The organism is Mesorhizobium loti CJ3sym (assembly GCF_000472785.1).
In the GTDB taxonomy this organism is placed as follows: Bacteria; Pseudomonadota; Alphaproteobacteria; order Rhizobiales; family Rhizobiaceae; genus Mesorhizobium; species Mesorhizobium loti_E.
On record NZ_AXAL01000019.1, the window covers coordinates 113,370 to 159,379 of the forward strand.

At 61.7% G+C, this 46,010-nt stretch carries 46 protein-coding genes, 1 tRNA gene and 3 pseudogenes (1 of these 50 only partly in view); 31 read left to right on the top strand and 19 right to left on the bottom strand.

Annotated features, from left to right (window positions below; translation table 11 throughout):
- Window positions 1-22 carry the 3' end of a peptidoglycan DD-metalloendopeptidase family protein gene (locus A3A9_RS0124650; protein WP_027061164.1) on the top strand. It extends 1,499 nt beyond the left edge of the window, so 22 of the gene's 1,521 nt are visible here — the last part of the coding sequence; the start codon falls outside the window, past its left edge; its stop codon occupies window positions 20-22.
- Window positions 23-199: 177 nt separating this feature from the next.
- On the opposite strand, the gene A3A9_RS0124655 is transcribed toward A3A9_RS0124650, so the two are convergent.
- Window positions 200-1,075, bottom strand: coding sequence for an ATP-binding protein (locus A3A9_RS0124655; protein ID WP_027061165.1), 876 nt, complete (start codon window positions 1,073-1,075; stop codon window positions 200-202).
- Window positions 1,076-1,346: 271 nt separating this feature from the next.
- On the opposite strand from A3A9_RS0124655, the gene yajC reads away from it, so the two are divergent.
- The 7 genes from yajC (at window position 1,347) to A3A9_RS0124690 (ending at window position 9,245) form a co-directional block, all read left to right on the top strand.
- Window positions 1,347-1,658, top strand: a complete 312-nt coding sequence (yajC, locus tag A3A9_RS0124660; RefSeq protein WP_027029287.1) for a preprotein translocase subunit YajC — start codon at window positions 1,347-1,349, stop codon at window positions 1,656-1,658.
- 51 nt (window positions 1,659-1,709) lie between these two features.
- A complete protein-coding gene (secDF, locus tag A3A9_RS0124665; protein ID WP_027061166.1) occupies window positions 1,710-4,259 on the top strand; it encodes a protein translocase subunit SecDF in 2,550 nt (849 codons plus the stop codon).
- 25 nt (window positions 4,260-4,284) lie between these two features.
- A complete protein-coding gene (locus A3A9_RS0124670) occupies window positions 4,285-4,680 on the top strand; it encodes an Mth938-like domain-containing protein (RefSeq protein WP_033838774.1) in 396 nt (131 codons plus the stop codon).
- Window position 4,681: 1 nt separating this feature from the next.
- The gene (locus A3A9_RS0124675; RefSeq protein ID WP_027061168.1) at window positions 4,682-5,533 is read left to right on the top strand and encodes a phytoene/squalene synthase family protein; all 852 of its coding nucleotides are present in this window, start codon (window positions 4,682-4,684) and stop codon (window positions 5,531-5,533) included.
- Between the two features lie 83 nt (window positions 5,534-5,616).
- Window positions 5,617-6,051 carry a hypothetical protein gene (locus tag A3A9_RS0124680; protein WP_027061169.1) on the top strand — a complete coding sequence of 145 codons (435 nt, stop codon included), beginning with the start codon at window positions 5,617-5,619 and terminating at the stop codon, window positions 6,049-6,051.
- Window positions 6,051-6,992, top strand: a complete 942-nt coding sequence (locus A3A9_RS0124685; RefSeq protein ID WP_027061170.1) for a sterol desaturase family protein — start codon at window positions 6,051-6,053, stop codon at window positions 6,990-6,992. The genes A3A9_RS0124680 and A3A9_RS0124685 overlap by 1 nt, the downstream gene beginning before the upstream one ends.
- Window positions 6,993-7,163: 171 nt before the next feature.
- Window positions 7,164-9,245, top strand: a complete 2,082-nt coding sequence (locus A3A9_RS0124690; RefSeq protein WP_027061171.1) for a hypothetical protein — start codon at window positions 7,164-7,166, stop codon at window positions 9,243-9,245.
- Between the two features lie 8 nt (window positions 9,246-9,253).
- Here the strand turns inward: A3A9_RS0124690 and trmFO are convergent, their stop codons facing one another.
- The 3 genes from trmFO to A3A9_RS42885 form a co-directional block, all read right to left on the bottom strand.
- Complete coding sequence (trmFO, locus tag A3A9_RS0124695; protein ID WP_027061172.1) at window positions 9,254-10,666, bottom strand: methylenetetrahydrofolate--tRNA-(uracil(54)-C(5))-methyltransferase (FADH(2)-oxidizing) TrmFO; 1,413 nt, start codon at window positions 10,664-10,666, stop codon at window positions 9,254-9,256.
- A gap of 590 nt (window positions 10,667-11,256) precedes the next feature.
- Window positions 11,257-11,397 (bottom strand): DUF1127 domain-containing protein, encoded by a 141-nt coding sequence (locus A3A9_RS42880; RefSeq protein WP_019858543.1) that lies wholly within the window; start codon window positions 11,395-11,397, stop codon window positions 11,257-11,259.
- Between the two features lie 49 nt (window positions 11,398-11,446).
- Window positions 11,447-11,587: a DUF1127 domain-containing protein gene (locus tag A3A9_RS42885; RefSeq protein ID WP_013531315.1), complete on the bottom strand. Its 141-nt coding sequence runs from the start codon at window positions 11,585-11,587 to the stop codon at window positions 11,447-11,449.
- Window positions 11,588-11,822: 235 nt separating this feature from the next.
- Between A3A9_RS42885 and A3A9_RS0124710 the strand changes: the two genes are divergently transcribed.
- Entirely contained in the window at window positions 11,823-12,941 is a 1,119-nt protein-coding gene (locus A3A9_RS0124710; RefSeq protein WP_027061173.1) for a DUF2157 domain-containing protein, read from the top strand.
- Window positions 12,938-13,522 (top strand): GDYXXLXY domain-containing protein, encoded by a 585-nt coding sequence (locus A3A9_RS0124715; RefSeq protein ID WP_027061174.1) that lies wholly within the window; start codon window positions 12,938-12,940, stop codon window positions 13,520-13,522. Before A3A9_RS0124710 ends, A3A9_RS0124715 begins: the two co-directional genes overlap by 4 nt.
- A 20-nt stretch (window positions 13,523-13,542) precedes the next feature.
- Here A3A9_RS0124715 and A3A9_RS0124720 read toward each other — a convergent pair.
- Window positions 13,543-13,625, bottom strand: a tRNA-Leu gene (locus A3A9_RS0124720).
- 378 nt (window positions 13,626-14,003) lie between these two features.
- Between A3A9_RS0124720 and tig the strand changes: the two genes are divergently transcribed.
- Both tig and A3A9_RS0124730 read left to right on the top strand, forming a co-directional pair.
- The gene (gene tig, locus A3A9_RS0124725) at window positions 14,004-15,482 is read left to right on the top strand and encodes a trigger factor (protein ID WP_027061175.1); all 1,479 of its coding nucleotides are present in this window, start codon (window positions 14,004-14,006) and stop codon (window positions 15,480-15,482) included.
- 163 nt (window positions 15,483-15,645) lie between these two features.
- A complete protein-coding gene (locus tag A3A9_RS0124730) occupies window positions 15,646-16,170 on the top strand; it encodes a hypothetical protein (RefSeq protein ID WP_027061176.1) in 525 nt (174 codons plus the stop codon).
- Between the two features lie 31 nt (window positions 16,171-16,201).
- Here A3A9_RS0124730 and A3A9_RS41295 read toward each other — a convergent pair whose 3' ends face one another.
- From A3A9_RS41295 to A3A9_RS0124740, 3 genes and pseudogenes are all read right to left on the bottom strand, one after another.
- Window positions 16,202-17,056, bottom strand: a complete 855-nt coding sequence (locus A3A9_RS41295) for an NAD(P)/FAD-dependent oxidoreductase (RefSeq protein WP_051371110.1) — start codon at window positions 17,054-17,056, stop codon at window positions 16,202-16,204.
- Between the two features lie 86 nt (window positions 17,057-17,142).
- Window positions 17,143-17,343: pseudogene (locus A3A9_RS46525) on the bottom strand (FAD-dependent oxidoreductase); the annotation flags it as partial.
- 143 nt (window positions 17,344-17,486) lie between these two features.
- Entirely contained in the window at window positions 17,487-18,167 is a 681-nt protein-coding gene (locus tag A3A9_RS0124740) for a GntR family transcriptional regulator (RefSeq protein ID WP_027061177.1), read from the bottom strand.
- Window positions 18,168-18,387: 220 nt separating this feature from the next.
- Between A3A9_RS0124740 and A3A9_RS0124745 the strand changes: the two genes are divergently transcribed.
- The 10 genes from A3A9_RS0124745 to A3A9_RS46530 all read left to right on the top strand — a co-directional run bounded on the left by A3A9_RS0124745 (window position 18,388) and on the right by A3A9_RS46530 (window position 29,831).
- The gene (locus A3A9_RS0124745; protein ID WP_027061178.1) at window positions 18,388-19,515 is read left to right on the top strand and encodes a sugar ABC transporter substrate-binding protein; all 1,128 of its coding nucleotides are present in this window, start codon (window positions 18,388-18,390) and stop codon (window positions 19,513-19,515) included.
- 104 nt (window positions 19,516-19,619) lie between these two features.
- Window positions 19,620-21,152 carry a sugar ABC transporter ATP-binding protein gene (locus A3A9_RS0124750; RefSeq protein WP_027061179.1) on the top strand — a complete coding sequence of 511 codons (1,533 nt, stop codon included), beginning with the start codon at window positions 19,620-19,622 and terminating at the stop codon, window positions 21,150-21,152.
- Complete coding sequence (locus A3A9_RS0124755) at window positions 21,149-23,224, top strand: ABC transporter permease subunit (protein ID WP_027061180.1); 2,076 nt, start codon at window positions 21,149-21,151, stop codon at window positions 23,222-23,224. Before A3A9_RS0124750 ends, A3A9_RS0124755 begins: the two co-directional genes overlap by 4 nt.
- Window positions 23,225-23,237: 13 nt before the next feature.
- Entirely contained in the window at window positions 23,238-24,044 is an 807-nt protein-coding gene (locus A3A9_RS0124760; RefSeq protein ID WP_027061181.1) for an SDR family oxidoreductase, read from the top strand.
- 10 nt (window positions 24,045-24,054) lie between these two features.
- Complete coding sequence (locus A3A9_RS0124765) at window positions 24,055-25,002, top strand: 3-hydroxyacyl-CoA dehydrogenase (RefSeq protein WP_027061182.1); 948 nt, start codon at window positions 24,055-24,057, stop codon at window positions 25,000-25,002.
- Window positions 24,999-25,961 (top strand): 3-keto-5-aminohexanoate cleavage protein, encoded by a 963-nt coding sequence (locus tag A3A9_RS0124770; RefSeq protein WP_027061183.1) that lies wholly within the window; start codon window positions 24,999-25,001, stop codon window positions 25,959-25,961. Before A3A9_RS0124765 ends, A3A9_RS0124770 begins: the two co-directional genes overlap by 4 nt.
- A 48-nt stretch (window positions 25,962-26,009) precedes the next feature.
- Window positions 26,010-26,888: an SMP-30/gluconolactonase/LRE family protein gene (locus tag A3A9_RS0124775; protein ID WP_027061184.1), complete on the top strand. Its 879-nt coding sequence runs from the start codon at window positions 26,010-26,012 to the stop codon at window positions 26,886-26,888.
- 505 nt (window positions 26,889-27,393) lie between these two features.
- Window positions 27,394-27,666, top strand: coding sequence for a helix-turn-helix domain-containing protein (locus tag A3A9_RS39395; RefSeq protein ID WP_033838789.1), 273 nt, complete (start codon window positions 27,394-27,396; stop codon window positions 27,664-27,666).
- Between the two features lie 83 nt (window positions 27,667-27,749).
- Window positions 27,750-29,459, top strand: a complete 1,710-nt coding sequence (locus A3A9_RS0124790) for a SulP family inorganic anion transporter (RefSeq protein ID WP_033838776.1) — start codon at window positions 27,750-27,752, stop codon at window positions 29,457-29,459.
- 9 nt (window positions 29,460-29,468) lie between these two features.
- Window positions 29,469-29,831 (top strand): recombinase family protein, encoded by a 363-nt coding sequence (locus A3A9_RS46530; RefSeq protein WP_027061186.1) that lies wholly within the window; start codon window positions 29,469-29,471, stop codon window positions 29,829-29,831.
- Here the strand turns inward: A3A9_RS46530 and A3A9_RS42895 are convergent.
- Window positions 29,796-30,218, bottom strand: a pseudogene (locus tag A3A9_RS42895) (integrase core domain-containing protein); the annotation flags it as partial. The gene A3A9_RS46530 and the pseudogene A3A9_RS42895 overlap by 36 nt on opposite strands.
- Window positions 30,219-30,230: 12 nt before the next feature.
- Window positions 30,231-30,545: a helix-turn-helix domain-containing protein gene (locus A3A9_RS0124805; RefSeq protein ID WP_027061187.1), complete on the bottom strand. Its 315-nt coding sequence runs from the start codon at window positions 30,543-30,545 to the stop codon at window positions 30,231-30,233.
- A 398-nt stretch (window positions 30,546-30,943) separates the two neighbouring features.
- On the opposite strand from A3A9_RS0124805, the pseudogene A3A9_RS42900 reads away from it, so the two are divergent.
- Window positions 30,944-31,612: pseudogene (locus A3A9_RS42900) on the top strand (beta-ketoacyl-ACP synthase); the annotation flags it as partial.
- Between the two features lie 37 nt (window positions 31,613-31,649).
- Here A3A9_RS42900 and A3A9_RS44225 read toward each other — a convergent pair.
- Window positions 31,650-31,832, bottom strand: a complete 183-nt coding sequence (locus A3A9_RS44225; RefSeq protein ID WP_152536172.1) for a hypothetical protein — start codon at window positions 31,830-31,832, stop codon at window positions 31,650-31,652.
- 638 nt (window positions 31,833-32,470) lie between these two features.
- Between A3A9_RS44225 and A3A9_RS39405 the strand changes: the two genes are divergently transcribed.
- Window positions 32,471-32,920 carry an SMP-30/gluconolactonase/LRE family protein gene (locus A3A9_RS39405; RefSeq protein WP_245279117.1) on the top strand — a complete coding sequence of 150 codons (450 nt, stop codon included), beginning with the start codon at window positions 32,471-32,473 and terminating at the stop codon, window positions 32,918-32,920.
- Between the two features lie 38 nt (window positions 32,921-32,958).
- Here the strand turns inward: A3A9_RS39405 and radC are convergent, their stop codons facing one another.
- Both radC and A3A9_RS0124830 read right to left on the bottom strand, forming a co-directional pair.
- Window positions 32,959-33,717, bottom strand: a complete 759-nt coding sequence (gene radC / locus A3A9_RS0124825) for a RadC family protein (RefSeq protein ID WP_027061189.1) — start codon at window positions 33,715-33,717, stop codon at window positions 32,959-32,961.
- Window positions 33,718-33,896: 179 nt separating this feature from the next.
- The gene (locus A3A9_RS0124830; RefSeq protein ID WP_051371113.1) at window positions 33,897-34,739 is read right to left on the bottom strand and encodes a LysR family transcriptional regulator; all 843 of its coding nucleotides are present in this window, start codon (window positions 34,737-34,739) and stop codon (window positions 33,897-33,899) included.
- A gap of 97 nt (window positions 34,740-34,836) precedes the next feature.
- Between A3A9_RS0124830 and A3A9_RS0124835 the strand changes: the two genes are divergently transcribed.
- Window positions 34,837-35,805 carry a quinone oxidoreductase family protein gene (locus A3A9_RS0124835; RefSeq protein ID WP_027061191.1) on the top strand — a complete coding sequence of 323 codons (969 nt, stop codon included), beginning with the start codon at window positions 34,837-34,839 and terminating at the stop codon, window positions 35,803-35,805.
- A 55-nt stretch (window positions 35,806-35,860) separates the two neighbouring features.
- On the opposite strand, the gene map is transcribed toward A3A9_RS0124835, so the two are convergent.
- Window positions 35,861-36,688: a type I methionyl aminopeptidase gene (map, locus tag A3A9_RS0124840; protein ID WP_027061192.1), complete on the bottom strand. Its 828-nt coding sequence runs from the start codon at window positions 36,686-36,688 to the stop codon at window positions 35,861-35,863.
- A gap of 198 nt (window positions 36,689-36,886) precedes the next feature.
- Between map and A3A9_RS0124845 the strand changes: the two genes are divergently transcribed.
- The 4 genes from A3A9_RS0124845 to A3A9_RS0124860 all read left to right on the top strand — a co-directional run bounded on the left by A3A9_RS0124845 (window position 36,887) and on the right by A3A9_RS0124860 (window position 38,606).
- Window positions 36,887-37,303 carry a hypothetical protein gene (locus tag A3A9_RS0124845; protein ID WP_152536173.1) on the top strand — a complete coding sequence of 139 codons (417 nt, stop codon included), beginning with the start codon at window positions 36,887-36,889 and terminating at the stop codon, window positions 37,301-37,303.
- A gap of 111 nt (window positions 37,304-37,414) precedes the next feature.
- Window positions 37,415-37,654, top strand: coding sequence for a hypothetical protein (locus tag A3A9_RS0124850; RefSeq protein WP_033838778.1), 240 nt, complete (start codon window positions 37,415-37,417; stop codon window positions 37,652-37,654).
- A 182-nt stretch (window positions 37,655-37,836) separates the two neighbouring features.
- Window positions 37,837-38,133, top strand: coding sequence for a DUF982 domain-containing protein (locus A3A9_RS0124855; RefSeq protein ID WP_027061195.1), 297 nt, complete (start codon window positions 37,837-37,839; stop codon window positions 38,131-38,133).
- 74 nt (window positions 38,134-38,207) lie between these two features.
- On the top strand, window positions 38,208-38,606 hold the full coding sequence (locus A3A9_RS0124860) for a DUF6074 family protein (RefSeq protein ID WP_245279115.1): 399 nt from the start codon (window positions 38,208-38,210) through the stop codon (window positions 38,604-38,606).
- Window positions 38,607-39,325: 719 nt separating this feature from the next.
- On the opposite strand, the gene A3A9_RS0124870 is transcribed toward A3A9_RS0124860, so the two are convergent.
- The 3 genes from A3A9_RS0124870 to A3A9_RS0124880 form a co-directional block, all read right to left on the bottom strand.
- Window positions 39,326-40,411 carry an extracellular solute-binding protein gene (locus tag A3A9_RS0124870; protein ID WP_161634537.1) on the bottom strand — a complete coding sequence of 362 codons (1,086 nt, stop codon included), beginning with the start codon at window positions 40,409-40,411 and terminating at the stop codon, window positions 39,326-39,328.
- Between the two features lie 40 nt (window positions 40,412-40,451).
- On the bottom strand, window positions 40,452-41,342 hold the full coding sequence (aguB, locus tag A3A9_RS0124875) for an N-carbamoylputrescine amidase (protein ID WP_027061198.1): 891 nt from the start codon (window positions 41,340-41,342) through the stop codon (window positions 40,452-40,454).
- Window positions 41,343-41,493: 151 nt separating this feature from the next.
- Window positions 41,494-42,516 (bottom strand): agmatine deiminase family protein, encoded by a 1,023-nt coding sequence (locus A3A9_RS0124880; protein ID WP_051371114.1) that lies wholly within the window; start codon window positions 42,514-42,516, stop codon window positions 41,494-41,496.
- Between the two features lie 95 nt (window positions 42,517-42,611).
- Between A3A9_RS0124880 and A3A9_RS39410 the strand changes: the two genes are divergently transcribed.
- Window positions 42,612-43,517 (top strand): LysR substrate-binding domain-containing protein, encoded by a 906-nt coding sequence (locus A3A9_RS39410; RefSeq protein WP_051371116.1) that lies wholly within the window; start codon window positions 42,612-42,614, stop codon window positions 43,515-43,517.
- Between the two features lie 457 nt (window positions 43,518-43,974).
- On the opposite strand, the gene A3A9_RS0124895 is transcribed toward A3A9_RS39410, so the two are convergent.
- A complete protein-coding gene (locus tag A3A9_RS0124895) occupies window positions 43,975-44,229 on the bottom strand; it encodes a hypothetical protein (protein ID WP_033838779.1) in 255 nt (84 codons plus the stop codon).
- A gap of 535 nt (window positions 44,230-44,764) precedes the next feature.
- On the opposite strand from A3A9_RS0124895, the gene A3A9_RS0124900 reads away from it, so the two are divergent.
- Window positions 44,765-45,661 carry a hypothetical protein gene (locus A3A9_RS0124900; protein WP_152536174.1) on the top strand — a complete coding sequence of 299 codons (897 nt, stop codon included), beginning with the start codon at window positions 44,765-44,767 and terminating at the stop codon, window positions 45,659-45,661.
- A 95-nt stretch (window positions 45,662-45,756) separates the two neighbouring features.
- Here A3A9_RS0124900 and A3A9_RS0124905 read toward each other — a convergent pair.
- The coding region (locus tag A3A9_RS0124905; RefSeq protein WP_027061203.1) for an IS5/IS1182 family transposase at window positions 45,757-46,010 on the bottom strand (254 nt) is incomplete at its 5' end.

Sequence of the window (46,010 nt, forward strand, 5' to 3'; positions counted from 1 at the left end):
TCCCTCCGGCTATCTCGAATAGTCGGGGGCTATCTCGAATAGAATAAAAAAAAGCGATTTGCGGGCCGTCTGACCTCCAGTCCGGCCCGCCGGCTCAGCCCGTTCCGCAAGGAGCGGGCTTTTTCAGTTTGTCACCGAAGTCATTGGTCCGTCCAAGGCGTAGTCCCAGGAAAGAGGACCACGCCTGGGTGGCAGTGCGTCAATCCTTAAGCGGCTTGCCGAGCCGGCCGGCCAGATCCTGGGTGAACTGCCAGGCGACACGGCCTGAACGGCTGCCGCGGGTCGTCGCCCATTCCAGTGCCTCTGCGCGCAGCTGCTCTGGATCGATGTCGAGGCCGTGATGGCTGGCATAGCCGTTGATCATCTCGAGATATTCGTCCTGCGAGCATTTGTGGAAGCCGAGCCAGAGTCCGAAACGATCCGACAGCGAGACCTTTTCCTCAACCGCTTCGGACGGGTTGATAGCGGTCGAGCGCTCATTGTCGATCATGTCGCGCGGCAACAGATGGCGGCGGTTCGAAGTGGCGTAGAAGATGACGTTGGCGGGGCGGCCTTCGACGCCGCCTTCGAGTGCCGCTTTCAGCGATTTGTAGGACGTGTCGTCATGATCGAAAGACAGATCGTCGCAAAACAGGATGAAGCGGAAGGGAGCCGCCTTCAGCAGACCCATCAGTTTCGGCAGTGTGTCGATGTCTTCGCGGTGGATCTCGATCAGTTTCAGCGGCTTGTCTGATTTGGCCTTGGCGTTGATCTCGGCATGCACGGCCTTGACCAGCGACGATTTGCCCATGCCGCGCGCGCCCCACAACAGCACGTTGTTGGCCGGATGGCCGGCAGCAAACCGCTCGGTGTTGTCGACGAGGATGTCGCGGACGCGGTCGACGCCGCGGATCAGGCCGATGTCGACCCGGTTGACCTTGCGCACCGGCTCCAGATAGCCGGGATCCGCCTGCCAGACGAAGCAGTCGGCCTCGGTGAGGCTGGTTTCAGGCACCGCCGGCGGGGCGAGGCGGCTAACCGCCTCGATCAGGCGGTCAAGTTTCTTGTTGAGGGCGTCGATGGTGCTGTCGGTCATTTCAGGTCTTTTGGTTCGTTTCCTGGGGTGGGCAAGTGGGACTCGTTCGAATCCGTCGGGTTCGAAACCGGTTCCAACCTTTTGTTCGAGCGTGATCTTTTCGGAAAACCGGCTCGCGCTTTTCGCGATCATGCTCTAACACGGCTCAACAGGCCGGAAAAGCAGCCGATTTGCCCGGCCGCGCAGTTGCATTGAGAACTTTACCGACTATATTCCGGCCAAATTTCAAGGGGGCCCCTCGCGGCCGTTTTCAAGATTCAGGAGTACCTCAATGCCCGGCGCCTCTCCCGATATGTTCATCAGCATTTTGCCGTTTGTCCTGATTTTTGTGATCATGTATTTTCTGATCATCCGCCCGCAGCGCACGCAGCTGAAGAAGCGCGGCGAGATGCTGGCGGCGGTCCGTCGCGGCGACACGGTCGTCACCGGCGGCGGTTTCGTCGGCAAGGTGACCAAGGTGATCGACGACAATGAGCTCGAGATCGACCTCGGCGGTGGCACCAAGGTGACGGCGTTGCGCTCGACAATCGCCGATGTGCGCGTCAAGGGCGAACCGGTCGCCAACCAGAACGCCAAGAAATAACCTAATTCCAGGCGGAGCGATCCGCGGACACGCTCTGACGGACGACGCCATATGCTGTATTTTTCGCGCTTCAAGATGATCCTGATCTGGGTGGCCGTGGCCATCACAGTGATCCTCGCCGCGCCCAATCTGTTCCCCGCCAGCGTGCTGACGCAACTCCCCAGCTGGGTGCCGAAGCGGCAGATGACGCTTGGTCTCGACCTCCAGGGCGGTTCGCACATCCTGCTGGAGATGAACCAGAACGATCTGATCAAGGATCGGCTCGAGACGACGCGCGATGAAATCCGCACGCTGCTGCGCGACGCCAAGATCGGCTACACCGGACTGGGCGGCACGGGGCGGAGCTTGCAGGTCCGTATCACGGATCCGGCCCAACTCGATGCCGCCAAGACGGCGTTGAAGACCTTGACCGATCCTGTTGCTGCCGGCCTGTTCACTGGCGGCTCGGTCCAGGAAATGTCACTGGACGAGTCCGAGCCGGGCCTGCTCAAGTTCACCGTCACCGATGCCGGTATCAAATACCGCACATCGACCGCTTTGGCGCAGTCGATTGAAGTCGTCGAGCGCCGTGTCAACGAACTGGGCACCACCGAGCCCATTGTGCAGCGGCAAGGCGACGACCGTATCCTTGTCCAGGTGCCCGGCCTGCAGGATCCGCAGCGGCTGAAGGAGATCCTTGGCCAGACTGCAAAGCTGACCTTCCAGATGGTCGACCAGTCGATGCCGGTGCAGGACGCGATGAAGGGGCGCCCGCCCGCCGGTTCGTCGGTGCTGTATTCCCAGGACGATCCGCCGGTTCCGTACCTGATCGAAAACCGCGTCATCGTTTCGGGTGAAAACCTCGTCGACGCGCAAGCAACGTACAATTCGCAAAACAACGAGCCGGTGGTTTCATTCCGCTTTGATTCCAAGGGTGCCGCGCGCTTTGGCCAGGCGACCTCGCAGAATGTCGGCAAGCTGTTCGCCATCATCCTCGACAACCAGGTGATTTCGGCACCGCAGATCCGTGAACCGATCCTCGGCGGCACCGGCCAGATATCAGGCAATTTCACTGCCCAGAGCGCCAACGATCTCGCCGTGCTTTTGCGCGCTGGTGCACTGCCGGCGACACTGACGGTGATCGAGGAACGCACCGTGGGTCCGGGCCTCGGCCAGGATTCGATCCATGCCGGCAAGGTCGCGGGCATCATCGGCTCGGTTCTCGTCGTTGCCTTCATGTTCGTCGCCTACGGCTTCCTTGGCTTCCTCGCCAACATCGCGCTGGCGGTGCACGTGGCGATGATCGTCGGCGTGTTGTCCCTGCTTGGCGCGACGCTGACCTTGCCCGGCATCGCCGGTATCGTGCTGACCATCGGCATGGCGGTCGATTCCAACGTGCTGATCTACGAACGCATCCGTGAGGAACGACGTGCCGGCCGCTCCGTGATCCAGGCGATCGACACCGGCTTCACCAAGGCGCTGGCGACCATCGTCGATTCCAACGTCACTTCGCTGATCGCCACCGTGGTGCTGTTCTACCTCGGCACCGGACCGGTGAAGGGCTTTGCCATCACCTACGCCATCGGCATTCTGACCACGGTCTTCACCGCTTTCACCTTCACGCGTTTGCTGGTCTCAATCTGGCTGCGGCGCGCGCGTCCGAAGGAATTGCCGCGCGCACCGGTGACTTTCGTTCCGCCCGGCACGAAAATTCCGTTCATGGGCATCCGGCGGTGGACGTTCGCGCTGTCGAGCGGATTGTCGATACTGTCCGTGGTGCTGTTCATGAGCGTCGGCATCAATTACGGCATCGATTTCAAGGGCGGTTCGCTGATCGAGGTGCAGGCCAAGACAGGCAATGCCGACCTTGGCAACATCCGCAACCGATTGACGGAACTCAACATCGGCGAAGTGCAGGTGCAGCAGTTCGGCGCACCGAACGACGTGTTGATCCGCGTCGGCACGCAAGACGCCGGCGAAAATGCCGAGCAGACCGTGATCGACAAAGTGCGCGGCGAGTTGCAGGACCAGTATGATTTCCGCCGCGTCGAAGTGGTGGGTCCGACGGTTTCCGGCGAACTTGCCAAGCAAGGCACCATCGCCATGATCGTCGCGCTGATCGGCATTCTGGTCTATGTCTGGTTCCGTTTCGAATGGCAGTTCGCGGTCGGCGCCATCATCGCGACGGTGCACGATGTGGTCATGACGCTCGGCTTCTTCGTTATCTCAGGGCTCGAATTCAACCAGTCGTCGCTGGCGGCAATCCTGACCATCATCGGCTACTCGCTGAACGATACGATCGTGGTCTATGACCGCGTTCGAGAGGATTTGCGAAAATACAAGCGAATGCCGCTGCCGCAGCTGTTGAACAACGCCATCAACGAGACGCTGTCGAGAACGACGTTGACTTCCGTGACGACCAGCTTGGCGCTGTTGGCGCTGGTGCTGTTCGGCGGCGAGGTGATCCGCTCCTTCACGCTGGCGATGCTGTTCGGCGTTGTCTTCGGCACCTATTCGTCGATCTTCATCGCCGCACCACTGCTGATCCTGTTCAAGCTGCGGCCGCAGGCCACGGCCGACGAGGAGAAGCCGGTCGGCGGCGGCAAGGCGGTCGCGACCTGACGGGTGGCGCCAAAGGGGTGACAAAGTGCTGACCGGCAAAGGCATCGTCATCCGCGAAGCGCATTTCCCTGGCCGTGCGCCGATTGAGGCCTACGGCAATGGCGGCTTCCGCTTTGCCGACATGTCGCATCGCGGATCGCTCCTGTGCCTGCCCTCCGGCATTCATGGCTGGGAGCCGGTAGATCCGCTGGTGCTGACGGTGGCGGATTTCGACAGGCTGCTGGCCGAGGCCGACAAGGTGGAGATCCTGCTTGTCGGCATGGGCAAGGATTTGCGGCCGTTGCCGGTGGCGCTGCGGGCCGCGTTGAAGGGTGCAGGCATAGCCTCAGACCCGATGTCGACCGGGGCCGCGGTGCGCACCTACAATGTCCTTCTGGCGGAAGACCGCGCCGTGGCTGCCGCGCTCATCGCCGTCGATTGATATGGCGCAGAATGCTGAAATCGTCATGGATGCGGTGCGCGCCGCCGACCATGACCGCTATGTCACGGCGCTCTATGCGCCGGCCGACAAGCGCGATGCGCTGTTTTCGCTTTATGCTTTCAATGCCGAAATCGCGGGCATTCGCGACCGCATCCATGAAGCGTTGCCGGGCGAGGTGCGGCTGCAATGGTGGCGCGACCTCATCGCCGCCGACAATGATGACGCAGGCATTGGCCATCCCGTCGCCGATGCGCTGAAGGTGACAATTTCCGCCCATCGCCTGCCAAAGCTGGCCTTCGACAACATGCTCGAAGCCCGCATCTTCGATCTCTACGACGATCCGATGCCGTCGCGCACCGATCTGGAAGGCTATTGCGGCGAGACGGCGGCAGCACTTATCCAATTGGCGGCGATGGTGCTCGATCCCGTCGAGGCGCCGCGCTTTGCCGAACTGGCGGGCAGGGCGGGCTGTGCGCAGGCCATGACCGGCCTCTTGCTTCTGTTGCCGCTGCACCGCAGGCGCGGGCAGTGTTTTATCCCGGCCGACATCCTGGCGGCGGCTGGGTCGTCGCCGGAAGAGTTTGTTGCCGGAGATGGCGGGGCTGGGGCACAGCGCGCGGTGGCGGCGATGATCGCGCTGGCGCGCGAACACCTTTCCGCCTTCGAGCGGGGTGCTGCAGGATTGCCGGCGTCGTTGCGTCCGGCATTCCTGCCGCTGGCCTTGTCGCAGGCCTATCTCGGCAAGATGGAAGGCTCGCGCCATTCGCCGCTCGACGGCCTCGTGCGGCTCTCTGCCTTGCGCCGGCATTGGCTGCTGTTGCGTCGCGCGAGCATGGGCTGGCCGGCGCTTTGACGTAAACGTCAATCGTGCTAAGGAATCCCTCGAGCCGGAACTGTCGCCGAAGATGACAGGCCGTTCGGAGGAGATACCCGTCCATGAGCTTGCCTTTGCTGGTCGCGATCGTCGCCCTTGGCATTGCGCTGTCGGTCGCCGCGGTGCATTTCACCGGCGGCAGCAAGACGGCGACGCTGGCCGATCGCGATCAGGCTCTGAGCCGTTTCGCCGAGGATTACCCTGATGAGATGGCCGCGACAGTCCGCCTGACGGCAGACGCCAGGACGGCATTCCTGGACCTTGGACGAGGGCGTGTCGGCATCGTTCACAGCGTCGGCGACTGTTTCTTGACGCGTGTCGTCACTGCTGCGGACGTCTCAGCGTCCAATTCTGACGAGACGAACACAATTCTGCTGCGGCTGGCGGACTTCAGCTGGAAGGGCGGCCGCTTCCGCTTCGCCAATGCCGGCGATGCGCAGGCCTTGCTGAAGGCTCTTGAAGCACGCCACTCAGATGCCGCCAGGGAGGCCGCGTGATGGACAGCTATGATTTTCCGCAGGTCACCCAGCTGGCCATTCCGTTCTTCGTCGCAGCGATCCTGATCGAGCTCTGGCTCGTGCGCACCGGCCGCGCCAGGGGCTCGTTCGAGACGCGCGACACGCTGACCAGCCTGATGATGGGCACCGGCAATGTCGTTGCGGGGCTGCTGCTCGGCGTCGTCTCCTACTGGGCACTGCTGTGGCTGTGGCAATTCCGTTTCTTCAATCTCGGGCTGTCGGTCTGGGTGTTCCTGGTCGCCTTCCTGCTCGATGATTTGCGATACTATGTCTATCACCGCATCGCGCACCGGGTGCGCTGGGTGTGGGCTGAGCACGTCAACCATCACTCCAGCCAGCACTACAATCTGTCGACGGCGCTGCGGCAAAGCTGGACCGGCCTGTTCACCTTCATGTTCGTGCTGCAGGCGCCGCTGGTGCTGCTCGGCTTCCATCCGGCGGTGATCGCCTTCACCTTCGGCTTCAATCTGGTCTGGCAGTTCTGGATCCACACCGAGACCATCGGCAAGATGTGGGGCTGGTTCGAATTCATCTTCAACACGCCCTCGCACCACCGCGTCCACCACGCCACTAATCCGCGCTATCTCGACGCCAATTATGCCGGCACGCTGATCATCTGGGACCGCATGTTCGGCACCTTCGTCGAGGAGTTGGAAGAGGACCGGCCGCGCTACGGCATCGTCAAGAATCTCGGCACCTTCAACCCGCTGAAAGTGGCGTTCCACGAGTGGATTGGCATGTTCAGGGATGCCTTTGCGCCGGGTCTTTCGCTCGGTGATCGCCTGAATTACCTGATCAAGCCGCCCGGTTGGAGCCATGACGGTTCGCGCGACACATCGGAGAGCCTGAAGGCGGCCTATGTCAGGCGAAATCCGGGTGAGGCGGGGAAGCCGGGGCTGCCGCTTGCACCGAGTGGGTAGGTGGTGGATTAAAGTAAAAGTCGATCTTTTTGCTGGTTTGACACGATGAAGTCAAAGTACTAAAATTTGCCGTCATATTTTATGGTGGTGATCATGCTTCGTCTTGTAATCACTTGCCTGTTTTTATTGATATCGAATTTGGCTTACGCGACGCCAGCTATTGATTGGAGGGTGGAGCATCCATTCCGGTATTTCACCGAAACCACCGATTTCGACATGCAGCGCGAGGCCATGGCCGAAGTCATGACGACGCATGGCGGCGCCTTCACGGCTACGGCGGTTTCCGATCTTGAGCGACTGCTCAACGATCCGCGCTGGCTTCGTGAATGGTACAAGCAGGACACAGGGCTTTATCCAAATCCAAACGGCTCGGGCCGGCCCGAGCGTGGCTGGGCCAATCCGATCAATCTTCGCCGCTCCACCTGCTGGGATAGTCGCGAACAGTGGCATTCGTCCTGCACCAGCGACAGCTTTGGAACAGCCCTTCGCACCGACTATGTGCGCCCGCAAGGCCATACAGTGCTCTTCACGGTGACCGACGCGCCTTCGGGCATTTGCCGATGGGAGGCAGCGCGGCCGATCTTCATCGCTGGGCGCGGGCAGCTTTCGGCGACAGCGGAACAACCCTGCGCCGCGAACGTGAAAGCGCGCATTCCCTTCGAACCAGACATCCCCGAAGCGGCACGTGGTGTCGATGTCTCGGTAAATCTGCCCGACGGTACAAAGCTGTCACAACCCGCCATCTGGGTTCGCGACCGGCTCATTGCCGGCATAGGCGACAGTTTTTCGTCGGGGGAGGGCAATCCCGATACGCCGGTCGAGATCGATCCATTGTCGAAGCGAAAGCACCTCAACCTCTCTTTCGTCTACGACCCCGATACTCAGGCGATCAAATCCGTCCCGGCCTACTCGCTGCCTGTCCGCTTTCAGAATGTGCCGGCGGGCTGGCTCGACCGCAAATGTCATCGTTCGGCCTATAGCTACCATCTGCGCACGGCGCTGCAGGTCGCGCTTGCCGATCCCAAGCACAGCGCGGTCACATTTCTGGGCTTCGCGTGCTCCGGCGCCGAAGTGACGGAAGGGCTGTTGTTTCCTTATGCCGGCGTTGAGACGGTCAATAGCTCCTACTTTTCTCCAGGCGGCCGACAGCGTCGGGATTTGCCGCAGATCGACCGTTTGATGGTCGAGTTGTGCCGGGATGATCTTCTACGCACTCAGGCAACGCGCACTGTCAACTTTGATACGCCGCTGACCGATGAGCAGGGACGTACATTGCGCAGCGCCAAGCTCTTGGACTGCAAGCCCGGCCGGTTCTTGCGACCGATAGACATGTTGATCGTATCTATCGGCGGAAACGATGTCGGCTTTACACCACTGATCGTGGACGTTTTGACCAAGACGAGGCCGCCATACGCGAACCTCAATACCAAGATCCGGGCAGAGGCGCTTGGTGCTTCGGTCATCCGGACTGTCGCGCGGGTGGCAAAGGCCCATGATGTTGCCACTGCGCGTCAGCGGGCGTTGGAGCTGCCCGCCCGCTTTGCCGCCCTGCGCAAAGCGCTGGCGCCGCTTCCGATCGCGACCAATGGTGGAATGCCCAACATCGTGCTGACCGCGTTCCCGAAGATAGAGTTCGACGAGAATGGAAGGCTCTGCGGCGAAGCCACTCCGCGTGCAAGGCTGGAAGGCTTCAACGCCGGTGGCGTGCTGTCGATCGACGTGCCGACGCTGCGTCCGGTCAGCGATTTTGCCAACAATGTTCTCTACCCCGCAACACGCGATGCCGCTCGCGCCGGGAACTGGCATTTTGTCGATGCACAGCGTGAGGTTTTCGCGAAGCACGGCATATGTGCGCAAAAGCGGCAGTCAGGAGGCGTTACAGCCGCCGAGAGTCTGATGCTGCCCTACTACTATCTCGACGGGTCGGGACGGGAGACCTGGTTTGATTTCGAACCGTTTTCCGCCTATCGCGACACCGACTTCAAAGCATCCCGCGACACACGTGCATACGCGCCTCGCGAGCGCTGGTTCCGCACCATCAACGACATCTGTCTGTTCGTGCAATCCAAGGCCAGCGGCACGCCACCGCCGCCGTCGCAATGGGCCTTGCTCGATCTGATCGAGGTTTGCTTGGGCGGCCCGTTCCATCCCACCGCGGAAGGCCATTCCCACATCGCCGACGCAGTGTTCGCGACGGCGAGCACGATGCTCAATCTACCGCAGCCAACGGTCGCGGACGTGCGGCCGCATTGAGCTGGATTCTACTCGGCGGCTTGCGCTGCCGGCGTCGGCAAGCCTAGCCATTGCCGGCAATCGTCCAGCGCGCGCGATGTGATGGCGTGCCGCTTGGCAACCGTCTTGTCCTTGCCGCGCAGGCGTTTGCCTTCGACCTTTACCGCTTCCACCGGCGGGAACAGGCCGAAGTTCACGTTCATCGGCTGAAACGAGCGCTTGCCCGGTTCATCGTCCGAAACAATGTGGCCGCCGGTGATGTGGTTGAGCAGCGCGCCGAAGGCCGTGGTGAGCGGCGGCAGCGACGGCGCGTGGCCGAGCCGCTCGGCTGCGGCGAAGCGGCCGGCGAGCAGGCCGATCGCAGCACTTTCGACGTAGCCCTCGCAGCCGGTGATCTGGCCGGCAAAGCGCAGACCGGGGCGCGACTTCAGCTGCAGCGAGGCGTCGAGCAAGGTCGGCGAATTGATGTAGGTGTTGCGGTGCAGGCCGCCCAGCCGAGCGAAATCGGCGCTTTCCAGGCCCGGAATGGTGCGGAATACGCGCACCTGCTCGGCATGCTTTAGTTTGGTCTGGAAGCCGACCATGTTGTAGAGCGTACCCAGCGCATTGTCCTGCCGCAGTTGGACAATGGCATAGGCCTTGACTGTCGGGTTGTGCGCATTGGTCAGCCCCATCGGCTTCATCGGCCCGTAGCGCAGCGTCTCGACGCCGCGCTCGGCCATTATCTCGATCGGCAGGCAGCCGTCGAAATAGGGCGTGCCTTCCCACTGCTTGAACTCGGTCTTCTGGCCGTCGACCAGCCCCTGCACGAAGGCCAGATACTGCTCCTTGTCCAGGGGACAGTTGATGTAGTCCTTGCCGGTGCCGCCGGGCCCGACCTTGTCGTAGCGCGACTGGAACCAGCAAATGTCCATGTCGATCGTGTCGAAATGGATGATCGGGGCGATGGCGTCGAAGAAGGCCAGCGCATCGGCGCCGGTCGCCTCGGCGATGGACTGGGCAAGCGAAGGCGCCGTCAGCGGACCGGTGGCGATGATCGCCTGGTCCCATTCCGCCGGCGGCAGACCTGGCACTTCCTCGCGCTGGATGGTGATCAGCGGGTGGGCTTCCAGCCTTTTCGTCACCGCTTCGGAGAAGCCGTCGCGGTCGACGGCCAGCGCGCCGCCGGCCGGCACCTGGTTGGCGTCCCCAGCGCTCATGATCAACGAGCCGGCCAATCGCATCTCGGCATGCAGCAGGCCGACCGCATTGTTTTCGGCGTCATCCGAGCGGAAGGAGTTGGAACAGACGAGCTCGGCCAGGCTATCGGTCTTGTGGGCATCGGTGCCGCGAACCGGGCGCATTTCATGCAGCACAACGGGAACGCCCGCTTGCGCCGCCTGCCATGCGGCTTCGGAACCGGCGAGACCGCCGCCGATGATGTGGATAGGGTTTTTGCTCATGAGCGCCGGAATAATCGCTTAGCGCCGCGATTGCAATTGTCGCGCGGCGTTAACCGGAACGTCTGATCTGGAAAGCCTGCCCAGAAAACAACAACACCCGCCGGGGGAGGAGGTCCGGCGGGTGTCGTTTTTGGGGTCGACCCTCGGGAGGAGGTGAAGGTCAACCGTATTCGTCATTGCCGGGGAGGAGGTCGGCTTTGACGAAATCTCTTTCGCGTTTTGGAAAGGGGCGAAACCCTTTTGGAGCAAAATTCGTTTGCCCCGGGGAAACAGCGCCCGCCGCGGGAGGAGGTGCGGCGGGTGCCGTTTTTGTGGCCAACCCTCGGGAGGAGGTGAAGGTTGGGCCTATTCGTCATCGCCGGGGAGGAGGTCGGCTTTGACGAAATCTCTTTCGCGTTTTGAAAAGGGGCGAAACCCTTTGGAGCAAAGTTCATTTTGCTCCGGAGCAAACTCTTTTTGCTCCGGGGAAACAGCGCCCGCCGCGGGAGGAGGTGCGGCGGGCGCCGTTTTGGTGGTCAACCCTCGGGAGGAGGATAAGGGCTGACCGTTCGCTGGAGGTCGGGGAGGAGGTCGACCCCAGTGAAATTCAGTTAGATCGCCCGGCGGGCGATGATCTTGATTTCGTCGCGGACGATACCGAGATCATGCAGCTGACGGTTCGAAAGGCGACCCAGCTCGGTAACCGTCTCGCGATAAACGCGCCAGTTACGATAGTTGCGGATCAGGTTCATTGTCGTTCTCTTTTCAGAAACTTGTTCGGACCATTCGCGGCCCGAAAAATTAGACCGCCTTGCGAGCGACGTAAGGAATGTCGCTGCGGCTGATGCCGAGGTCGGTCAGTTCACGGTTGCTCAGGCGGCTCAGCTCGGACACGGTGTCCCTGTAGCGGCGCCAGTTGCGGTAGTTGCGGATCAGGTTCATGGTAGTTCTCGTTTCGTCTTTCTTGCGGATCATTCCGTTTGTGTACGAACCATAAATAGGCGGGCCTATATCGATTTAAAAGCGCTATGGCTGCATGGCAGCAATGCAAATTGTGCAATGCAACATTAACGCGCCTTCACGGACCTGACATAAAGAAGCCAGAATCGGAAAGTGCCGTCACGTCAACGGTTTGGCTGGTTCGGCTGAAAAAAGACCAGACTGGGGGAGACGCGGAATGGCGGGCTATTCGTCACGAGTGAGGTCGGATATTGCGCGCTGGCTGCAGGCAGGCCTGATCGACGCCGCGACAGCCGATTCCCTGACGCGTGACATCGAGGCCAACGCGCGCCAATCGCTCAGCTTCGGTTCCATCCTGGCGATGATGGCGGCGCTGCTGTTTGGCGCGGCTATCCTGATCTTCGTCGCTGCTAACTGGGATGCGATCCCGCGCCTGGCGCGCGTGGCGGCACTCTTTATTGTCATCCTTGGCGGCTATGTCGGCGGCGCGGTGCTGAAAACACGTGACCATGCTGCGATCGGCGAAGCGTTGTGGGTCGTGGTGGCGGCGGCTTTCGGTGGTTCGATCGCGCTGATCGGCCAGATGTATCATCTGTCGGGCGACGAGGCTTCGGCGCTCGTCACCTGGGGCGCTGGCACGGCGCTGGCGGCGGTGGCGCTGCGGTCGAACCCGCTGACCGTCGCAGCGGTCGGTATCGCTGACGCCTGGCTGTTCCTGAAGGGGTTCGATTATTATAGTCGCAGCGAGGTTCCGCATGCTTTCGTCGTCATGGCGGTTGTGTTGTTTGCCGTCTCGTTCTGGACCCGCAGCCAGGCTGCGCGGCACCTGATCATCCTGTCGCTGCTCTTCTATCTCGTGCTGTTGGCGATGAATCACGCCACGCTGCCGGTGGCGATCCCCCTGGTCATTGTCTCCATCGTGCTCTTCGCGGCTGGCGTCTTTGCGCCAGAGCCGGTCGACAGGATCTTGCAGCTTGGCGGGCGCTTACCCCTGCACGCGCTGCTCGGCTTTCTCACCGGCCTCGCCATCATCCAGTTCGAACTGGCCGACAAAAGCACCTACGACAGCGGTTTCACCATCGCCTCGGTCATAGCGCTCGCCGGCATCGTCGCCGCTATCGTGCTAGCGGGGCGAGAGAGCCGCGGGTTGCGCTGGCTTGCCTATCTCGGCTTCGCCTTCGAACTTGCCATCATCTATGTCGTGACCTTGCAATCGATGCTCGACACGGCCGGCTTCTTCCTTGCCGCCGCGGTGCTGCTCGGCATCCTTGCGGTCGTCATCATCCGCGTCGAAAAACGCATGAAGGGTCCAGCCAGAACGGGAGCCACGGCATGATGACCGGAAAGAGGCTTGTACTCTCGGCGCTGGTGCTGGCGATCGTCCAGATAGGTTTCCTCAGCTGGATCATAGCCGGCCGGGCGGCGATCCTGCGCAACGGCAAGGAAGTGCTGTTGAAGATCGAACCCGTCGATCCGCGCGACCTGCTGCGCGGCGATTACATCACCCTCGGCTACGACATTTCGCGCATACCGGTGAAGATGATCGCCAACATTCCCGCCGATAAACTCTCCAGCGACGACACCTCGATTGTCGTCAGACTGAAGAAGGGCGCCGACGGCTACTGGACGCCAACCATTGCCTGGTTCGGCAAGGCGCCAGCGCTGGCGGCTGCCGACGAGGCGGACATATCAGGCCATGTCGCGGAGGGCTGGGACCTTCGCAGCGAGGGAGCGTCGATCGCACCGGACTACGGCATCGAACGCTTCTATCTCCCGGAGGGCGCGGGGATGGCGATCCAGAACGACATGCGCGTGCGGCCGTTCGGAATAAAGCTGGCGCTGGCCGCCGACGGGACCGCGCAGATCAAGGCGCTGGTCGATGGTGACAAGACGCTGTTCGAGGAGCCGCTTTATTAGCCATGATGAATCATGGTCGTTGGTGCGGGTAGAGGGACTCGAACCCCCACGATCTCTCGCCAGAACCTAAATCTGGTGCGTCTACCAGTTCCGCCATACCCGCATGCCCCGGCAATCCCATGTAGCCATCATTCTGTCAATGTCAGGTTCAAGATGTCGGGTCAGGTCCAAAACGTCGGGTCATGACCAAAAATGTTGGTTATTCGCCTAAACGCGAAGACTGTTGAAAATTAGCCTCGCCTGTGACAAAAGGCGTGTCAAATGTGACGGGACGCGACGATCCGCTTCTACAAGATGTGATAAGAAGTAGGAAAAACAAGAACTTATTCACATTTTGGAACGCAGTTTGGGAGAGTTTGAGCCGTATTTCCGGTCAAATCGCCAGGTTCCGTACCAAAAGCCATTCCCGGCAAGATTATACCGGCAGGCTGTAAACGGCAGAGGCCGTGGCAGTCTCATTGGTGAAAACAAAGGTTTTACGATGCAGGTCACCGAAACGCTCAACTCCGGTCTCAAGCGCGAGATCAAGATCACCGTGCCGGCGGGTGACATGGAAGCCAAGCTGATGGCGCGGCTGTCGGACGCCAGGAACAAGGTCCGCATCAACGGCTTCCGTCCCGGCAAGGTGCCGGTGCAGCACCTGCGCAAGGTCTACGGCAAGTCGTTCATGGCCGAAGTGGTCAACGAGATCCTCAACGATTCGACCCGTTCGATCATCACGGGCCGCGGCGAGAAAGCTGCCATGCAGCCCGAAGTCATCATGACCGAGGACGAGAAGGAAGCCGAGAAGATCCTGGCCGGCGGCACCGACTTCGAATTCCGCCTCAACTACGAGGTCATTCCGGCGATCGAGATCAAGGATTTCTCCGACATCAAGGTGACGCGCCAGGTGTTCGAGGTGCCGGATGCCGAGATCGACGACCAGGTCAAGCGCGTTGCCGAATCGGCACGCAGCTACGAGCCGAAGACCGGCAAGGCCGCCGAAGGCGACCGCGTCAGCATCGACTATGTCGGCAAGATCGACGGCGAGGCCTTTGCCGGCGGCGCCGGTACCGACCAGCCGCTGGTGCTGGGCTCCAAGGAGTTCATCCCCGGCTTCGAGGACCAGCTGGTCGGCAGCAAGGCCGGCGACGAGAAGCAGGTCACCGTGACCTTCCCCGAAAACTACCAGGCGGCGCATCTGGCCGGCAAGGAAGCGACCTTCGACGTCACCGTCAAGGAAGTCTCCCAGCCCGGCGCGCTTGAAATCAACGACGAGACCGCCAAGAACCTCGGCCTGGAATCGCTGGAGCGTCTGCGTGACGTGGTGCGCGGCCAGATCGAGAACCAGTTCGGCTCGATGACGCGCCAGAAGGTCAAGCGCCAGCTGCTTGACCAGCTCGACGCGGCCTATTCGTTCGAGGCGCCGTCGAAGCTGATCGAAGCCGAGTTCAACAACATCTGGGCGCAGGTCAATCGCGACCTGGAAGCCGCCGGCCGTACCTTCGCCGACGAAGAGACAACGGAAGAGGAAGCCCGCGCCGAATATCTGCGTCTTGCCGAGCGCCGCGTGCGCCTCGGCCTGGTGCTGGCCGAGATCGGCGAGAAGGCCGGCGTCACCGTATCGGACGAGGAACTGCAGCGCGGCCTGTTCGAGCAGGTTCGCCGCTTCCCGGCCAACCAGCAGCAGGAAGCTTTCGAGTTCTACCGCAGCAACCCCGAGGCGCTGAATGCGCTGCGGGCGCCGATGTTCGAGGAAAAGGTGGTCGACCACCTGCTCGGCCAGATCTCGGTCACCGACGTCAAGGTCAGCAAGGAAGAGCTGATGGCCGACGACGAGGAAGCCGAAACCACTGATAAGGCCAAGCCGGCGAAGAAGGCCGCGGCCAAGAAGGCTGAGGCCAAGGCGAGCGAGGACGAGACGGAAGAGCCGAAGAAAAAGGCTGCGCCGAAGAAGAAGGCCGCCAAGGACGCCGAATAAGCTCCCGAATTGACGAAATCGACGAAGGCCGCCCTTGAGGCGGCCTTTTTCGTTGCGAAACTGCAACAGCCGGTTGCCTTCGCGGCAGGCGGTACTTGGCGACACCATGCGTTGATCATTATCTGCGCTTGTGCTGCAAACCGTATGGTTCCTGGAGGGGGCGTTGAGCTTATTCTTCGAAACGGGGCGTGCTGTCGCCCTGGCGCTCGTTCTGGCCTTTACCTGTGATCTTGCCCACGCCGACGCGATTGCCGGCGACTGGCGCTTCGGCACGGGCGATGACGGCCTGGTCACCGCGTCGCTTCATGCCACCAACAAACTGATCACCGGCGGCGGGGCGTTGAGCTACAGCCCTGTGCTGACCATTGCCTGTCGGGCGGCCGGCGAACCGCGCTGGACCGAGTGGCTGGAATTGAATGACGCGGTTTCGGCCAGCCGCAAGATCACCATGTCGGTCACTGTCAATGGTGGCGGCAAGTTTGATGAAAGCTGGTCTGTCGGTCCGCGCGGCAGGGTTCTGGTGCGCGACGGCGGCGACGGCATCAAGCGCCTTGTCTCCGCGAGCGAGCTGTCACTTTCCTGGCGGTTCGGATTGTTGTCAGGGCGCGGCCAGGCAGATTTCGATCTTGCCGGGCTTGAAGGGGCGGTCACGCAGATTGCCGGGACATGCCGGACGAATCCACCCTGATCAGATTTCGTGGCGCTTCAGGCGGCATGCATCAGTTGGCCAGCGGCCCCTGAAACCGTTTTCCCGAAAAGACCTCAAGCGCTTGCGGCTTCTCACCGCCGACGATCCAGTCGGTCAGGTATTTGGTGAAGCCAAGGGCGATGGCAAAGCCATGGACGGTCCAGGCAAACCCATAGATGGTGTTGTGCAAGGCAGCCGGCGTGTCGACGATCGGGATGCCGTCAACCGTGCAACTCTCGATACGGGATGCATCGACCTTGAGGAAGGAGGACTCGTCGATGAAGGGCAAGGTCGCGATGGCATTGGTGAGGCCGAGCGCTGTCGAACTGAGCGATCCCTTCCATCGGCCCTCCGGCGTATGGGCGACACTCTGACCGCCTGAAAGCATCAGCGTTCCATCCTGGAGCTGCTTCACCGACAGCGTGCGGTGGGCATGACCCAGGAGGTGATTGATCTTTTTGCCGTGCGGGTTGGTGACGAACATCATCTGCGGCATCTGGGTGATGACGGGCATGATCTCTTGCTGCTGGAGGATCGGTTTCAGCAGCGGCAGCACGCCGCTGTTGGCCAGGAGAACGAGATTCTCGCCAACTGGCACGACTTCACCACTCGCCAGCCTGACCCCCGTTGCGCTCCCTTTGTCGTGGAGGATTTCGGTGACGCGTGCGCCGGTACGCAGGTTCGCTCCAGCCTTGCGCGCCTGTTTGGCGAATGCCAGCGTGGCGAAGGTGTGATCGCACACGCCGTCATTCGGGCAATAGACGGAACCGATAAGATCGCCCGACAGTTCCGGCTCACGTTCCAGCGTTTCGTCCCGGTTGAGAAGCTGGGCGGGAACGCCGAGCGCGTTCTGCACCATGGCCATGGCTTCCATGCTGCCGCGCACTTCATGCTCATGGGCGCCATGGGGATGTTGAAGAGATGAAGCCCGCCGATCCTGCGGTAGCCAACGCCGTCTTCGAATTGTTCCTGATATCTAGCCCAGAGCGGAAAGCTGACGGTCGCCATCGGCAGTTCGCGCAAGTCGCGGCTGTTTGCACGCACGCCCCGTTCACCGGAGCCGCCCGATGCGCCGGCCGCGATATCGTCGGCCTCAAGCAGCGTAACGGTCTTGCCGGCCTGCGCCAGTTCGTAGGCGAGACTCGCACCATAGATACCGCCCCCGACGATCACGATTTCAGCGCGGTGGCCTGTGTGGTCATTTTTATCGAGTCCTTCTCGGATATGTGGTCGTGACTATCGCATGCGGGGGAAGTGCGGTCGGCTCACTTCAATATGAGCGGAGGCACACGATTATTTTATCCGGCTTTGCAGTTCTATTTGAGCAGGTCGACCAGCACGTCGAAAGCCGCGTCGATGTCGGCGCGGACCGCGATCCGCACCGCCTCAGCATCGCGATTTCGCAGCGCGGCGAACATCTCCTGGTGGTGTTCGTTGGCGGTCGAATAGTTCCCTGAATCATGCAGCATGTTGAAATAGGGGCTGATCTGCAGCCATAAATTCTCGATGATGTTGAGGATGTTTTCGGAGCCCGCCGCCCGGTAGATGGAGAAATGAAAGGCGTAGTTGGCTCTGAGATAGGATTTGACGTCTCCCGCCGCATTGGCTTGTTCGAGTGCTACCAAATGCTGGCCGAGTTGCGCAATGCCCTCATCGCCGATGCGCTCGGCCGCCCAGGCGGCGGCGATCGCTTCGATCTCGAAGCGGACATTCCGGAGGTCGACGAGGCGCGCGCGGCTGAGTGCGGGAATGCCGATCGAGCGGCCTGAAACAACCATCAAGGCATTGGCCGCGGTCAGCCGCCGCAATGCTTCCCGGACCGGCATCGGGCTGACGCCGAAGGCGTCGGCCAAGCTTTGCACCGTCACCATCTCGCCCGGCACGATGCTGCCGTCGAGGATCAATTCGGTGACATGGCGATAGACCCTGTCCTGCAGGGTTTCCCTGGACAGGGGCACGATCTCGACACCAGGTTTCCTGAACGCCGCTCCAGCCATCTCCCATCAACCTCCCCGCGCAAAGTCCTGCGCGACAACCCGTATCCGGAATGCAGGGTTCCGGCTGTCGCGTCAAGCGTCCGCGCCTGCCGCTCTGCCGTCAAGCTATTTTATCATTGATCTTTGATCAAATGCTGATACGGTCACCGACATCGGATGGCGAGGGCTACGTTTCGTGCCTTCGGGAGGCATTCGGTCGTTCGTATCGGGAGGAATTCACATGGGTATCGGATCGAAAGTCCGGCGGCTCGCGCTGCTGGCGGGCATGGCCGCTTGCGCCTTTGGCATATCGGCCGCGCAAGCCGCCGAAAAGCACAAGATTTTTCTCAGCATGAGCTATATCGGCAATGATTGGCAGGCGGAGGCGGCAAACATGGTCAAGGCCATGGCCGCGCACAAGAGCCTTGCCGACAAGGTCGACCTGCAGGTCCAGGTCGCCGGGCCCAACGCGCAGCGCCAGATCCAGCAGATCAATGCCATGGTGCAAAGCGGCGCCGAGGCGATCGTTGTCTATCCGATCTCGCCGACCGCGCTCAATCAGGTGGTGAAGAATGCCTGCGACAAGGGGGTGAAGGTCTTTGCCTATGACGCCGAGATCACCGAACCTTGTGCCTACAATGTCCATATCGATCAGCTGGAAGCGGGCAGGGTGACCGCCGAATGGCTGGTCAAGAAGCTCAACGGCAAGGGCAACATCATCGCCATCACCGGTGTTCCCGGTACTTCCGTCGACGATCAGCGCACCAAGGCCGCCAAGGAAGTCTTTGCCAAATACCCTGACATCAAGATTGTCGGAGAGGCTGTCGGCATGTGGAGCCAGGCGGTCGCCCGCACCGAACTCTCCAAGATCCTCGCTACGCGCAACTGGGGCGATATCAACGGGCTGTGGATGCAGGTCGGCTGCTTCACCGCCAACTCGATGCAGCTCGAGGCCGGCAAGAAGACCAGTGAACTCCTGCCTTGCGCCGGCGAAGGCTCCAATGGCGGCCGCATCCAGATGCTGCCGGCGGGCACCGAAGTCGAAGGTGCGGCTCCGCCCTATGCACCGGCGGGCGCACAACGCATTTCCTATGCATCGCCACCTTATTCCGGGGCGCTGGCGCTGAAACTTGCCGTCGAGGCGATCGAGGGCAAGGACGTGCCGAAGACCACGATCCTGCCGCTGCCGATCGTCACCAATGAGACGATCAAGCTCTGCGATGAAGGCACCTGGGCGGAGATGAAGGCCGGCTGCAACGTCTTCAAGCCGTCACTGGTTTCCAACCCCGGCTGGTTCGCCTCGATCTTTTCGGATCAGACGCCGGAGATCGGCCTCAACGCGGCGCTTGTCGGACAACCGGAGAACTGAGCCTCTCAAGCCGCATCGCGACGATGCGCTGACGTCTTGTCCGCGCATCGTCGATCCGCGCCAATGCGTGGCGTCCAAAACTGTGCAGCCTGGCGATCGAGGATATGACAGAACACTCCGCGCTTCCCGCCATCGAGATCGACGGCATCGGCAAGGCGTTCGGCCCGACGGTCGCGCTGGACAGCGTGTCGTTCCGCATCGCGCCCGGCAGCGTCCATGCGCTGCTGGGGGAGAATGGCGCCGGCAAGTCGACGCTGGTGAAATTGTTGTCTGGACTGGTGCGGCCGAGTAGCGGCCATATCAGGGTCTTCGGCAAGGAGATCGGCTACGGCGCGCCGCGCACGGCACATGCTCTGGGCGTGCAGACGGCGTTCCAGGAGATGACCCTTGTGCGCGACCTCTCGGTCCTCGACAACATGCTTTTGCCCTATGCTCCCGTCGGCATCTCCGGCCTGATCCGCCGCGGTGCCGCCCGCAAAACTGTCCGCCGCCATATCGACGAGCTCGGCTTTTCCGTCGATCTCGATGCCGAGGTCGGCGAGCTCGAGCTTTCGGTGCGCCAGAAGATCGAGATCGCGCGCGCCGTCTATCGCAAACCGCGCATCCTTTTGCTCGACGAGCCGACCTCGACGCTCGCCGGCCGCGACGTCGAGTGGCTGGGCGACATCATCGCCAGACTGAAGGCTGTGGGCACGACCATCGTCTTCATCACCCATCGCATGCGCGAGGTGCGCGCCTTTTGCGACACGCTGACGATCCTGCGGAACGGCCGCCACATCGTCACCGCGCCGGTTGCCGATGTCACCGATGGCGACGTCATCGAAAAGATCATCGGCCGCAGCATCGAGCAGACCTTTCCGCCCAAGCCCGATAGCGCCCAGGCCTTCGGTTCGCCGGTCCTCGGCGTGCGCAACCTCAAGGTCGGGCGCAAGCTGGACGGCGCGAACTTCGACCTGCGCCGGGGCGAGATCCTCGGCATTGCCGGACTGCAGGGGATGGGCCAGCAGGATCTGTTCCTGGCCTGCTTCGGCATGGCCGAGATCACCCGTGGCGACGTCCTGGTCGATGGCCGCAAGGTCTGGCTCGGCTCTCCGGCTGACGCCTTGCGACCCAACATGGCCATCGGCCTGGTGCCCGAGGACCGCAAATCCGAGGGCCTGTTCCTGAAACTGTCGGGCAGCCAGAACGCCACTTTGCCGGTAGTGTCGCGCTTCACGCGGTTCGGCCTTGTCGACGCGGCGGCCGAGACCCGCTCGGTCGAGGAAGCATTCGCCACCGTCGAGGTCGACCGCCGCGCGCTGTGGACGCGGGCCGGGGCGTTTTCGGGGGGCAACCAGCAGAAGATCGCCATTGCCAAATGGCTCGTGGCGCAGAGCCGCATCCTGCTTCTGTTCGATCCCACACGCGGCATCGATGTCGGCACCAAGCATGAACTCTATGTGATGATGCGAAACTACGTCGCCGCAGGCGGCTCCATCCTGCTGCATTCGACCGAGATTCCCGAACTCGTCCACCAATGCGACCGTGTCCTGGTTCTCTATGATGGGCGCATCGCGGCCGAGCTCGAAGGCGACGCCATCACCGAGCCCGCCATCATGCGGCCGGCGCTCGGCCATGCCGGGGAAGCCGCCGCATGAGCAGCGTTTCACCTCCTGCTTCCGCTGGTTTCGGGTTGCGCCGCGCGCTGATGCGCAATCGCGGTGCGCTGATCGCCGCGGCTGTGCTGGCGATCCTGCTTTTCATCGTCGATGGGATCAGCGCCGGGCCGCTGACCTATTTCGACGTGTCGTTCCTGTCCAGCGGCGGCGCGACCTCCGCGCTGGCGGCGATTGGCCAGACCATCGTCATCCTGTCAGGCGGCTTCGACCTGTCCGCCGGCGCGATGATATCGCTGGTCAATGCGGTGCTGGCATCGAGCATGGACCCGATGGCACCAGGCGCCAGCATCCTGTTGTGGACGGCGATCGGCATCGGCGTCGGCATGGCGGTGGGCGCCTTCAACGGCTTCTTCATCGCGGTGCTGCGCATGCAGCCGATCGTGGTGACGCTGTCCACCATGTTTATCCTGCAAGGCGTGACGCTGCTGGTCATGGACAAGCCCGGCGGCTTCGTCTCGCCCGATCTAGGCACCTTCTATCTGGGTGACGCGATCACCGGCTGGCTGCCGATGCCGCTGGTGGTGATCGGCGTTGTCCTGCTCGCCTGGTTCTGGCTGAAGGGAACCCGTTTCGGCACCGCACTCTATGCGGTTGGCAGCGATCCGGATTCGGCCGCTGCCGTCGGCATTAATGTCGTGCTGGTACGCTTTGCCGTCTATGTCATCGCCGGCGGCTGTTACGGCCTTGCCGGGGTGTTCATCAGCGCGCAGACCGGCAGCGGCGATCCGCTGGTCGGCAATCCGCTGCTGCTGTCGATGTTCGCGGCGGTCGTTGTCGGCGGCACGCGCCTTGGCGGCGGGCAGGGCGGTCCGGTAGGCAGCGTCTTCGGCGCCTTTATCCTGATGATGGTGGTGAACATCCTGCTGGTGCTCAATGTGTCGGCTTACTATGCGACCATCGCCGAAGGCACCATTCTCGTGCTGGCGGCCCTTGCTGGTTCCTTGTCGCACGCATCGGTGCTTGCCGTGCAACTGCGTGCGGCCCGCGCCCGGCTCGCCGCCTGGCGCGCCGGCATCTTGCCTTCGCAGCTCGAGCCGATCGACCGGCGGCTGAAGATCACCGGGCCCACGCAGGGCCAGCGTGGTCCGGCATCGCCACGCCCGGCGTTCCGCCTGCGCAACGCCGAGACGTTGCGCTATGCGCTGCCCGCCTATGTCTGCCTGCTCATCATCGTGGTCGTCACCCAGATCTGGCTCGGCCGCGCCATCCTCAATCCGGGTTACTGGAATTCGCTGCTGGTGCTGTCATCCTTCCTTGCCGTGCTGGCGCTGGGGCAGGGAACGGTCATCCTGACCGGCGGGCTCGATCTTTCCGTGCCGTGGACGATCGGCATTTCCGGCATCATCCTCGCCGGCATGGTCAATGGCTCCGACCCGGCGCTCCTCTACGCTCTGCCGGTCGTGCTGGTGATGGCTTGCGCTATCGGTTTCGCCAATGGCTTCGGCATCGCCTATCTCGGCATCTCGCCGATCGTCATGACGCTTGCCACCAACGGCATCCTGCAGGGCTTCGCGCTCATCTATTCGCAGGGAACGCCGGCCGGTTTCTCCTCGCCGATGCTGCGCTGGTTCATGACGGCCAAGCTCGGATTCGTGACACCGATCGTCCTGCTGATGCTCGTCTTCGTCGTCGGGGCTGTGCTGCTGCTTGGACGCACGCCGTTCGGCCGCCGGGTCTATGGCATCGGCAATGGCATGCGCGCGGCGCGCCTGTCCGGCATTGGCGTCGAGCGCACGCTGATCCTGGTCTACATGCTATCGGCCGTTTGTGCCGCTGTTGTCGGCATCATGCTGACCGGCTTTTCCGGCCAGGCAAGCCTTGGCATGGGCGATGATTATCTCTTGCCGTCGATTGCGGTCGTCGTTGTCGGCGGCGCACTGATCACAGGTGGGCGTGGCCACTATCTCGGCATGCTCGGCGGCGTGCTGCTTTTGACGGCGCTGCAGATGCTGCTGGCCGGCACCACGCTTCCCTACGCCACCAGGGCAATTCTTTATGGGCTGGTCGTTCTGGGTGCCGTCATGGCGCTGCGCGAACGGCGGCTGCAATGAAAAGGACAGGACGATGAGCGCAAAGGCACCCGTATCGGCGGATGAATTTCTGGCCGGGCTGAGAGGACAGCGCGTGCTGGTGACGGCAGGTGCCGGTGGCATCGGCTTCGCCATCGCCGACACGCTGTCGCGGCTCGGCGCACGCATTGTCGTCTGCGACGTCTCCGACGAGGCGCTGGCCGCGGCTCCCGGCAAGATCGACCTGGTTGCAGCGGTCAAGGCGGATGTCTCGCGCGACGATGACGTCGACCGGCTGTTTGAGGCGGTCGAGAAAGAACTTGGCGGACTCGACGCGCTGATCAACAATGCCGGCATTGCCGGGCCGACCGGCGGTGTCGACGAGATCGAGCCGGACGACTGGCGGCGCTGCATCGACATCTGTCTGACCGGCCAGTTCCTGTGCGCACGGCGTGCTGTGCCGCTGATCAAGGCGGCGGGGGGCGGCTCGATCGTGTCGATGTCATCGGCGGCCGGCCGCCATGGTTACGCGTTCCGCACGCCCTATTCGGCGGCCAAGTTCGGCGTCATCGGTTTCACGCAGAGCCTCGCCAAGGAGCTTGGGCCGCACGGCATCAGGGTCAATGCCATCCTGCCCGGCATCATCGAGGGACCGCGCATCGAAGGCGTGATCTCGGCGCGTGCCAAACAGGTCGGCATCAGCCACGAGGAGATGACCGGGCGCTATCTGCAGAACATCTCGCTGCGCCGCATGACCAGCCCTTATGACGTGGCCTCGATGGTGGCGTTCCTGCTGTCAGATGCAGGCATCAACATTTCAGGCCAGTCGCTCGGCGTCGACGGCAACGTCGAAACACTTTGAGGACCAATCCATGGCCAATGTCGCGATTGTCGGAAGCGGTTTCATCGGGCGGGCCTGGGCGATCAGCTTCGCCCGAGCCGGCCATGATGTGCGGATGTGGGACCAGTCGCCCGCCGCGACAGGTGGCGCGCGCGACTACATAGAAGGCGTACTGGGCGATCTTGCCGCGAACGATCTGCTGCGCGGGCAGTCCGTCGACACCGTGCTTGGCCGCATCGCCATCGTCGGCGAGCTAAGGGAGGCGCTGGCCGACGCAGCCCATGTTCAGGAGAACACGCCTGAGAACCTCGATGTGAAGCGGGAGGTATTTTCCCTCATCGATAGGCTTGCCGGCCCGCAAACGGTCATCGCCAGTTCCACCTCGGCGCTGTTACCGTCGAAATTCACCGACCATCTGCAAGGGCGGCACCGCTGCCTGGTCGTGCATCCGATCAACCCGCCCTATCTCATTCCGGCGGCTGAGGTGGTGCCTGCGCCGTGGACCTCCGCCGAGACGCTGGAAAGGACCCGCGCCTTCCTCATCGATGCGGGCCATGCGCCATTGGTGATGAAGCGAGAGCTCGACGGCTTCATCATGAATCGCCTGCAAGGGGCGCTGCTGGAGGAAGCTTTCCGGCTTGTCGCCGACGGCTACGCCAGTGTCGAGGATGTCGATATCGGCATTCGCGACGGGCTGGCGCTGCGCTGGTCCTTCATGGGTCCGTTCGAGACCATAGACCTCAATGCACCCGGCGGCGTGCGCGACTATGTCGAGCGCTACCAGGGCATCTATTCCAACATCTTCCCGCAGATGCTGCGCCGGGTCGACTGGGCGGGCGAGGTCATTGCAACCGTCGAGGCCGAGCGCAGCAAGCGCTTGCCGAGGAAGAATCTGGGCGACCGGCAGGTCTGGCGGGATCGCCGGCTGATGGCGCTGGCGGCACACAAGAAGAAATCGGATCAGGAGTTCGGACAATGACAGAAACCAGCCGCAAGCCCGGCGCAACGGCAGCCAGGGACAAGGTCATCATCACCTGCGCGGTGACAGGCGCGATCCACACGCCGACCATGTCGCCCTATCTGCCGATCACGCCGGATCAGATCGCTTCGGAGGCGATCGCCGCGGCGGAGGCCGGTGCCGCGATCCTGCATCTTCATGCGCGAGACCCGGAAACCGGCAAGCCCGACCAGACGCCGGAGGCCTTCGCCCGCTTCCTGCCGCGCGTCAAGCAAGGCACCAATGCCGCCATCAACATCACCACCGGCGGCAGCCCTTATATGAAGGTCGAGGAGCGCGTGCGGCCGGCCGCGCAGTTCAAGCCTGAGGTCGCCTCGCTCAACATGGGCTCGATCAATTTCGGGCTCTACCACCTCGCCGACAAATACGAGACCTTCAAGTTTGATTGGGAAAAGCCGCATCTGGAGGCGACACGCGACCTCGTTTTCCGCAATTCGTTCAAGGACATCGAGTACATTCTGGCGACCTGCTACGACAATGGCACGCGCTTCGAGTTCGAGTGCTATGACATTGCGCATCTCTACAACCTCGCCCATTTCGCCGGCCGCGGGCTGGTGAAGCCGCCGTTCTTCGTGCAGTCGGTATTCGGCCTGCTCGGCGGCATCGGCACCCATCCCGAAGACGTCGCCCATATGAAGCGCACCGCAGACCGGCTGTTCGGCGACCAGTTCCGCTGGTCGGTGCTCGGCGCAGGCGCCAGCCAGTTGCGCATCGCCGCGCAGTCTGCAGCGCTCGGCGGCAACATCCGCGTCGGGCTGGAGGACAGCCTGTGGGCCGGCAAGGGCAAGCTTGCCAAGTCGAACGCGGAGCAGGTCCTGCTGGCGCGCAAGATCATCGAAGGGCTTGGTCTGGAGGTGGCGACGCCGGACGAGGCGCGCGAAATCCTGTCCCTGAAGGGCGGCGACAAGGTCGCCTTCTGAGGCGGCCCAATAATCGCTGCACGGGATGCCAATACACAGGAGGATGGCATGAAGATCGAAGTCGTGGTGGACGTGAAGACGACACTTGGCGAAGGCCCGCTTTGGGACGTCGAACAGGAGCGCCTGTACTGGATCGACAGTTTCGACGGGCGGGTGTTCCGCGCGACCGCCGACGGGCGCGAAATCCGCTCCTGGGACGTGCCGATGAAGATCGGCTCGATGGCGCTGCGTAGGGATGGTAGCGGCGCGGTCGTCTCGCTGCAGCGTGGCTTCCATCTGCTCGATTTCGCCACTGGCGATGTGACGCTTATCCATGATCCGGAGCCGGACAGGCCGCTGAACCGCCTCAATGACGGCAAGGTCGACCGGCGTGGCCGTTTCTTTGCCGGCTCGATGGACACGATGGAGGAGGGGCCTTCCGGCGGGCTCTACCGGCTCGATCCGGATTTCTCCGTCACCAGGATCGATTCCGGCATCATCTGCTCCAACGGTCCGTGCTGGAGCCCTGACGACCGCACGTTCTACTTCGCCGATACCTGGACTGGCGAGATCTGGGCCTACGACTACGACATCGCCACCGGAGCGGCCACCAACCGCCGCACTTTCGTGCGCGTCGATACAAGCAAGGGCGGTGCTGCCGATGGCTCGACCGTCGATGCCGAGGGCTATCTGTGGAACGCGCTGGTCTATGACGGCCGCCTGGTGCGCTATGCGCCTGACGGCGGCGTCGATCGCATCATCGACATGCCGGTAAAGAAGATCACCAGCGTGATGTTCGGCGGGCCAAAGCTCGACACGCTCTATGTCACGTCGATGGCCAAGCCGCCGCTGCCGCGCTTTCCCGGCGACGGTGTCCTGCGTGGCAGCCTCTTCGCCATCACTGGCCTGGGGGTGACGGGTGTTCCGGAGCCGCGATTTGGCGGCTGAGGGTTGGCGCTCGATGGCCTTTGCCGGCGGCGAGGCTACCGCTCTCCGCATCCAGGAACCAGCGATGCCGCCGGCGAAAGCCTGGCGGCATCTTGATTGGCTACCTTTCGATTGCTGTCCCTACGTTTGCAAGGGCCGCGCGCTTGCGGCATGACAACGTAACGACATCTTTCTGACGCCACAGAGAACCGACGCCGAACTGTCGCTTGCCGAGGCCGAGGCTGACCTGTTGATGGCGCAGGCGCTCGAAGCGCGCGGTAGAGTCAGATCCGAGATGGCCTCGCGCCATCGAAGCTCCGTCATCTCCTACGTCCCAGGCGACGAATGCAATGCTGGCGAGGGTGACTTGCCGAGGTGCAGGTCACCCTCGCATGCGCAAGCCGCCTGATTCCCCAATGGATCAATCGCCACATGCAATTTATCGTGTTTCACATATCTTGACTGCTGGTTTAAACATCACTATACAATTTTCAGATGGCTCAATTGCATGTTGGAAAGGGATAGCGTGATCACTTCTGCTCAAATGCGGGCCGCCCGGGCACTGCTTGCCATCGACCAGATCAAACTGGCCGAGTTGTCGGGCGTGTCGATCGCTACCATCCAGCGGATGGAAGCGAGCGATGGCAACGTGCGCGGGGTAGTTGATTCTCTGACCAAGGTCGTCCACGCGCTCAACAGCGTGGGGGTGGATTTCATCAACGATTCCGAACGCAGTGACCGGGGAGGGCGTGGCGTCCGGCTGCGTCACACCGACATGCTTCTTGGTAAGGCACATTGAACAACCGTCATCGCGACGGTGACCGCCGACCCTCCCGCCGACGATCCCGCCGCCTTCAACTCAGGAAGGCTCATGCTTTGGATATGACCCCACCCGTCTCGCGTCCGTCCCAACCGACGTTCGTCGAGCTTTTCACTCCGAAAATCATCACTGTCCTGCGCGAGGGGTATGGTGTCGCCAGCCTCCGCGCGGATCTTCTGGCCGGACTGACCGTCGCCATTGTCGCCCTGCCGCTATCGATGGCGATTGCCATAGCCTCCGGCACGACGCCGGAGCGCGGTTTGTTTACTGCGGTGGTGGGCGGCTGCCTGATCTCACTTTTTGGCGGGAGCCGGTTCCAGATCGGCGGCCCGGCAGCAGCGTTCACCGTGGTCGTCGCCACCACGATCGCCAACCATGGCTTCGACGGGCTGCTGCTGGCCACCCTCATGGCGGGCATCTTCCTGATGTTGTTGGGATTCCTGCGCCTCGGCAGCTACATCAAATTCATTCCTTTCCCGGTTACCGTAGGCTTCATTTCCGGTATTGCTGTGATCCTCTTTGCCGGCCAGGTGCACGACCTTCTGGGCCTGACACTAACCGTCAAGGAGCCGGCGGACTTTGTCTCCAAGCTTCAGGTGCTTTCCGCAGCCATTTCGACTATCAACCCTGCGGCTGTCGCTGTAGCGCTGATCACCATCGGCCTCGTTGTCGGTGTCAGGCGTGTGAGGCCAAACTGGCCTGCGATCCTGATCGCGGTTGTCGTTGGCTCCGTCCTGGTTGTCGTGCTTAAGCTCCCTGTCGAAACCATCGGCACGCGCTTTGGAGGCATACCCAGTTCCCTGCCTCGGCCTTCCCTGCCACCTCTTTCGCTCGATAAGGCATTGGCAGTATTACCCGACGCCCTTTCGTTCGCTCTCCTTGGCGCTATTGAATCGCTGCTGTCGGCCATCGTGGCAGACGGCATGACAGGGCGTCGCCATCGTTCCAACATGGAACTTGTCGCCCAAGGCATGGCGAACATCGCGTCTGCGATATTTGGGGGCATCTGTGCCACTGGCACGGTCGCCCGCACCGCCACCAATGTGCGGGCCGGGGCTCGGAGCCCCTTGGCGGGGGTATTCCACGCAGGCTTCATCCTCCTGTTCATGTTGGTGGCAGCCCCGCTCGCGAGCTTCATTCCTTTGGCCGGCCTTGCAGGGGTGCTCGCCATAGTGTCATGGGGCATGGCGGAAAAGCACGAGTTCGCAACGCTCGTGCGGACCTCGTGGGGCGATGCCGTGGTCCTGCTAGCGACGTTCGGCCTCACCGTGTTCCGGAGCCTTTCGGAAGCGATTGTGGTGGGCTTCGCCCTCGGTGCGCTGCTGTTCATCCATCGGATGTCACAAGCGACCGGCATCGAGCAGCACGCCCCCCTCGTGCCTGAGGACATGGCCGATGACGTCGATGACCGTCCGCCTTACGACGTTGCCACAGCTACGGATCCGGACACGGTCGTGTACCGGATCACCGGGGCTTTCTTTTTCGGTGCGGCCTCGGCCGTAGGCGCCGTACTTGACCGCATTTCAAGTGAACGGAAGAATCTCATCCTTGATTTTTCAGCGGTGCCGTTTCTGGATTCGACAGCCGCCAACATCATCGAAAGTGCCGTTCATAAGGCACATAAGGCCGGTCTACGGTTTTTCATTGCAGGCGCATCGCCCGGCGTCATCCAGGCCTTGAATCTTCGCGGCGTGGCTTCACCGCAGGTTGACTTCACCAACACCCTCGACGAGGCGCAACAGCAACTGCGGAAGTTGCATCTACCAGCTTAGGACTTCGCAATGCGCTTGGGGTATGCCCTTCTGAATGTAACTGACGAGGACGGGGCTATACAAATCTTACGCTTACTGAAAGCGGGATGCGATCGGGTTTATGTCGAACGGTCCAACCACCAACCTCGCCCGACGTCATTGCTTGGCGCGATCAACTCGGGCGACGTCATAGTGGTGGATGATCTTTCCAGGCTCGCCGCAACGCCCGGCAAACTAAGCATGGCCCTGGGCTCTCTGCCCATCCTTGATGCCGGCCTAGTCTCACTTGGCGACGAGATTGACACGGGGGAATACCTGCCGGAACACGTCGCCAGGATATTTGCGGCATTTGACCGCCTAGTTGTGGAGCCTCAACAGGTTGTCCCCGGTTAGGGCGAGGCAACTGATAGGTGGTTTGGAATTTAAGCTGCTGTGCGGGGGATGCCAATTGTATCTGTGCAGCCAGACAGGCAGTTCGGCGGCGCGATGATTTGATGTGGGGTAGGCAATGGCGTAGGCCCATTCGCGCAGCGCCGTCTGGATGAAGCGCTCGGCCTTGCCGCCTTGTCCTGGCATGCTTGAGGCCGAGATCGCGGCAGGCCTTGGCGAGGCCTTCGATCTGTAGCAGGAGCCGTTGTCGGTCATGACGCGGGCTATGGTGACGCCGAGCCTGGCGTAATAGGCGACCGCCGCCTTGAGAAAGGCGATGGCGCTTTCCTTTTTCTCGTCGGGCAGGATCTGCGAAAAGGCGATGCGGAACGCGTCGTCGATGCAGACATGCGACAGCGCGGATCACGTGACTGTCGCCAGACCGGCGTTGGCTCTGCCAGTAGCGTCGCCGGAGAGCTTCGCCGGATCGAAGTCGGCCTTTAGCCTGACACCGCGACCTCCAACCTGACTCGGTATGCCATCGCCGATCAATTCGACGCCGGCGAGTTCCAGGGCGCCGATCAGCTTCATCAGCGAGTCGACATTGCCCCTTATCATGGACTCGCTTGCCTCCATGCGTTGGATCGTTGGCACGGAAAGTCCGGACAAGTCCGCGAGCTTGCGCTGGTCGATACCGAGAAGCGCTCTGGCGGCGCGTAGCTGGGGAGCCGTGATCACGTGGCGGGTCCTCTTGATGTGAGATGTTGGACATCATGTGTGCAAGTTGCAACATATATTGAAGCGTTCTATCGTCAATAACTGATGCATAAAACTTTGATTTTGATGTAAGTTCCGCTTGGTCATTTGGCCCTATCGGCAAAATCGGGCGGGTGGCTTGATTGCCTGCAATGGCACGCGTGCGAAACCCTGAGCCCCAGCTGAAATGGCATGGATAGCGAAATACCACTCTGATTTTGGCAATATCGAGATCCTGCAAGCCAAGGATACCGGTTCGTTCATTTACCGCCAAGGTGGATGTTTCCAAAGCGAGTGTGACAGGGACGGCGTTAGCGTGGTGCCGTATGTGCACGCGATCTTCGGCCGCTGATCCAAAAACAGTCGTGAAGTGCTGATGATCGGTTTCGGCGGAAGCCCTGATGCGCTTTTCCCTGCTCTCGGCACTAACCGGCAACAACGATCCTCCCCACAAGGCGGCCAAGCCGTTTTCACTGGACCGTGACGGCTTTGTCATGGCGGAAGGCGCAGGGGCAATGGTTTGGAGCCACTGGCCGCAGCGGTGGGGCGAGCGGCTGGGGTTCTCGCCATCATGCAAGGTTGCGGGAAAAGGCAGATGATTTCCATCGCACCCGATCAAAACCGGATGCGTCGCCTGCCATCGGTGCTATGCGTGCAGCCCTAACTGACGCGAGGATCGCGGCAACGGCCATAGACTACGTCAACACCCACGGTACGTCGACTCCTGAGAATGACAAGATGGAGTATCTGGCCATGTCGACGGTTTTCGGGGATCGCATGCCGTCGCTTCCGGTATCCTCCAGCAAGTCGATGATCGGGCACACGCTAACGGCGTCCGATGCGATTTCCGATGCGATTGAAGCGGTGTTCTCGGTGCTCACCTCCGCAATGGTACGATCCCCCCAACCATCAACTGCGACAACCCCGACCCTGCGATCGTGCTCGACGTGGTGCCCAACACAAAGCGCGCCGCCCGCGTATCGTCGGTCCAGTCGAGTTCTATCGGATTTGGCGGCCAGAACATGTGTCTGGTCAATGCGGCCGCTTAGCACGCTGCCGCGCCATCTGCGGATTGTAATTGTCAGGTTATTTCGGCGGATCGTCTCGGCGCGGACGACTGCGTTCGTGCGCGACAATCCGGCTTTCAAGGCATCGGGCGATCTCTCGCCCAAGTTGAACGTGGTAAACACGCAGGGCGAAGTGTTCGCGATCCAGAGCGTCGGTGATACGATTGTCGCGGCACCCCTCATTGATGACCCTGTTCAGCATTGCCAGCTCCTCTGGCATCGCTCTGTTCGTAACTGTAATGCCCGAGCGCTCATCCGCCTTCGATGAGGGATGTGTAGACCATCGACAATGGAGGTGTTCTCACCGACGATGGGGCCGGCCTGCGTCAGACCGGCAACGCCCGAATGCTGCTTTGAGGCAACGGCACCGGCGTGTTAGAAGACAGCGTCAGGAAGTAACATGGCCCCGAACCCTTTTGCGCCGGAACCAGCACCCGATCCACTTGGCAAAATGCTTGTCAGGGCCGCCGTATCCGCAGTGCTGATCGCGGGAGCAGGTGCGGCGCTGGCCATGACCATGGGCGTGACTGCCATGTCGGCCGTTTTGTTCGCAACGGCGTGCGGGTTGATCTCAGTTATCACGTCATACATCTAAAACCGGCGAGGCCTCCGCCTCCGGTGGAGAAATATGTCTCGGTTCGTGCGCCAGGGTTGCCCGCTGGAACGGGTCGCTAAGTATGTCCAGTTTAACATGATAGATATTGCAATTGACTAAGTGTTTGATATTATTATGTAAAATAGACTTACATAACAGATATTCCGCAATACAAGTCTACGGCTGTTCCCAGAGAGATGCTGCCGCGATAGCGAGCGCCGGCGGCCGTATATGGCGTTCGCATCATCTGCTCCAACGGTCCGTGCTGGAGCCCCGACGACCGCACGTTCTACTTCGCCGATACCTGGACCGGCGAGATCTGGGCCTATGATTATGATATCGCCACCGGTACCGCCACCAACCGCCGCACTTTCGTGCGCGTCGACACAAGCAAGGGCGGTGCTGCCGATGGCTCGACCGTCGATGCCGAGGGCTATCTGTGGAACGCGCTGGTCTATGACGGCCGCCTGGTGCGCTATGCGCCGGACGGCGGCGTCGATCGCATCATCGACATGCCGGTAAAGAAGATCACCAGCGTGATGTTCGGCGGGCCGGAGCTCGACACGCTCTACGTCACCTCGATGGCCAAGCCGCCGCCGCCGCGCTTTCCCGGTGACGGTGTCCTGCGTGGCAGCCTCTTCGCCATTTCTGGACTCGGCGTTACCGGCGTTCCGGAGCCGCGATTTGGCGGGTAATTCGATGTGCCACGGGGCGGCACTGACACCCGTGCCGATCAGATCAGCAACAGCCCCTTCATGCTGGCGTATCCCTTGCGCCCGATGATGATGTGGTCGTGCACGCCGATGCCCAGCCGTTTACCCGCGTCGATGATCTCCTTGGTCATCTCGATGTCGGCGCGCGACGGCGTCGGGTCACCTGAGGGGTGGTTGTGGACCAGGATGATCGCGGTTGCCGACAGTTCGAGCGCGCGCTTGACCACTTCCCTGGGATAGACCGGCGTGTGGTCGACAGTGCCGGTCTGCTGCACCTCGTCGGCGATCAGCGTGTTCTTCTTGTCGAGGAACAGGATGCGGAACTGCTCGCGCGCCTCGAAGGCCATGGCCGAGCGGCAATAGGCGAGAAGCTGCGTCCAGGACGACAGGACCTCGCGGCCATGAACTTCGCCGTGCGCCATGCGCTGCGCGGTCGCCGCGACGATTTTCAGGTCGAGCGCCACCGTCGGCCCGATGCCCTTAACCTCCTGCAATAGGGTAACGGGCGCGCCAAGCACTTCGGCCAAAGTGCCGAAGCGCGCCAGCAACGCCTTGGCGGCCGGCTTGGTGTCGGCGCGCGGGATCAGCCGGAACAGCAAGAGCTCCAGAAGTTCATAGTCGGGTAGGGCGTCCGGGCCGGCTGCGGCAAAGCGCTCGCGCAAGCGGTCGCGATGGCCGAGATAGTGCGGCTTTTCAGTTGGAGCCGGCCTGGCTTTCGCCGCTGGCCGCACCGGGACCTCTGAAAAGAAACTCCGCTCGTCGTCGCCTGTGTCTTCCATATGCCCCCGCACCCCAGCCAATCGCGCGGACAAAGCTGCCGCCCAACCCGGCGAAATACTAGGCCGGCAGGCAGGGGCGGTCGAGTTTTTTTGGCGACCACCGAAAACCCTGCGACCACCAGCGAACATGCGTTCGCATTGTGTGACCGGGTAAACCGCCGCGCAGGCAGTCAGCTCGTTCATCCAAGCCTGCCGCCGAGCCCGTCCATCACCGCGCGGATCAGCGGCACATCCTTGATATCCGTGTGCACGACCAACCAGAGTTCACGTATAAGCGGGTCGCCCGGCAAAGGCAGTCTGGTCAAATTCAGATCCGCCGCCATGAAATCAGGCAGCAGCGCGACGCCGCCGCCGGCCTTGACAGCAGCCAGCTGAAATTCCAGCGCCGAGGTGCGGATGGCGACCGGACGGGTTCCGGCAATTTGCGCAAGCATCCGTTCCTGTGGCGACGCGGCCATGGTTTCCTCGTAGCCTATGAAGGACCAGTCCGCTTCGCGCGTCGCGGCCAGATAGGCGGGATCCGCATAGAGGCTGAAGCCGATCTCGCCGATCTTGGTGACGGTCAGGTCGCCCTGTTCTGGCCGTGCCATCCGCACGGCGATATCGGCCTCCCGCCGTCCAAGCGAGGCATAGCGCGTCTCGCCGATGACCACGACATTGATGCCTGGATGGCTTTGCCGGAGGCCAACGAATCGCGCCGCCAGCAGCGCGGTCGCCAGGGCAGGCGGGGCGCTTACCCGGACGGTCCCTGTGTGCCGGTTCTCGGTATTCAGCGCCGCCCGCTCGATCATCAGCGCGTCTTCGCTCATGCGCGTCGCGATGTCGGCGATCTGTTGGCCCTTGGCGGTAAGCGAAAGGCGGCGCCCGCGCCGGTCGACGAGTTTGGCGCCGATCTTCTCTTCCAGATGCGCCACTCGTCTCGCCACCGTGGCATGTTCCACGCCCAGTGCCCGGGCAGCCGCCGAGAGCGTGCCCAGGCGTGAAAGGGCATGGAAATGGCGCAAGTCTTCCCAATCCGGCATCGGATCGTTTTTTCCTATTGTCTGGGAAATTATAGGTAATTTTCAATCAGCTTGCCATCTGCCATTCATCCGCCAAGCATCAGATTGGAGAATGAGGATGGATATCGCCGTTACGCTGACCGCCACGGGAGGTGTCAACCAGTTGCAGGTGTCGGAACGTGCACCGCAATCTCCCGGTCCGAAGGAAATCCGTATCCGCCACGAGGCGATCGGCGTCAATTTTCTCGACATCTACCATCGCAAGGGCATCTACCCGCTGCCTTCCTATCCCCACGTGCTGGGTGCCGAGGGGGCGGGAACCGTCGAGGCCGTCGGCTCGGAGGTCGCGTCGCTTGTCCCGGGCGACCGCGTCGCCTATGCCGGCGCCCCTGTCGGCGCCTACAGTTCCACCCGCCTGCTGCCGGCGGAGCGGGCGATCAGGTTGCCGGCCGGGGTCGGATCACGCACAGCGGCGGCATCGACACTGAAAGGCATGACGGCCTACATGCTGCTCAACCGCGTTTATGCTGTGAAGCCGGGCACCGCCATCCTGGTCCACGCGGCGGCGGGCGGTCTTGGGGCTATTCTGGTGCGTTGGGCGAAATATCTGGGCGCAACGGTGATCGGCACGGCCGGCTCCGAGGAAAAAGCCGCTCTCGCTCGCGCTCACGGCGCCGACCATCTCATCGTCGGTCGTGACGCCGATCTCGTCAGGGAGGTCATGGAGCTGACGGATGGTCGTGGCGTGGATGTTGGCTACGATGGCATTGGCGGCACAATGCTTGCCAAGACGATTCAATGCATAAGGCCATTCGGCACTGCCGTGAGCTTCGGTCAGGCGGCTGGGCCGATCCCTCCGGTTTCACTCGACCAGTTGCGGCCCAATCGCGCTCTCGCCCACCCGAGCATCATGGCCGCGACCGGCAACCAGGCTTTCTACGCCGAAGCCGCGGCTGCCGTGATCGATGCCTTTCAGCGCGATATCACGGCGGCTGTCGGTGGCGAATTCGCGCTTGGCGATGCGGCAGGAGCCCACGTGGAGCTCGAAGCCGGACGAACCACCGGAAGCCTGCTCCTTATTCCATAGGTAGGCACCAGCGCCGGTTGGTGGCCTTTCGCGTCCTGTTGGCGGCGTGGGCGTGCTAGGCCGGCAGGCCGGGGCGGTCGAGATTGCCAGGCGATAGCGTAAAAATCTCGCAGCCGGTGTCGGTCACGCCGATCGTATGCTCGTATTGGGCCGACAGCGAGCGATCGCGCGTCACCGCCGTCCAGCCATCCGACAGCACTTTCACATGCGGCCGGCCGAGGTTGATCATCGGCTCGATGGTGAAGATCATGCCAGGCCGCATCTCGACGCCTTCATTGGCGCTGCCATAGTGTAGGATGTTGGGGGCGTCGTGGAACAGCTGGCCGACGCCGTGGCCGCAGAAGTCGCGCACCACCGAGCAGCGCTCCGCCTCGGCAAAGGTCTGGATGGCGGCGCCGATAGCGCCGGTGCGCGCGCCCGGCCTGACCGCGGCGATGCCGCGCATCAGGCATTCATGGGTGACCTCGAGCAGGCGTTCAGCGGCGCGCTTGATCGTGCCGACCGGATACATGCGCGAGGAATCGCCATGCCAGCCGTCAAGGATGTAGGTCACGTCGATGTTGACGATGTCGCCATCCTTCAGCGGCTTGTTGTCGGGAATGCCGTGGCAGACGACGTGGTTGATCGAGGTGCAGGACGATTTCGTGTAGCCGCGATAGTTGAGCGTCGCCGGCAGTGCGCCGTGGTCCATGCCGAATTCGAAGACGAAACGGTCGATCGCGTCCGTGTTGACACCGGGCTCGACCATCGGCACCAACTCGTCCAGGCAACGCGCGGTGAGATCGCATGCCTTGCGCATGCCGGCAAAGCCGTCCTCGCCATAGAGGCGGATCTGGCCGGTGTTTCGGAGTGGTGCCGTGGCGGCGTCGAGATAGGTGACCATTTTTTCCGTGTAGAAGGGTGGCGCTGCGGGAGTGCGGGCGTGAATGCCGCATAAGATTTGGCACTTGGGAGCAAAAGGTTCAAGGAAGAACTGCCTGATGCAGTCCGAGCCGCCGGGATATTCGTCTCGCCGGGGCGATCTCTTGCCGGTTTTGCATGGCTTGCTTTCCTTTCCGGCCATCGTGCGCTAGGGCGGGGTATGTTTTGGAAATTGCCTCCGTTTCCCAAGCGCTCCAGATCGCTTGAAGCGCCGCTGACGGCAGCCTGCTCATGTCTGATGGGCCTAGTGCTGCTTGCGATGCTGTGCCTTGGCCGGCCTGATGTGCCCGCCTTCGCGGATCCCGCACAGGGGCGTGCCAGCGTCGGCCTGGAACGGTCGGGCGAGGTCGCGGCGCTGCTGCGCGTCACCAACAAGGCACAAGCACTAGAGGCTCGCGCCGCCCGGCCGGCGCTGGCCAAGTTCGCCGGCGGCCATCCGGCCCTGCCGGCTCAGCAAGCTGTTTTCCTTCGGCTCAACCTGACGTCGCCGGCAGTGTCTGTTGCCTGCTATGGGGCGGTCTCCGCTCCCAGCGCAAGCAGCAACCAGCCGCGTGCACCGCCTTCCACGCATGCCTGAGCGGTCCAGAACCGCACGTTCACACCCTTCCAAGTCATTCGCGTCGCGATCTGTGCGGCGGCCGAGAGCCGCGCATTGGTGGCGCGGCGCGTCATTTTCCGGATTATTGCAATGCAGCAACGTGTCAAGACATTCAAAAGCCTGTCGCGTGCGGCCTCAGCCGCTTCGTTTCTCTCTGTTCAGGCTTTCATCGGTATCGGAACCGTCTACTGGGCGATCGCCGAGACGCTTTATCTGTCGGGAGCCGGAGCGCTCGTCCTTGGTGCCCTGTTCGCCTTGCCGTCAGCCTATGTTCTGCTGACCGCAGTGCGCATAGCCTTCGACGCGGAAACTGACCCGGCCAACCAGTAATCGCGCTGCCAACTCGGAAAGTTCTGCCGGATTACCCCTGGTACCGGCAGGCTTTCCTCAACCATTTGCAGCAAAAAATCACCGCTTCCGCAGTGACGACACATTTTCGTGGCACAAACCGGTCAAGCAACTTTTGACGACGAACGGCGTTGCTTGGGCGACGCCAGTTCGGGAGATGTAGGATGGACAGATTGCAATTCGAGGTGCCGGTGCGCATCGCACAAGCCCCCGGCCTGCCAGTCGAGGAGATTTACGGCGTCGAGCAGGCGCTTGATTTTCTTCAGGACTGGCCGGCGCGTCGCCAAGGGCCGGTCTATCAGAAAGCCTTCAACGCCTGTTTCGGCGCCACCGTGGAGGTGGTCAAGACCGAGGATGCCTGCCGGGCCTTCATGGCGTTCTGCCGTGTCACCGGACTGATGGCCAGCGACATGATGGCGCCGGGCAAACGTAGCGGCGAGACGAAGGCGCTGCAGGCCTGAGGGCCGCTTTGCCGACCCCGATCAACCACTCCGCTTCTGAACCAAATTGGCTTGAATGCACATGACGATCTCGTGTGTGGATCATCGCCTGCATCTTCTTCGACGACGACACATCGACAGCGGCGTTAAGCTTCCGTTTCCATATCAGAGGCTACGCCATTGCTTGTTCAGCAATGGTTGATTCGTTGCGTCAGTTCATGGTTGTGAAGATGTCCCCAGAAAAAGTCCGTGCATTTCCGATCGACCGTCAGGCATTCTTGGTCAGAGAAGTTGCAGCCAAGCTCGACAATCTGCATGGCGAGACCGCAGCATCGTTTTGGAGGTCGAAAGCAGCGGAGCTGCTCGACCTCGTTGTCGGGTCGGGCAGGGACAGAGCGACAGCCAGTGATGAAGTACGCAGGTTTTTCCTGGCCGTACAGAGAGAGCTGTCGGCTGGGATAGCCGTTGAGACGGCACCAATTCTTTCCGCCTGAAGCAAGGACTGCTCTATCGTATCGCGCTGTTTACTCCAATAGCGCGTAGACGTTGACCTTTGCTGCGATTTCCTGTGCTTGCGTCGCAACACTGCACCTAATTTACATCATCTCTATTCTTGGGAGCGCTCAGTGCAGCCGCAATCCGCTAGGTTGCATCAGCAGGGATGACTCGTGCCCATTGGTGCGAGTGGGGGGTGATGATGGCTCGTATTTGGTGGAGCGCAGCCGAGTCTGGTGTTGTTTCAGGATGGCTGGAGCACACGGGCTAAGTCTGTGAAGTGGCAGCGCGCGCGATGATGGTGCGGCCAGTTGCATGCTTCATGTCGAACATGTCGAACTTGCGTTCTGGACCTCTGACAAATGCCCCGCTTCGATACATCAAAGTTAAATGCGGACAAATTGCTTCGTTGCTAATGAAGCAGTGGGGGGCTGCTCGGGAGGAGCGCCCATGGATATACGAGATATCGTTGAGAAGATGTCAGCCAAGCTGCTGAAGCGCCGTGCGGATACACTGCCGGTGTCCATTAAGCCGATCCGCGCATCCTTGGCCGACATTCCACGTGCGCCGCGGCAGACGTCGGTGTATCGACCATCGCCTCCGGCTCGGCCAGCCAGCAACATGTAGTTTTGCACGAGCGCAGAAACACCGAGCTTCCGCATGGCCGTTACCGTGCCGCTGGTCGGCGGTTAGGCTCGCGGTCCGCTCAGGATGTTCGCTATTCGAGACCCTTTGCATGGTCCCAGGCCTTCGACCACATCCTGAGGGCTTTCTGGTCGAGCGCTTTAGGCAGATGAAGGTGCTTTTGCGCTTCAGCCGAGGGATAGAGGTTGGGGTCGGCGCGCAGTGTCTCGTCGAGCAGCGCGAGTGCTGCCCTGTTCGCGGTCGAAAAACCGGTGTCCGTGGCTGCGGAAGCGGCGATTTCGGGACGCAGCACAAAGTCGATGAAGGCGTGCGCGGCCTCCGGGTGCGGGGCGTCGCTCGGTATCGCCAATATGTCGGCCCACACCAGATTGCCTTCCTTCGAGAGGCGATAGGTGATGGAGAACGGGCGCTTGGCTTCCTTGGCCCTGATGTCGGCGATGTGCATGTCGCCGGAAAAGCCGAGCGACAGGCAGGCATCGCCCTCGGCGAGGTCGTTGATATAGCTCGAGCTGTGGAATTTGCGCACGTACGGGCGCACCTTGGCGACCACGTCCACGGCTTTCTGCAATTCGTCGGGATTGGTGGTGTCCGGGCCCAGCCCGAGATAGATCAGCGCCAGGCCCAGCACCTGCTCGGCGTCGTCGAGCATGGTGATGCCGCACGGTGCGAATTTGGCGGCGATTTCAGGATCGAAAAGCATGCGCAGCGAGTCGACCGGGGCATCGGGCATGATCGCGCGGATCTTCTCGACGTTGTAGCCAACACCGGTGGTTCCCCACATCCACGGCACGCCATGCGCGCCACCCTTGTCGACCTCGTCGAGGCGGGCAGCGACTGCCGGGTCGAGATTGCCGAGGTTGGATAGGCGGCTCTTGTCGAGCGCCGCCCAGACGCCGGTCGGCAGTTCACGCTGCAGATGCGGCGCGAGATTGATGGTGACGAGGTCGTAGCCCGATCCGCCGGTGAGCAGTTTGGTCTCGACCATGTCATTGGAATCGAACATGTCGTAGCTGACCTTGATGCCGGTCTCGGCCTCGAACTTTTCGATGCTGCCGGGCCCGAAATAGGACTCCCAGGAATAGAGATGCAGGACCTTTTCCTCGGCCTGGGTCGAGGTCGCAAAAAGGCATGCCGCGGCGACCGCGAGCCAATGTTTCATCATGTTCTCCCTTGGGTTGACCCCGATCGGGGCTGTTCAGTCAGGCTGCATTTTTGGCAAGCAGGCGCTCCGGCGTCGGCTCCAGCAGCACGCCGTAGAGATCAGGACGCCGGTCGCGGAACACGCCCCAGCTGCGCCTCGCGGCCGCGATCTCGTCGAGATCGAGGGCCGCCGTGATGACGCTGTCGGAGACACGGTCGGCCTCGGCGAGTTTTGCGCCGGTATGATCGGCGATGAAGGATGAGCCGTAGAAGACGATCTCGTTTGCCTCACCCCTCTCGACTCCGACCCGGTTGGCGGCGATGACCGGGGTCAGATTGGCGCCGGCATGGCCCTGCATGACGCGTTGCCAATGGTCGCGCGAATCCCAGCCGCGAAAGGATGGCTCGGAGCCTATTGCCGTCGGATAGATTAGCACCTCGGCGCCCATCAGCACCATGGCGCGGGCGGCTTCGGGAAACCACTGATCCCAGCAGATGCCGGCGCCGATCCTGCCGGCGGCGGTGTCGAACACGCGAAAGCCGGTGTCGCCATCGGCGAAATAGAGTTTTTCGGAGTAGCCCGGACTGTTTGGAATATGGCTCTTGCGGTAGCGGCCGAGCACTTCGCCGTCGGCATCGATCATGACCAGCGTGTTGTAGAGCCGCGACCCGTCGCGCTCAAACAGCGAAACCGGCAGGACGACGCCCGTTACGCGCGCCAGCGCCGCCATGCGGGCGATGGTCTTGTGGCCGTCGAGGGGGAGGGCGCGGCTGCTATGGCTGATATCCTGGTCCATGCAGAAGTAGACGCCTTCGAACAGTTCCTGCAGCACGACAAGCCCGGCACCGCGCCTTGCGGCTTCGCGGACATGAATTTCGAGCTTGTCGAGATTGCTTTCGACCTCATCGGTGCAGGAAATCTGGACCGCGGCGGCGATCAACTGGCGCATGGCTCACCTCCGAGATTGCTGTTGTGTGGTCCGCGATGGGCTGCTGGCGTGCTCGGCTGGGTCATCCAGCTTCTGGCTGCCGTGATTGCGATCTCAGGCATGAGTGCGCACCCTGCTGTTGCCATGATGACGTGACGTCGTGTCCACCGCATCACACCGGCTGTTCCTGGGTGATGCAGTGGATGGCGCCGCCTGCCGGGACGACGGCGCCGACATCGACGGTGACGATGCGGCGATCTGGGAAGGCAAGGGCGACGGCCGCCTTGGCTTCCTCGCCCGAAGGGCGCCCGAAATCCGGCATGACGACGCCGCCATTGGCGAGCGCAAAATTGATGTAGGAGCGGGCAAACACTGCACTCGTCGCTTCGACATCATAGGCCTCGGGGATGGGGATGACTTCGAAGTTGCGGCCGTGCGCGTCGGTCTGGCCAGCAAGGGCGGCGAGATTGTCGGCAAGGATGCGGCCGTGCAGGTCGGAAGGATCTGGATTGTATTCGAACATCACCACGCCGGGCTTGACGAAGCAGCACATGCCGTCGACATGGCCGTCGGTCTCCAGATCCAGCGGATCGCCGGGAAGCCATACGACTTTTTCGAGGCCAAGCATGCGCAACAATTCCTTCTCCACCCAGGCCTTCGAGATGCCGGGGTTGCGGTTGGAATGGAGCAGGCTGGTTTCGGTGGCGATCAGCGTGCCTTGGCCGTCAGTGGTCAGCGAGCCGCCCTCGCAATGCAGGAAGGAGCGCAGGATGGACGCGTCCTCGCGAGCGAGCAGCCGCTCGGCCAGCGCGTTGTCCTGGTCATAGGGCTCGTGCTTGCGGCCCCAGGCATTGAAGCGCCAGGACACGCCGGCGAGGCTTCCATCGGCCAGTTTCAGGAAGGTCGGACCGGAATCGCGGATCCAGCAATCGTCGATCGGAATTTCGACCACCTCGATCCCGCTTCCAAGCTGGGCACGAGCGCCATCGGCATGGTCGGGATGCGCCACCATGGTGACAGGTTCGAACTGGGCGACGGCATGGGCGACATCGGCGTAGGACTTCTGCATTGCGGGCAAGGTAGCGCCGTACATGTCCTGACGGTGCGGCCAGGCCATCCATGTCCTGGCATGCGGCTCGAACTCCGCGGGACGGCGGATCTTCAAATGCTGCGCCGGCCATTCGATGGCGTTCATCAAACTCTCCATTCATGTATCGAACTTATTGTTAATCGGCTTCGAGGCCCGTACAACTGAGAAGGATTCCTCAGTCTGGTGAATGGAATTCATGAATGGTGAAGTTCCGGCACATTCCGCCAACGCAGTTCCTGAAGGGGTTCGAGGCAGCTTCACGGCTGGAAAGTTTCAGCCGTGCCGCTGAGGAGCTCGGCCTCTCCCAGTCGGCGATCAGCCACCAGATGCGCCTTCTCGAAGGCCATATCGGCCAGCCGCTGTTCATGCGCTTCGGCCGTGAAGTGCGGCTGACGGATGCCGGACGCGACTATCAGCGCACCGTGCGCCGCTGCCTCGAAATGATGGAGGAGGGGTACCGGCGGCTGGAGCCGTTTCGAAAGCCCGGCAGCGTGGTGATCTATGCGCCGCGCGATTTCAGCCGACGCTGGCTGCTGCATCGCCTGCCGGCCTTGCGGGCGGTCGCGCCGGCCTGCGAGCCATGGCTCGACACGAGCAGCGCTCCCGTCGATTTCGAAACCATGGAACTCGACCTTGCAATCGTCTACGCGGATGCGCCTCCGGAAGGCTGCGAGAGCCTGCTGATCGCCCGGGATTTTCTGTCACCCGTGGCAACGGCGGAACTGGGCCGCACGCTGCGCACCCCGGCCGACTTGCTTGGCGCCCCGCTCATCCACGATGAACGCCCGACCGGCTGGGCGGACTGGTTGCGCGGCGTCGGCATCGAGCCGAACGGCACCTGGCACGGCACCAATTTCAGCGACAGCGATCTGGCACTCGCAGCCGCCGAGCAAGGCCAGGGCGTGGCGCTGGGCAGTCTGACCTTGGCCGGCGAGGCACTTGGCTCAGGAGCCCTCTTGCAGCCATACGAACACGTCCTTAATGCAGGGCGCGGATGGTACGCGATTTCCACCCGAGACCGGCTGCGGGATGTCGATGTGCTGGGGACCTGGGATTGGCTGCGCGAACAGGCGCCGGTGGTTCCTCCACAGGCCGTGCCAAAATAGTGGCGATAGCGGCCTGGCTCGCTGCATCGTGACAGCACGATCCTTGCGGAACCGCGTCACAAGATGCGAATTTGGGTGGTACCAGGTTTTGCGAGGATGCCACGATGCTCACATGCAGGATTATGCTTTGCACGGCAGCGATGGTGATTGCCGCTACAAATCTCGCCAACGCTCGGCCTGAAACGCACAAGATGACGTGTGCACAGACTCAGGCCCTCATTCAGAGCCAACATGCCACTGTGTTGAGCACCGGACCGAACACCTATGATCGCTATGTCCGCCAATTCGGCAGTGAGTGCGATGCCCCTTACGTGCCGATGGTTGACTATGTCCCGGCCAGTGACGGTCAGTGCATGGTCTATCGCTGCGAAGAGCCTTCGCCGATGGTTCCGAATTGATCGGAGGCCAGTGCCGCTTTCCCGACCTTGACGGATCCTCAAACGCTGGCTGATGCCATTTACTTGAGCTTTTGGATCTCCGGAGCCGGCGTCTGATCGGTCGCCGGAGCCGGGGTGCAATCCTGGCCCTTGCAGTCGAGGACGGGGTCTTTGGCGGGAGGCAGGCAATTTTGCCCCTCGCAATGAATTGCCGGCGACTGCTCCGTCGTGGCTTGGCCATTCGGCTGGGCGGGCTGGTCTTCAGCGCGAACGGCCAGCGCGCCCGCCAGGCCGGTGATGGCAGCGCATAAGAGCGCTATGCGAATCAAAGTCATTCTTGCCTCCACTGTGGACGATACGCCGGCTCACTCCGGATATCCGGAAAACACTCGCACTGCTGACACCGAAATCGCTTGTTCGCACGATTTAGCTATTCGGAGCCGCGTATTTCCAACGGTGACGCCTGAGCTTGGAACAGATCGACCGAGTGGCCAGAGGATGCCCAAACGCATATCCCGTATGCCGTCATGAAAGAGATCAACAGGGCGGTCACGACGGATAAACGGTGCATGGCTGGGCTGGTCCTCTTTGTTGCAGACCCGTCTACAACCCCCTGCAACCTGATCGGTTCGTCACAAAATATTCACCGTGTCGGCATGGTTAACGACTGGTTTTGAGCTTCGACGGCACTCCTCGCTCGGCTCTCGAAGCGGCGGCGCGGTAAAGGGCGGAAAGCAAGCCGAGAGCTCTGCTGGGTGTAAAATTGGCTGTTCGCTTAAATATTTTTGTTGTCGGTTTGTTCTGTGTCTCTTGATAATCTACTTCCGCATGGTCACCTACATTGTGGTGGGTCGAAATCTTGGGGGTAAGATGGCGAACGAAATATCGGTACAGAGTGGCGTCGCTCTTACGCAGTGGCGTGAACAAATTCCAATTCGAGGATGCCAGTTCGATCTCTCGCGGATCAAGGCCGCATACAGAGAGTTTAACAACATAAACAGCAGAGAGGGTGATCGAATGATCGCCGCCCTCAAGAAGCCGGTCGACGTTACCGAAGAGGAGTTTAAAGAGAACAATATTGCTCTCAAGAAGAGGGCGTTCCGGGTGACGGTCTCCATCGTTGGTTTTGACGACGAGACCGCCTTTGGCGATACCGAAGCCATCTTTGACGCAAAAACACTTCCTAGTCCCATCGCCTCGATTTTTTTTACGAATACGACAGCCTTCCGACCAGAAGCCAACGGCAACGAGCCTAACAATCGGTTCAGCGTGCTACTGACGTTCGACAAGCCGCCGATTTTGGACCCCAATCCGCTCGTATCTGCTCCTACGGTAAACAACAGTAATGTCGAGATATACGCCGACGAGTTGACCTACATACGTGCAGTTCAGACCGTTGTCAGAGACAAGCTGCTAAAAAGTAGAAAGTGGTACGCGTTCATCCATCAAAAATTTATCTACGATTTCGGCCTGTGGTTTATTGCGCTGCCATATTCACTTTTCATGATCGCTCGAGCCGTCGACCTATACCTTCCTGTGGGTGGCCCATATTCGGGCTATCGCTGGGCAGCAATCGTGTACGGATGCGGAATCTCGCTCATGATTTACCGGTGCCTCACCGGCTACGTCAAATGGGCCTTTCCTGTGAACGTCTTGACCGAAAACAAAGACACTGCAACGTCTCACCGACTAATCTTTGCTGGCATAGTCGTTGGCCTGATCGGAACAGCAATTCGTTCGCTGCCCGGCATGCTTTGGCCTTGGTAGGGGCGATCAGCCCTCATCCGGGGGAGGCCGGGAGCATGTCTTGAGTGTCGCATGTGGTCGATCGATCGGCCCGACCTAGGCTCAGGACTCATTGATCAGAGCCAGAAGATTACGGTTGCAGCGATGCAGATCGCGGACATGAAGGTGTGGGCGCAGCGGTCATAGCGTGTGTGGATGCGCCGCCAGTCCTTGAGCCTGCCAAACATGTTCTCGATCTTATGGCGGCTTTTGTAGAGCAAGGTGTCGTGCGGGATCGGCAGATTGCGGTTGGCTTTGGACGGGATACAGGCGACTATGCCGCGCTTGGCCAGGGCCGTGCGGAACCAGTCGGCGTCGTAGCCTTTATCCC

Excerpts from the sequence above, each read along its gene's own strand:
- A3A9_RS0124655 (WP_027061165.1), bottom strand. The coding sequence starts at position 1,075 with ATGACCGACAGCACCATCGACGCCCTCAACAAGAAACTTGACCGCCTG.
- yajC (WP_027029287.1), top strand. The coding sequence starts at position 1,347 with ATGCCCGGCGCCTCTCCCGATATGTTCATCAGCATTTTGCCGTTTGTC.
- secDF (WP_027061166.1), top strand. The coding sequence starts at position 1,710 with ATGCTGTATTTTTCGCGCTTCAAGATGATCCTGATCTGGGTGGCCGTG.
- A3A9_RS0124675 (WP_027061168.1), top strand. The coding sequence starts at position 4,682 with ATGGCGCAGAATGCTGAAATCGTCATGGATGCGGTGCGCGCCGCCGAC.
- A3A9_RS0124680 (WP_027061169.1), top strand. The coding sequence starts at position 5,617 with ATGAGCTTGCCTTTGCTGGTCGCGATCGTCGCCCTTGGCATTGCGCTG.
- A3A9_RS0124685 (WP_027061170.1), top strand. The coding sequence starts at position 6,051 with ATGGACAGCTATGATTTTCCGCAGGTCACCCAGCTGGCCATTCCGTTC.
- trmFO (WP_027061172.1), bottom strand. The coding sequence starts at position 10,666 with ATGAGCAAAAACCCTATCCACATCATCGGCGGCGGTCTCGCCGGTTCC.
- A3A9_RS42880 (WP_019858543.1), bottom strand. The coding sequence starts at position 11,397 with ATGAACCTGATCCGCAACTATCGTAACTGGCGCGTTTATCGCGAGACG.
- A3A9_RS42885 (WP_013531315.1), bottom strand. The coding sequence starts at position 11,587 with ATGAACCTGATCCGCAACTACCGCAACTGGCGCCGCTACAGGGACACC.
- A3A9_RS0124710 (WP_027061173.1), top strand. The coding sequence starts at position 11,823 with ATGGCGGGCTATTCGTCACGAGTGAGGTCGGATATTGCGCGCTGGCTG.
- A3A9_RS0124715 (WP_027061174.1), top strand. The coding sequence starts at position 12,938 with ATGATGACCGGAAAGAGGCTTGTACTCTCGGCGCTGGTGCTGGCGATC.
- tig (WP_027061175.1), top strand. The coding sequence starts at position 14,004 with ATGCAGGTCACCGAAACGCTCAACTCCGGTCTCAAGCGCGAGATCAAG.
- A3A9_RS0124740 (WP_027061177.1), bottom strand. The coding sequence starts at position 18,167 with ATGGCTGGAGCGGCGTTCAGGAAACCTGGTGTCGAGATCGTGCCCCTG.
- A3A9_RS0124745 (WP_027061178.1), top strand. The coding sequence starts at position 18,388 with ATGGGTATCGGATCGAAAGTCCGGCGGCTCGCGCTGCTGGCGGGCATG.
- A3A9_RS0124750 (WP_027061179.1), top strand. The coding sequence starts at position 19,620 with ATGACAGAACACTCCGCGCTTCCCGCCATCGAGATCGACGGCATCGGC.
- A3A9_RS0124755 (WP_027061180.1), top strand. The coding sequence starts at position 21,149 with ATGAGCAGCGTTTCACCTCCTGCTTCCGCTGGTTTCGGGTTGCGCCGC.
- A3A9_RS0124760 (WP_027061181.1), top strand. The coding sequence starts at position 23,238 with ATGAGCGCAAAGGCACCCGTATCGGCGGATGAATTTCTGGCCGGGCTG.
- A3A9_RS0124765 (WP_027061182.1), top strand. The coding sequence starts at position 24,055 with ATGGCCAATGTCGCGATTGTCGGAAGCGGTTTCATCGGGCGGGCCTGG.
- A3A9_RS0124770 (WP_027061183.1), top strand. The coding sequence starts at position 24,999 with ATGACAGAAACCAGCCGCAAGCCCGGCGCAACGGCAGCCAGGGACAAG.
- A3A9_RS0124775 (WP_027061184.1), top strand. The coding sequence starts at position 26,010 with ATGAAGATCGAAGTCGTGGTGGACGTGAAGACGACACTTGGCGAAGGC.
- A3A9_RS0124790 (WP_033838776.1), top strand. The coding sequence starts at position 27,750 with ATGACCCCACCCGTCTCGCGTCCGTCCCAACCGACGTTCGTCGAGCTT.
- A3A9_RS46530 (WP_027061186.1), top strand. The coding sequence starts at position 29,469 with ATGCGCTTGGGGTATGCCCTTCTGAATGTAACTGACGAGGACGGGGCT.
- A3A9_RS44225 (WP_152536172.1), bottom strand. The coding sequence starts at position 31,832 with ATGCTGAACAGGGTCATCAATGAGGGGTGCCGCGACAATCGTATCACC.
- radC (WP_027061189.1), bottom strand. The coding sequence starts at position 33,717 with ATGGAAGACACAGGCGACGACGAGCGGAGTTTCTTTTCAGAGGTCCCG.
- A3A9_RS0124830 (WP_051371113.1), bottom strand. The coding sequence starts at position 34,739 with ATGCCGGATTGGGAAGACTTGCGCCATTTCCATGCCCTTTCACGCCTG.
- A3A9_RS0124835 (WP_027061191.1), top strand. The coding sequence starts at position 34,837 with ATGGATATCGCCGTTACGCTGACCGCCACGGGAGGTGTCAACCAGTTG.
- map (WP_027061192.1), bottom strand. The coding sequence starts at position 36,688 with ATGGTCACCTATCTCGACGCCGCCACGGCACCACTCCGAAACACCGGC.
- A3A9_RS0124845 (WP_152536173.1), top strand. The coding sequence starts at position 36,887 with ATGTTTTGGAAATTGCCTCCGTTTCCCAAGCGCTCCAGATCGCTTGAA.
- A3A9_RS0124850 (WP_033838778.1), top strand. The coding sequence starts at position 37,415 with ATGCAGCAACGTGTCAAGACATTCAAAAGCCTGTCGCGTGCGGCCTCA.
- A3A9_RS0124855 (WP_027061195.1), top strand. The coding sequence starts at position 37,837 with ATGGACAGATTGCAATTCGAGGTGCCGGTGCGCATCGCACAAGCCCCC.
- A3A9_RS0124870 (WP_161634537.1), bottom strand. The coding sequence starts at position 40,411 with ATGAAACATTGGCTCGCGGTCGCCGCGGCATGCCTTTTTGCGACCTCG.
- aguB (WP_027061198.1), bottom strand. The coding sequence starts at position 41,342 with ATGCGCCAGTTGATCGCCGCCGCGGTCCAGATTTCCTGCACCGATGAG.
- A3A9_RS0124880 (WP_051371114.1), bottom strand. The coding sequence starts at position 42,516 with ATGAACGCCATCGAATGGCCGGCGCAGCATTTGAAGATCCGCCGTCCC.
- A3A9_RS39410 (WP_051371116.1), top strand. The coding sequence starts at position 42,612 with ATGGTGAAGTTCCGGCACATTCCGCCAACGCAGTTCCTGAAGGGGTTC.
- A3A9_RS0124895 (WP_033838779.1), bottom strand. The coding sequence starts at position 44,229 with ATGACTTTGATTCGCATAGCGCTCTTATGCGCTGCCATCACCGGCCTG.
- A3A9_RS0124900 (WP_152536174.1), top strand. The coding sequence starts at position 44,765 with ATGGCGAACGAAATATCGGTACAGAGTGGCGTCGCTCTTACGCAGTGG.